Here is a 53830-nt window from a genome sequence, read left to right as displayed (position 1 = left end):
CGCCGATCGCGGGCGCGGGAGCAAGGAGTTGCTTGAGTCGAGTCATGGTGCGGTGGTTCGGTGGTGCGCTGCGTGAACGAGCCAACGTAGCGCCGCTTCGTGACGCCTGCGTGACGCGTGCGTGACCACGCCGCCCTTTGCAGCGCGAAGGCCGTGCGGCATCCTCGCGGCGTGAGCCTGACCCCGCCGATCGCCGAGCTCGAACAGCTGCAGCGCCTGATCGATGCCGGAGCGAACCACCTCGATGTGCGCGTCGTCGCCGAGGTGGAAGCCGCGGGCCAGTGCCTGCCGGTGCACGCCCTCACGATGGGCAGCCGAGCGCCCGACGCGCCGGCGCTCGGCGTCTTCGGCGGTGTGCACGGGCTCGAACGCATCGGCGCCGAGGTCGCGCTGGCCTTCCTGCATAGCGTGATCGAGCGGCTGCGCTGGGACGAGCTGCTGCACCGCCAGCTCGAGGTCCTGCGGCTCGTCTTCATGCCGCTCGTCAACCCCGGCGGACTGTGGCTGGGCACGCGCGCCAACCCGCGCGGCGTCGACCTGATGCGCAACGCACCGGTCGAGGCGGCCGGTGCCGCGCCGCTGGTGGGCGGCCAGCGCCTGAGCGCGGCGCTGCCCTGGTACCGCGGCGTGGCCGGCGCGCCGATGGAGGCCGAGAGCGCCGCGCTGTGCGAGCTGGTCGCGCACGAGCTGCTCGGCCGGCCGTTCGCGCTGACGGTCGACTGCCATTCCGGCTTCGGCGTGCGCGACCGCGTGTGGTTTCCGTTCGCGCACAGCGCGCGGCCGATCGAGCACCTGCCCGAGCTGGACGCGCTGGCCGGGCTGCTGGACCGCACGCACCCGCAGCACCGCTACCTGTTCGAGCCGCAAAGCCACCAGTACCGAGCGCACGGCGACCTGTGGGACCACCTCTACCTGCGCGCACGCGAACGCGCGCCCGACGCGGTGTTCCTGCCGCTGACGCTGGAGATGGGTTCGTGGCTGTGGGTCAAGAAGAACCCGCGCCAGCTGTTCAGCCGCCACGGCATCTTCAACCCGCTGATCGAGCACCGCCAGCAGCGCGTGCTGCGCCGCCACGTGGCGTGGCTCGACTTCATGGCGCGCGCCGCGGCGAGCTGGCGCCGCTGGCTGCCGGCGGGCGAGGACCGGCCTGCGCATGCGCAGGCGGCGCTGCAGCGCTGGTACCCGCCACCCACGTGAGCGGGGCACCAGGCGAATGCGCGCCTCGTCACGCATCTGCCATCGGCCTGCCATCTGCACTGCCTAGCGTTGCCCCGCCCACGTCCCGCGCGGGCGCAACCTCTGGGAGTCCCTTTCCATGCGCAAGCATTTCGTCTCGTTCTCGCTGGCGTGCCTGATGGCCACGCTGGCCCACGCCCACGGCGGCGCGCCCACCGCGCCCGGCTCGGTGCAGCTCGGCCCGCGCCCCTTCTTCCTCGTCGACGACATGAGCGACGGCCCGCTCAAGCGCCAGCTGCAGCAGTGCGCCCAGCGCGGGGTCTACACCTCGCGCGCGTTCTCGATCGGCCACCGCGGCGCGCCGCTGCAGTTTCCCGAGCACACCAAGGAGAGCTACGAGGCCGCCGCGCGCATGGGTGCCGGCGTGCTGGAGTGCGACGTGGCTTTCACCAAGGACAAGGAACTCGTCTGCCGCCACGCGCAGAACGACCTGCACACCACGACCAACATCCTGGTGACGCCGCTGGCCGCCAAGTGCAGCAAGCCCTTCCAGCCCGCCACCTATGACGCCGGCGGCAACCTGCTCACGCCGGCCAGCGCCGAATGCCGCACCAGCGACATCACGCTGGCCGAGTTCAAGACCCTGCGCGGCAAGATGGACGCCTTCGATCCGCGCGCGCGCACCGCGGCCGAGTACCTGGGCGGCACCGCGAGCTTTCGCACCGACCTCTACGCCGGCCCGAGCAGCGGCACGCTGATGACCCACAAGGAGAGCATCGAGCTGTTCAAGCGGCTGGGCGTGAAGATGACGCCCGAACTCAAGAGCCCGGTGGTGCCGATGCCCTTCAACGGCTTCACGCAGGAGGCTTATGCGCAAAAGCTGATCGACGAGTACAAGCAGGCGCGCGTGGCGCCTTCGCACGTGTACCCGCAAAGCTTCGACATCCGCGACGTGCTGTACTGGGTCAGGAACGAGGCCGCCTTCGGCCGCCAGGCGGTCTACCTCGACGACGCCAACGTCGTGGCCGACCTGCCGAGCTACGCCGAGCTGGTCGGCTACAAGACCCAGGGCATCAACATCGTCGCGCCGCCGATCTTTGCGCTGCTGGCGCTGGACGCGGGCGGGCGCATCGTGCCCAGCCAGTACGCGCACGACGCGCGCCAGGCCGGCCTGGACATCATCAGCTGGTCGCTCGAGCGCTCGGGCGTGCTGGCCGACGGCAACAACGGCTTCTACCTGCAGACCGTGGATTCGGCGATCAAGACCGAAGGCGACGTGTTCCGCGTGCTGGAAGTGCTGTCGCGCGACGTCGGCATCATCGGCATGTTCTCCGACTGGCCGGCGACGACGACGTTCTTCGCGAACTGCATGGGGCTGCGCTGAGCGCAGGGCCGGTGCCGGCAGGCACCGGCTGGTTCGGTGGCGCCGTTGGCGCCACACTTCGCCCATGCCCCTGCCCCCGCCGACGCTTCACACCGCTCGCCTGTTGCTGCGCCCGTTCGCGGACGCCGATGCGAACGCCCTCTTCGCACTGCACAGCAACCGCCACGTGCTGCGCTACTGGGACGCACCCGCCTGGACGGAACGCGCGCGGGCGGAACGCTTCATTGCGGCGTGCAGGCAGATGGCGCAGGAGGGCACCGGCGCGCGGGTCGCGATCGAACGCGCCGGCGGCGCGTTCATCGGCTGGTGCGGCCTGGTCCGATGGAATCCGGACTACCGCAGCGCGTCGATGGGCTACTGCCTCGACGACGCCGCATGGGGCCAAGGCTTTGCCACCGAGGCCGCGGGCGCGCTGCTGCAGTGGGCCTTCGACACGCTGGACCTGAACCGCGTCCAGTCCGAGACCGACACGCGCAACACGGCGTCGAGCCGCGTGCTCGAGAAACTCGGCTTTGTTCGCGAAGGCCGGCTGCGGGAAGATTGCATCGTCGACGGCGAGGTTTCGGATTCCTGGGTGTATGGGCTTCTGAGGCGGGAGTGGAAGCCGTTGCCGTCGCGTTCGCGGGCGGGTTGAAGCGCCGGCCCGAGCCATTGGTCACCAGGAAGCGCCATGTCCAAGGGCTATTGGGTCACCTGGTATCACGCGATCGACGATCCGGCGGTCCACGAGCGCTACGCCGCCGCGGCCACCGCCGCCATCGAGGCCTTTGGCGGTCGCTTCCTGACCCGCGGCCTTGCGGTCGCATCGTTCGAGGGCCATGGCAAAGGGCCTCAACGCTGCGTCGTGGTGGAGTTCGACAGCGCGGCCATGGCCGTGGCCGCCTACGAGAGTGCGGCCTACCGGGCCGCCCTGGCCTTGCTGGGTTCTTCCGCCGATCGGGAGGTCCGCATCCTCCAAGGCACCGAGATCCCCGGCTCGCCAGAATGACCTCCTCGCCGCCGCGATATGACGAGGTCGAGACCCAGGCTGCTCGAGGTGCACGGCACGCCCTTGGCCGTTCGCCTGGCAGGTGATGCGCGCAAGCCGGCGCTCCTGCTGATTCACGGCTTTCCGAGCTCCTCGGCATCGTTTCGCCGCGTGATCGGCCCGCTGGCGCGCGAGTGCTTCGTCGTCGCGCCGGACCTGCCGGGGTTCGGGGCTTCGCAGCCGATCGAAGGGCCCACGTTCTCGCGTTTCGCGGACCTGGTCGACGGGCTGCTGGCGCAGCTCGGAATCGAGTCCTTCCTCATCGTGCAGAACGCCAACGCCCACCTGAGCGTGCTGGGGGCGCAGTGGGCGGCCACGCGGGGGACAATCCCACGCCGCTGCGGCTGGCCGAGGCCAGCGCGCACCTGAGCTTCGAGGGCACGCGCGACCAGTACGTCGGCGGCGTGCCGGCGGACATTGCCGCGCGCATCGACTCCCGGCGGTGGGAGGAAGACTGGCGGGTCATGTCGCTGCCCGGCCGGCTCGAAACCCAACGCGCGTTGCTGCTCGACTACCGCAGCCATGTCGCATGGTTCGACGACATCGCCCGCTACCTGCAGCACTCCCAGCCGCCGGCGCTGCTGCTGTGGGGCCGGCACGATGTCTTCTTCGAACTCGACGAGACGCTCTCGTGGATGAAGGCGCTGCCGCGCATGGAGGCGCACATCCTCGACAGCCCGCACTTCCTGCTGGAAACGCATGCGGCCGAACGCGCGGCATTGATGAGGTCTTTCCTCAGGCGCCATTGAGGAGCCGGCGCGCCCGCGGATGCGGGCACGGCGATTGCCGAACCCGCCTGCGCGCTTGCGGCGCACGGCGCCGTGAAAGGAGACGAGGCCATGGGCAAGTACTTCATCGGGTGGCTGCTCGGCGTCCCCGCGGTCGTGCTGGTGATCCTGTACCTGATCTTCGGATGACCGGCCGAGAGAGTGAATCTGCCGCGCGGCGCGTCGAGGTCGGGGACCTGACGCAACGCAATGTGCGCGCGATCGAGCGCCTGACGAACATCGAGCGCGATCGCCGTGGCAGGCTCGACCGCATGGTCGACCGCGTCAGCGCGATTGCCGCTCGCGCAGCAGATCGAAGCGGCCGAGCGCAGGTGAGCTGGGCCGCATCGCGGGCGCGTCATGCGCGCGTCAGCTCGCGCGCGGCGGCCCTGCCGATTCAGTCAAGCGCAAGGCACGGCTTTCCACAATCGGGCGCATCTCAACTACGGAGCCTGCATTGCTGCCCGTTCGTTTCCTTGCCGCCGCCACCGTCATTGCCGCCGCGGCCTCGCCGGGCGTCTACGCCCGCTCCGAGGTCTGCCACGCGACCTCCGAAAAGGAAGTGGCCGCCCTGTTCGACCGCTGGAACGCCTCGCTGCAAAGCGGCGACGCGAAGAAGGTGGTCGAGAACTACGCAGCCAAGTCGATCCTGCTGCCCACCGTCTCCAACAAGCCGCGCCTGAGCGCGGCCGAGAAGGAAGACTATTTCGAGCACTTCCTCGCCCGCAAGCCGGTCGGCGCGATCGACAGCCGCAACATCGAGATCGACTGCAACACCGCCATCGACGCCGGCCTCTACACCTTCTCGTTCGCCGACGGCACCGCCGTCCATGCGCGCTACACCTTCACCTACAAGTGGGACGGCAAGCGCTGGGCGATCACGAGCCACCATTCGTCGGCGATGCCGGAGCACAACTGAGCTTGCGGCCTACAGTCGGGCTCCGGTATGGACCTGGAGCCTGACTCATGCTTCGTGGAAGCTGCCTGTGCCAGGGCGTTGCGTTCGAGATCGACGGCAGCGTCATCGATCTCCTCTACTGCCATTGCTCGATGTGCCGCAAGTCGCACGGCTCGGCCTTCCGAGCGCGCGGCAAGGTCAGGACGGCGGATTTCCGCTGGGTACGCGGCGAAGCGCTGGTGCGCTTCTACGAGTCCTCGCCCGGCACTCACCGCGGCTTTTGCTCGGTGTGCGGCTCCAACCTGTTCAGCAGGTTCGATGACAAGCCCAAGGTCCTGGGCCTGGCGCTGGGGGTGCTCGATGACGACCCGGTGAACCGGCCGCTGTGCCATGTCTTCGTCGGCTCGAAGGCGCCGTGGCACGAGATCGCCGATGGGCTGCCGCAGTTCGACGAGCTGCCGACGCGCCCGCTCGAGCCGCCGCCACGCTAGCGCTAAGCTGCGCTTCCCAGGCGCTGCTCACGGAGGCCGCCATGCCGGAGCAATTGACCAAGCATCCCGAGGTCACGCTGCAGGTGCTGCGAAGCGCGGGCGCCAAGTGCGCCGAGAACGCCCCGCAGGCCATCCTCACCCAGTGCCCCGCCGAGCGCTTCTGCAAGCTGCCGGGCGGCGAGATCTGCGTCTACGGGCTGCCACAAGCCAGGAACATGACGCAGATCACCGCCGCCGACTGGCGCGCGCTGCTGCAGTCGCTCGATAACAAGACGGGCTCGTCGGCCTTGGGCGCCGACGGCCTGGCCGGTGCCGGCATCGGCATCACCGCGGGGCTGCTGGCCGCGCTGGCGTTCAGGCGCGCGCGTCGATAGCGGCGCTCTCGCGCTGCCAGATGCCGTCGAGGATCGCCGGGATCTCGAACACCGCGCGGTTGTCGATCTTCGCGAGCCGCTCGCGGTAGCTCTCGAGCCCGTCGGCCACGCGCTGCACCGCGGCGCGCACGCCGCGAAAGCTCGGCAGCACGACGCCCGCGCCGTGCTCGCGGATCCACTGCGCGTTGTAGCGCTCCTGCGGCATGGTCCAGGCATTGCACGTCACGATCACCGGCAGGCGCTGCTGCACCGCCTCGCTCACGCTGCCGGGGCCGGGCTTGCCGATGAAGAAGTCGGCCAGGCGCATCCAGTACGGGATCTCGCTGGTGAAGCCGAGCACGACGCGCGGCGCGCTGGCCGGCAAGGCGCGCAGGCGCCGCTCGAGCGCCTGGTTGTGGCCGCACAGCAAGATCAGCTGCACGTCGTGCAGCTGGCGCGCGATGCCGTCCATCGCCTTCGAGCCGTGGCCGCCGAACAGCACCAGGCCGGTCGGCCGGTCGGCGTCGAGGCGCCAGCCCGCGCGTTCGGCGGCGCGGTCGATCGCCGGCTGCCGGTAGAAGCCCGGGCGCAGGATCATGCCGCTGGTCGCGTGAACGCATGCGGGCGCGTGGCCGGCGGCCAGCGCCTGCGACACCGCGCGCGGCGTGCCGCAGATGAAGTGCTGGCGCTGGCCGGTCTCGATCCAGAAGTTCGGCGGGTGATCGGCCAGGTCGGTCAGCACCGTCACGTAGGGCACGCCGGGGCAGGCGGTGGCCAGGCCTTCGTGCAGTGCGCGGTTGAAGTTGGGGATCAGCGAGACCACGAGGTCCGGCTCGCTGCGCGCCCAGTGCGACGCGAGCCGCTTGACCAGCTGCGCATGGCCCAGGCGGATCACGCCTTGCAGCAGCTTGAGCTCCTGCGCGAGGCCGAGCGTCCAGCCGCGCGCGAGGCGCTTGTTGTAGATGTCCTCGGGCCCGATGCCGGTGAGCCTGCGAAACAGGTCCTGCGGATCGAGCACGTCGGTCAGGTTGACCAGCCGCACCTGCCAGTGCGGCCGCTGCTCGGCAAGCGAGGCTTCGAGCGCGAGGGCGGCGGCACGATGGCCGCCGCCCGCATTGAAGTAGACGAGATCGATGGTCGGCATGCTGGGATCGGCAGCCTGCCGGCCTCGCGTGTCGGCGTGATGACGTTCAGGCCTGCCGCGGGCCGCCGCGCCCCGGCGCCCCGTCGGCCGCGATCACGGCGCGCTCCTCGTGATGTTCCAGTTCACCGCCGCGGTGCCCATGCCCTGCGGGTTGCTGTAGCCGTCGGCGACCAGGCCGACGCCCAGCCCGCCCGGCGCATAGGTGCCGGCCGCGTCGGGATCGAGCCGCGGCGGCATGCGTTCGTCGCCGGCAAGATGGTCGACCGCACTGACCCTGACGTTGCCGCGCGCGAAGCCGCCGACGTTCTGCACCCGCGGCACATCGTTGGGCTCGCCGGTGTGCGTGACCACCGCCACCTGCGCGGTCACCGAGTAGCTGCAGTTCGTGTAGTCGACCACCAGGGTCACGCCGCTGAACTGGTTCTGGTCGAGGTTTTCGCCGATCGCCGGCAGGCCCTCGCCGTACATCCGCGAGGTGACGTCGCCGCTCGTGTGCGTGTCGCCGAGCGACGCGACGCCGCGCGTCGTGAGGCCTTGCCAGGTGCCGAACAGGTCGTTCGTGTCGACGCGCGTCATCGTGCCGAGGATCTTGCCGTACTGGTTCAGCTTCAGCGTGCCGAGCGGTCCGGAGCCTTCGAACTGGTAGCCCAGCTCGACGCTGTAGTCGAGCTTGTCGGCCTGGCGCAGCCAGGCGCAGTCGGCGACCGGCAGGATCCAGACATTGGCGACCAGGGTGTAGCTGTCGCCGCTGTTGACCGCGTCGCCGCTGGCCGTGTAGCGCACCGAGACCGCGACCGGGCCTTCGCCCGGCACCTGGGCCGGCGCGGTGAAGCGGCCCGCGCCGCGGTACTGGGTCGGCGCGCTGGGGAGCTCGGCCACCGTGCCGGTCGCCGCGGAGCCGCCGAGCACGCCATTGACCGACCAGTCCTCGAGCTCGCCGGGGCTGATGCCGGTTTCGGTGCAGGGCTCGAGCGCCAGCGTGATCTCGTCCATCGAGACGCCGGCGCAGCTGACCGCGACGAGGTCCAGGGTCTGGCCGACCGGCACCACCGCGCCGGCTGGCTTGAGCCGCAGGTCGGTCGTGACGGCCCAATCGCTGAAATGCGTGGTCTGCACGCTGACCGTGCGCGCGGCGGCATCGCGCTGCGGCGCGCGCTGCGCCGACCAGCGGCCCTGCGCGTCCTGGGTCGCGATGCGCAGGGCGTGCAGCGAGGTGCCGTCGAGCGCGGCGTCGTCGGCGTGGAAGGTGATGGTCATCGGCACCGGCGTCGACAGGCCCTCGGGCGTGATGCGCCAGGCCGCACCGAGCGCGCCGTGCGCGGTGTTCGTGATCGGCTGGATCGCGACCGTGGTCGGCTGCGCGAAGGCGCCGGCCGGCACCGTGACGCTCAGGCGTCCGTCGGCGCTCGCGACGCTGCCGCCTTCGGCGCCGATCAGCGCCGAGCTGGCGGTGCCCTGTGGCGTGCCGCGCGCGGTCGGCGTACCGGTGGCGGGCTGGCTCGGGCCGTCGGGCGTGGCCGGCGCGCCGGCTTCGCCGCCATCCGAGCCGCCGCCGCAGCCGGCCAGCACGGTCGAGGCGAGGAAGGCGACCAGCCAGGTGGCCAGCCACAGGGCGAAGGCCTTCGCGGGCGCCTGATCGCGGCGCGGTGGGTTCAGGATGTGCATGTCGTTGTCCTTGTGGGAATTCATGGCGGGCGTTGCGGTGCGTTCGCGATGCGCGACCCGCGTTGCGCATCGACCTCGTCGCGCACCGCGTCGAGCGCGGCGTCGAAGGCCGGCGGCATGGTCGCGGGCGGCGGCGCGCCGCGACAGACCTCTAAATGGTCACGGCCCAAAAAGGGGGGTCAGTCCGCGGACGCTTCCGCCGCGCGGCGCGGCGGCTTCCACGGGCCGTGGCAATCCGTGACGTCATTGCGCGGCGCTGTCACACGCGCATCACGCGGCTGTCGCCCAATGCCGCCGTCGCCCACCTGCCGGCGCCACCGACCGCCTCGTGCCCCCAGGCTTCTACGCTCTCATCGCTGCGCAGTTCGTTTCCGGCCTTGCCGACAACGCGCTGCTCATCGTGACGATCGCGCGCCTGGGCGAGCTGTCGGCGCCGGCGTGGTGGGCCGCCTTGCTCAAGCTCGGCTTCACGCTCGCCTACGTGCTGCTCGCGCCCTTCGTCGGCGCCGTGGCCGACGCCTGGGCCAAGCCGCGCGTGATGATGGTGGCCAACGCGCTCAAGGCCGCCGGTGCGGCGCTGATCCTCGCCGGCGGCGATCCGCTGCTGGCCTTCGGGCTCGCGGGCGTCGGCGCGGCGCTCTACTCGCCGGCCAAGTACGGCCTGATCACCGAGCTGCTGCCGCCGTCGCGCCTGGTCGCGGCCAATGGCTGGATCGAGGTCTGCACCGTCGGCGCGATCCTGCTCGGCACGCTGGCCGGCGGCGCGCTGGTGAGCCCGCTCGCGCAGGCCGATGCGGCCTGGGCCGCACCGTGGAGCCCCGCCACTCACGAAGCCACGCGCCTCGTGCCCGCGCTCGCCGCCGTGCTCGCGCTGTACGCGCTGGCCGCCGCGCTCAACCTCGGCATCCCCGCCAGTGGCGCCGCTCGCCGCGCGCTGCCCTGCGATGCGCGCGCGCTGCTGGGCGGCTTTGCGCGCGACCACCTCATGCTCTGGCGCGACGCGCAAGGCGCACGCTCGCTCGCTGTGACCACGCTGTTCTGGGGCGTCGGCGCGACGCTGCAGCTGGTGATGCTGCGCTGGGCGCAGGAGTCGCTCGGCCTGGGGCTGCACCACGCGGCGATGCTGCAGGCCGCCGGCGCGATCGGCCTGGTGGCCGGCGCCACCGCGGCGGGGCGCTGGGTGTCGCTCGGGCGCGCGTTCGGCGTGCTGCCGCTGGGCATCGCGATGGGCCTGCTGCTGCCGTGCATCGTGTTCTGCGAGACGCCGGCGCAGGCCTTCGCGCTGCTGGTCGCGGTGGGCGCCTGCGCAGGCTTCTTCGTCGTGCCGATGAACGCGGTGCTGCAGCACCGCGGCCACGTGCTGCTGAGCGCCGGGCGCTCGATCGCGGTACAGAACTTCAACGAGAACCTCGGCGTGATCGGCCTGCTGGCGGTCTACGCGGCGCTCGGCGCCGCCGAGCTGCCGTTGCCGACGCTGATCTGGTGCTTCGGCCTCGCGGTCGCCGCGGCGATGGCCGCGATCACCGCCCGCCAGGACCGCCACGCCCCGCCTCACCCTCACGCCGCCAAGGAGAGCGCATGAAGATCCTCATCGTCACCGACGCCTGGGAGCCGCAGGTCAACGGCGTGGTGCGCACGCTCAAGATGACGGTGCGCGAACTGCAGCGCCTGGGCCACGAGGTTGAGCTCTTGTCCCCGCAGGGCCTGCGCTCGATGCCCTGCCCGAGCTACCCGGAGATCGAGCTCGCGCTGGTGGGCCGCGGCGAGGTCGCGCGGCGCATCGACGCCTTCGCGCCCGACTGCCTGCACATCGCCACCGAGGGCCCGCTCGGCTGGCTCGCGCGCTCGGTCGCGCTGCGCCGCGGCTGGCCCTTCACCACCGCGTACCACAGCCGCTTTCCGGAGTACGTGCATGCGCGCATCCGGCTGCCGTTGGCGTGGAGCTATGCGGTGCTGCGGCGCTTCCACAACGCCGGCGTCGCGACGCTCGCACCCACCGCGGCCATCGTCGACGACCTGCGCGCGCGCGGCTTCACCAAGCCGCGCTGGTGGTCGCGCGGCGTCGATCTCGAGATGTTCCGCCCCGACGGCGCGCGCGTCGAACGCGACACGCAGCCGGTGTTCCTCTACGTCGGCCGGCTCGCGGTGGAAAAGCAGGTCGAGGCCTTCTTGTCGCTGGACCTGCCGGGCGAGAAGTGGGTCGCCGGCGAAGGGCCCGAGCGCGCGAAGCTGCAGGCGCGCTATCCGAACGTGCGCTGGTTCGGCGTGCTCGGCGGGCCCGAGCTGGCCGCGCTGTACCGCAGCGCCGACGTCAAGGTGTTCCCGAGCCTGACCGACACCTTCGGCCTCGTGATGGTCGAGGCGATGGCCTGCGGCACGCCGGTCGCCGCGTTCCCGGTGCCGGGGCCGATCGACGTGGTCGGCCAGTCCGCCGGCGGCGTGCTCGACACCGACCTGCGCGCCGCCTGCCTGCGCGCGCTCGAGCTGCCGCGCGACGCGGTGCGCGCGCATGCCGAGACCTTCACGTGGGAGCGCGCGACGCAGCAGTTCGTGGAGGCGATGCAGCCGATCCCCGCCATGGCACCCGGCCGCGCGGTGACGCCTTCTCCCTCGGGCACGGGCTTGGGGTGAGCGCGCCGATGTTCAGGCCGGCAGCGCGCGCAAGGTCTGCAGCATCTGCTGCTCCAGCGCGTCGACCGCGCGCGAGCCGCGCGAGGCCTTGCTGCGCAGCGCCGCGACCTCCATCGACGGCAGCGGCGGCAGGCCGTGGCGCTCGCCGAGCACCTGCAGGTGCGCCGGCACGCTGCAGCGCGTGAGCACGGCGACCGCGATGCCGCTGTCGACGGCCGCCAGCTGCCCGGCCAGGCTCGAGCTGTCGTAGACCACGCGCCAGGCGCGCCGCTGCGCCGCCAGCGCCGCGAGCGCGTCGCGCCGCGCCAGGCTCGCCGCCTCGTACACCGCGATCGGCAGCGGCTCGCGCCGCCAGGCCTCGTGCTGCGGCGCGCCGACCCACACCAGCGGCTCGTGGAACAGCAGCGTGCCGCGCGTGGGCCGGTCGCGCGAGACCAGCGCGAGGTCGATCTCGCCGCGCTGCACGCGCGGGATCAGCGAGGTCGACTGCTCGCAGTCGAGCACGATCTCGACGCCGGCATGGCGGCTCGCGAAGCTGCGCAGCACCGGCGTGAGGTAGCGCTCGGCATAGTCGTCCGGCACGCCCAGGCGCACGCGCCCGGCGATGCGCGGGCCGTGCAGCGCGGCGAGCGTTTCGTCGTGCAGCTCGAGCAGCCGGCGCGCGTAGCCGAGCAGCTCGGCGCCGGTGGGCGTGAGCTCGAGGTGGCGCGGGCCGCGCAGCAGCACCGGGCGGCCCACCGCGTCCTCGAGCTTCTTGAGCTGCATGCTCACCGCGGACTGCGAGCGGTGGATCAGCGGCGCGGCGCCGGAAAGCGTGCCGGCGTCGACCACCGCGACGAAGGCGCGCAGCCAGTCGAGCTGCAGGTCGGTGTGGCGCATGGCTTCTCTGGCCTCCCATTCGTTTATCGAATCCTAAGCTTCAAAAGGATTCGCTTCACGCAAGGCCATGCGTCGCCGACGATGAAGCCATGAGCAACGTCGCCCTCCCATCCACGACGCCGGCCGCCGCCGGCGAGGCGCGGCGCGGCACCGCACTGATGGTCGCCGGCGGCCTGCTGCTCGGCACGCTGGGCGTGTTCCTCGAAGAGGCCGGCCAGGCGCCGCTGACCGCCGTGTGGTTTCGCTGCGCGTTCGGCGCGCTCGCGCTGCTGGCCTGGGGCGCGATGAGCGGTCGCCTGCGCGAGCTGCGCCTGCGCGGCGCGGCCTGGGCCGCCGCGCTCGCCGCCGGCGTGCTGGTCGTCCTGAACTGGGCGCTGTTCTTCGCCGCGATCGAGCGCACCTCGATCGGCCTGGCGACCGTGGTGTTCCACGTCCAGCCGCTGTGGGTGATGCTGCTGGGCGTGTGGGTGCTGCGCGAGCCGCTGTCGGCCCGGCAGGGGGCCGCGGCCGCGGTGGCGCTCGCCGGCCTGGCGCTCGCGACCGGGCTGGCCGGCAGCGACGTGACGCTCGATGCGCGCGCGCTCGAAGGCATCGCGATGTGCCTGGGCGGCTCGCTGAGCTATGCGGCGGTGACGCTGATCGCCAAGCGCGCGCGCTCGGTCAGCCCGTTCGCGCTGGCGTGGTGGCAGTGCCTCGTCGGCACGCTGGCGCTGCTGTGGTGGCCATTCGCCAACGGCTGGCCGCAGGGCGCGCCGGCCTGGGCCTGGCTCGCCGGGCTGGGCGTGCTGCACACCGGCCTGGCCTACGTGCTGCTCTACGCTGGCATGGCGCGACTGCCGGCCGGGCGCGTCGCGGTGCTGCAGTTCGTCTATCCGTGCGCGGCGATCGTCATCGACGCGGCGGTCTACGGCCGCTCGCTGGGCGTGGTGCAGCTCGCCGGCGTCGTGCTGATGGGCGCGGCGCTGTGGCGCGCCGGCTCGACCGATCGCAGCCAGCGGTCGAGCGCCACGGCCAGCGCCGCGCCGGCCAGCTCGGCCGCGACGAAGCCCGGCACGCTGGCCGGCGCGATGCCCGCGAAGCTGTCGCTGAACATTCGACCGAAAGCGGCGGCCGGATTGGCGAACGAGGTCGACGCGGTGAACCAGTAGGCCGCGCCGATGTAGGCCGCGACCATCGCCGCGACGCGGCCGGCCGGCGCGCGCAGGATCACGAGCAGCAGGCCGAAGGTCGCCACGGCCTCGGCGATCCACTGGCCGACGCCGCTGCGCGGCCTGGCCGAGAACTGCCAGATCGCCATCTCGAACATCGCATGCGCGAGCCAGGCGCCGAGCACCGCGCCGGCCAGCTGCGCCGCGGCGTAGGGCAGCAGCAGGCCGCGCTCGAGTTCGCCGCGCCAGGCCATCGCGCACGAGACCGCCGGATTGAAATGCGCGCCGCTGACCGGGCCGAACACCTCGATCAGCACGTACAGCCCGCCCACCGTGGCCAGCGTGTTGGCGAGCAGTGCGATCGCCACGTTGCCCGCGGCCAGGCGCTCGCCCATCACGCCCGAGCCGATCACCACCGCGAGCAGCAGCGCGGTGCCCAGGCCCTCGGCCAGCAGCCGCCGGGATACGCCGCTCATCGCCGCGCGATCTCGTCGAGCGCGGCCTGGAGCTCGGCGTCGCTCATGGTGTCGATCGGCAGCTGCAGCAGCTGCAGCATGCGGTAGCCGATCGCCTGGCGCGTGAGCTCGAAGGCCTGCGGCTTGTCGGCCTCGGCCGCGTTCGACGGGTCCGGGTAGCCCCAGTGCATCTTGACCGGGCTGCCCGGCCAGAACGGGCATTGCTCGGCCGCGGCCTGGTCGCACACGGTGATGACGATGCGCATGCGCGGCGCATCGGGCGCAGCGAACTCGTCCCAGTTCTTGCTGCGAACGCCCGCGGTGTCGATGCCGGCGCGCTCCAGCGCGGCGAGCGCATGCGGGTTGACGCGCCCGCTCGGTGCGCTGCCGGCGCTGTGCGCGCGCACGTCGCGCCCGAGGCGCCGCGCCCAGTGGTTGAGCATGGTCTCGGCGAGCACGCTGCGCGCCGAGTTGTGGGTGCACAGGATGAGGACGTGGGCGGTCATGTGCGTCTCAGCAGCACGACGACGCCGGCTTCACCGCGATGCCGACCGGCTTGCCGCTCGTGTTCGGCGCCGGGCAGCAGGCCTTCTCGGACGACGTCGCCGAGGCCTCGCTGAACACCGGGATGTCGGCCAGCGTGTGGAACTGCTCCCAGGCGATGCCCTGCGGGTCGGTGATCCAGTGCTTCTCGCTGCGCGCGTAGCAGCAGCCGACCTGGCCTTCGTCGAACAGCGCGATGTCGGCGGCCTGCGCGCGCGACTTCAGCTCGTCGAGCTCGGCGGCGTCATCGGTCTGGAAGCCCAGGTGATCAACGCCGGTCTTGCCGCCGCCGCGCGTGGAGATCGCGAAGTTCAGGCGCGGATCCTCGAGCATCCATTTCGCGTAGTCGCGTTCGACGCGCGTCGGCTGCGCGTCGAACAGCTTGGAATAGAAGGCAATGCTCGCCTGCAGGTCTTGCACGTGGGCATGGACGTGGAATCGCTTCATCGCACACTCCTTGGGGTGGTCAGCTTGGGGGTTGTCAGCAGCCGCAGCCGGCCTCGGCCTTCGTCTCGACCAGGCAGCCGGCGCCCTGGCAGCAGTTCTCGGTGAGGTAGCCGAGCAGCGCGTTCATCCGCTCGAAGGCCGCGCGGTAGACGATGTGACGGCTCGCACGCTCGGTGCTCACCAGGCCCGCGGCGGCCAGTTCCTTGAGATGGAACGACAGCGTCGCGGCCGGCACGCCCAGGCCCTCCTGCATCACGCCCGGGGTCAGGCCCGGCGGGCCCGAAACGACCAGGGCCCGAAAGACCTGCAGGCGAATCGGGTGCGCCAGCGCGGCCAGGGCCTTGACGACTTGATCTGCTTCCATGATTCAACTTTACTCGAAAAATCGAATCATGCAAGCCCCGGCGACGAAGTCCATCCCCAGGTCCTGGCACGCCCTGTTGCAAGGGGTGCCCCGAGCGGTTGTACCCTTCGGCGTCCGCTCGCCCTCGAAACCGCTGCCTGCCATGTTCGGCCGATTCAAGCCCGTCCCCTTCGAGCCCTATGGCCGGCGCCGCGCGCGCTGGCGCCTGCCGCGCTGGCTGGTCTTGCTGCTGCTCGGCCTGGCCGGCGGCGCCGCCGCCGTGATCTACGTGCAGGAGCGTCATCTGCCGCCGCGCCTTTCGGCCGGCGAGTCGACCCGGCTCAAGGCCGCCTACGAGCAGGCCGACGCCGAGCGCACCCAGCTGCGCAGCCAGCTGGCCGAGACCACCCGGCGGCTCGACGCCGCGCTGGCCCAGGGCGAGAAGGCCAGCGCCGAGGCGCAGGCCAGCCAGGCGCTGATCGCGCGGCTGCGCGCCGACGTGGGCGCGGCCGTCGCGGCGATGCCGCCCGACCCGCGCGGCGGCAGTGTCGAGGTGCGCGCCGGGCAGTTCAGCGCGCGCGACGGCAACCTGAGCTACCAGGTCGTGCTGGCGCGGCCGCAAGCGGGCGCCAAGCCGGTGGACGGCACGCTGCAGCTGGTGGTCACCGGCGACGGCGAGCGCGGCAGTGAAACCGCGGTGACGCTCAAGCCGGTCGACATCTCGATCGCCGCCCATGAGGTGCTGCGCGGCAGCCTGCCACTGCCGGCCGGCTTCAAGGCCCGCCAGGCCACGGTGCGCGTGCTGGCGCGCGGCAGTGGCCAGCAGCTGGGCATGCGGGTGCTGCTGGTGCAGTGAGCGGCCCACGCCCGCGCGAGCGGCGCTGGCGCCGCGGCCACTGTTCCACCGGCCGCAACACTGCGATCCACGCAGCCGTCTTTATCCGCCGCGCTCGCCCGCCCATCATTCAGTCACTGCTGAATGGATGGGAACGCGAGCGTGAAACCGAACTGGATCTGGGGCGTGGTGGCCGATCTCGCCGTCGTGGCCGCCTGGGCCCTGGCGGGCTGGGCGGCGCATCAGTCGATCGCCGAGTCCGATGCGCGTCGCGCGATGGTTGCGCCGCCCTCGCTGCAGGCGCAGCAGCCGGCCGAGCGATCGCCGGGCTAGGTTAGGCTGGCGCCTCGCCAAGGAGCGCCGCCATGAACCAGCTGCTCGACAACATCATCTGGCACACGCTGACCGGACCGCACGCAAAGTTCTCCGCCGGCACCGCGAGCGCGCGCCGCTACGCGTCCGGCTTTTCGCCGATCGTCGGTTTCCCCGATCCCACGGCGCCCGACTTCGAGGCGCTGCGCGCCTTCTGTGCGGAGGGCGAGCATTTCTACTGCGACGGCTGGAGCGGCCCGCCGCCCGCGGGCTGGCAGGTCGACGCCGAGACCACGATGCACAAGATGGTCTGGGACGCGCCGCCACCCGAGGCCGACGATGCACCCGAGGCGCGGCGGCTGGACGCCACGCACGCGCAGCAGGCGCTCGACCTCGCGACGCTGACGCGCCCCGGCCCCTTCGGCCTGCGCACCATCGAGTTGGGCGAGTACTTCGGTGTCTTCGACGGCGAGCGCCTGATCGCGATGGCCGGCGAGCGCATGGTCGCCGGTCCCCTGCGCGAGATCAGCGGCGTGTGCACCCTGCCAGAGCAGCAAGGCCGCGGCCTGGCGCGCCGGCTGATCGCCAAGCTCGTGCGCCGTCAGATGGCGCGCGGCGAGACGCCGTTCCTGCACGTGATGAGCGCGAACACCGGAGCGCGGGCGCTTTACGAGCGCATGGGGTTTCGCACCTACAAGGAAGTCGTCGTGCGGGTGGTGTCGCCGCGGTAGGGCCTGTCACACGTGCCTCGCCCCGTTCGTCTTGTGGTCAAACCCAACGCGTACCGTGCGAAACGCCATGACCGATCCTGCCCAGCCCGACGCCGCCGACACCCCGTTCGTCGCGCTGCGCCCGCGCCTGTTCTCGATCGCCTACCGCATGCTCGGCACGCGCGCCGACGCCGAAGACGTGCTGCAGGACGCCTGGCTGCGCTGGCATCGCGCCGACCGCGATGCGCTGCAGTCGGCCGAGGCCTGGCTGGTGACCGTGGTCACGCGGCTGGCGATCGACCGGTTGCGTGCGGCCCAGGCCGAGCGCGAGGCCTATGTCGGCTACTGGCTGCCCGAGCCGCTGGTCGACGAGCTCGACGAGCGCACGCCCGAGGCGGCGGTGGAACTCGCCGGCGAGCTGTCGATCGCGCTGCTGCGCGTGCTCGAGCGCCTGGCGCCCGAGGAGCGCGCGGCCTTCCTGCTGCGCCAGGTGTTCGACCGCGACTACGACGAGATCGCCGCCGCGCTCGGCAAGAGCGAGGCGGCCTGCCGCCAGCTGGTGCACCGCGCCAGCGAACGCGTGCAGGCCGAGCGCCCGCGCTTCGAGGTCGCGCCCGAGGCGCATCACCGGCTGATCGAGCGCTTCGTGCAGGCCGCGCAGGGCGGCGTGCGCGAGGCCATGGTCGCGATGCTGGCCGACGAGGCGCAGCTGATCGGCGACGGCGGCGGCAAGGTGCCCTCGTTCGGCCATCCGCTCGAAGGGCCGGACCGCATCGCCAATCTCTACTGGGCGAACTGGAAGCACCTGGGCAGCCAGCTGAGCTACCGCCTTGCGCGCATCAACGGCGAGACCGGCGTGCTGCGCTACGTGAACGGCGTGATCGAGTCGGCGCAGGCCTTCGTGACCGACGGCGAACGCATCGTCGCGGTCTACGCGATCCGCAACCCGGACAAGCTGGCGCACATCGAGGCGATGCAGTGAGCTGTCACAGGCGCGCGCGCCGGGCCGTCTAAGGAGCATGGAGGCCGCGCGGTGCGGACTCCGACGCTTCGAAAGGTTTGTGCCCATGTCTGCCCACGCGCCCCGCGTCGCCTACTTCCAGCTCGCGCCCAAGTCCTTCAAGGGGCTGTACGACCTGTCGACCGTCATCAAGAACGGCTCGCTCGACAAGCGCCTGCTCGAGATCGTGTTCCTGCGCGTCTCGCAGATCAACGGCTGCGCCTATTGCATCGACATGCACTGGGCCGACCTGCAGCGCCAGGGCATGAGCGCGCGCCACGTCAATGCCGTCGCCGGCTGGCGCGAGGCGCCCTACTTCAGCGACCGCGAGCGCGCCGCGCTGCGCTGGGCCGAGATCGTCACCGCGATCCCCGCGGCCGATCCGAGCGACGAGGAGTTCGCCCGGCTGAAGCAGCACTTCAACGGCCAGGAGATCGCCGAGCTCGGCTTCGCGATCGCGACCATCACTGCGTGGAACCTGCTGAACGTGAGCTTTCGCAATCCGCTGCCGGAAGCGGCGTGAATCCAGGCTGAAGTCTCACCGTTCCCACGGCGGCGTGTCGCCGAAGCTGCGCGCCAGGAAGTCGACGAACACGCGCACGCGCGGCGGCACCAGCCGCCGGCGCGGCATCACCGCGTGGATCTTGGTCGGCGGCGGCGCGTACTTCGGCAGCACCACCTCGAGCCGTCCGGCGCGCAGGTCGTCGACGATGTGCCAGATCGAGTGCATCGCGATGCCCAGGCCGGCGAGTGCCGCGTCGCGCAGCAGCTCGCCCTGGTTGGCCTCGACCGGACCGCTCACGCGCACCACCTGTTCGCGGCCGTGGCCGTCGCGCAGGCGCCAGCTGTCCTGGCGAGCGTCGCGCGAGGTCAGCAGCAGGCAGTCGTGCTCGGCCAGCTCGCGCGGATGGGCCGGGCGGCCGCGCCGCGCCAGGTAGGCGGGCGCGGCGCACAGCACGCGCCGGTTGGTCGCGATCGGGCGCGCGACGAGCGACGAATCCTGCAGCGCGCCGATGCGCACCGCGAGGTCGAAGCCGCCGGCGACGATGTCCTGCAGCTCGTCGGTCAGGTCGACGCTGAGCTTGAGCTGCGGATGCAGCGCGAGGAACTCGGGCAGCAGCGGCGAGATGTACTGCCGCCCGAAGGTCGACGAGGTGGTCAGGCGCAGCACGCCGCTCACGCCGCGCGCGGCCTCGCGCAGGCTGCCCGTGAGCGCCTCCAGGTCCTCGACCAGCGGACGGCCCTGCTCGGCCAGCAGCAGGCCCTCGGGCGTGGGCAGCAGCTGGCGGGTGCTGCGGTGGAACAGCGGCACGCCCAACTCGCGCTCCAGGCGCTTGAGGCGCTGGCTGGCCAGCGAGACCGACAGGTCCAGGCTGCGCGCGGCCGCGCTGATCGAGCCGGCGTCGAACACGCGCAGGAACAGCATCACGTCGCTCACGCGGTTCATCGCGGCGCTCCTTGATTCTCAAGAGATCATGGAAAGTGATTGTCGCTTTATGGCGTTTTTCTTTGAGGCCCGGATCCCTAACCTCAGCCGGACCTCAGCTTCAAGCGACCGCTTCCCATGTCCCCCACGCCGCCCACCGCGCCGCGCACGCCCGCCGCGCTCTACGCGCTCACCGTCGGCTCGTTCGGCATCGGCACGACCGAGTTCGTCATCATGGGTCTGCTGCTGCAGATCTCGGCCGACCTGCAAGTCAGCCTCACGGCCGCCGGCCTGCTGATCTCCGGCTACGCGCTCGGCGTCTTCGTCGGCGCACCGCTGCTGACCGCGGCGACCACGCGGCTGCCGCGCAAGACCGCGCTGGTCGCGTTGATGCTGATCTTCACGATCGGCAACCTCGCCTGTGCACTGGCGCCGAACTACGCGCTGCTGATGGCCGCGCGCGTCGTCACCTCGCTCGCGCACGGCACCTTCTTCGGCGTCGGCGCGGTGGTGGCCACGAGCCTGGTGCCGGCCGACCGCAAGGCCTCGGCGATCTCGACCATGTTCACCGGCCTCACGGTCGCCACGCTTCTGGGCGTGCCGGCCGGCGCCTGGCTGGGTCTGCACTTTGGCTGGCGCTCGACCTTCTGGGCCGTGGCCGCGATCGGCGTGCTGGCGACGCTGGTGATCCTGCGATTCGTGCCGGCCAGCCGCGAGAACGACGCGCCGGCGGCCGGCATGCGCAGCCAGCTCGCCGTGCTCGGCCGCACCCAGGTGCTGCTGGCGCTGGCCGCCACGGTGTTCGGCTTCGGCGGCGTGTTCGCGGTGTTCACCTACATCCAGCCCATCCTCACGCAGGTGACCGGCGTGTCCGAGGCGGCGGTGTCGGCGATCCTGCTGGTGTTCGGCGTCGGCATGATCGGCGGCAACATGCTCGGCGGCCGGCTGGCCGACCGCGCCCTCGTGCCGGCGCTGCTCGGCACGCTGGCGGCGCTGGCCGTGGTGCTGGTGCTGATGGGCTGGGCCGTGACGGCACCGGTGCCGGCGGTGATCTTCGTCGGCCTGCTCGGCGGGGCGGCCTTCGCGACCGTCTCGCCGCTGCAGCTGCGCGTGCTGCAGCAGGCCACCGGCGGCGAGAGCCTGGCGTCGAGCCTGAACATCGCCGCGTTCAACCTCGGCAATGCGCTGGGCGCGTGGCTCGGCGGGGCGGCCATCGCGCACGGCGCCGGCCTGGCGTCGCTGCCGCCGATCGCCGCGGCACTCACCGCCGCGGGCGGCGCGATCGCGTGGCTGGGCGTGCGCCTGGAGCGCCGCGCGCCGCACGGCGCGCGTTCGCTCGCCCCGAACGCCAACTGCTGAGCGCGTGCGGGACGCTGGCGTGGCTCAGGCCGCGCGCGCAACGACGCCCGCGCTGCCGGCCCACAGCCGCCGCACCTGCAGGCCGGCGCCGATCAGGAACAGCACGAAGAACACGCCGACGAGCTTTTGCAGCGCCGGGTCCTCGGGCCCGCTGAACAGCGGGGCGCCTGCCGGCAGCCGCGTGAAGGTCTCGGTCGCGCCGGGGATCGTGTGGAAGAAGAAGCTCAGCGAGAACGCGAGCGTGCTGACGTAGCGTGACGCGCGCCCGAGCACAGCGGTCCTGGCCGCCAGCATCGCGAGCGCGAGCGTGAGCAGCGTGATGAGCGACAGCACGTGCGGCACGCCGAAGCCGCCGTGCTGGAAGATGCCGAAGCTGGTCAGGCAGGTGAGCACCGTGGCCCACAGGTAGGTCCGGCCGAGGCCGGTGTCGGGCGAGATCTCCTTGTCGCGCACCAGCGCGACAAGGCCGGCGGCCACGGCGACCAGTGCGATGGCGGTGTGCACGGTTCCGAGAGGCGTCAATCCGAACATGGCCAGGCTCCTGTCAGTCAACACCGTCGGCGCCCGGACTCCGGCCTCGCACGACGCCCGGCGATTCTGGGCACATTCGCCGTCGGGCGCGAATCGTCATCGCGAGTGGGAACGCCCTCGTCCGAAAGGCACAGGCGTGGCCGTCAGTCGTCGCCGCGGCGCGGCGGCAGGCAGGCCTCGATCTCGGCCAGCAGGCGCACCGGCTCCATCGGGCGCACGAGGTAGCGCGTCGCGCCCAGGGCGAGGCCGCGCGCGCGCGATGCGCTGTCCCAGTGCGTCGAGGTCAAGAAGATGAAGGGCACGTCGCGCAGCACCGGGTCGGCCTTCACGCGTTGGATGAAGTCGAAGCCGCTGCCGACCGGCGAGCCCACGTCGGAGATCACCAGGTCCGGCGGCTGGGCCTTCGCCGCGTCCCATGCCTCCTGCGCAGTCTGCGCGGTCGTGACCTCGAAGCCGTGCGGGATCAGGAGGTCGCGCTTGAGCTCGAGGTTGAAGGGCGTGTCGTCGAGCACCAGGATGCGCCGGCCGCGCCCTTCAGCGCGGGGCGGCGCGTGCGCCGGCGCGGCGGCCGCCTCATGTGAGGACGGCGGCGAGGCCTGCGGTGGCGCGTCGTCGTCGCTGCGCTGTCGCGCCGGCAGGAAGCCGTTGACCGCGGCGATGAAATCGGTCGGCTCGATCGGCTTGGCGATGTAGCCGTCGAAGCCTTCGCCGAGGATGCGGTCGCGGTCGCCGACCATCGCCAGCGCGGTGACGGCGATGAGCGGCGTCGCGGCCAGCGCCGCGTCGGCGCGGACCTGCCGCACGAACTCGACGCCGTCCATGCCGGGCATCTGCACGTCGCACAGGATCACGTCGGGCCGCTCGCGGCGCGCGACCTCGAGCCCGACGTGCCCGTCCGAGGCCTTGAGCGTCTCGAAGCCGTAGGCGCGCAGCAGGTAGTCGATCAGTTCGCGGTTGATCGGGTTGTCCTCGACGATCAGGATGCGCGCGGTCATGTTGCCCCCTTGGCGCTGCGCGCCTGCCCCCCGAGAGGGTGTTCGCCCGACTTGAGGCGGCTCGGCGTCAGGCTCATCGGCGTCCTCCGGTGGCGGTCAGGCCTGCGGTTCGAGCGGCAGGTGCAGCGAGAAGCGGCTGCCGCGTCCGACCTCGCTGGTCAGCTCGAGGCGCCCGCCGAGCAGCTCGGCGAGCTTGCTGCACAGGTACAGGCCCAGCCCCGTGCCCTCGCGGGGGCCGCGCGCCGCGCCGCTGCCGACCTGGCTGAACGGCTGGAACAGCCGCGACTGGTCCTGCTCGGAAATGCCCATGCCGGTGTCGACGACCGCGAACTCGATCGTCGGGCGCGCCGGGGCGTCGCGCCGCGCGACGGTCAGCGACACCGCGCCGCGCTCGGTGAACTTGATCGCGTTGTTCGTCAGGTTGATCAGGATCTGCTGCAACGCGCGCCGGTCGGTGCGCAGCACCAGCGGATGCGGCGGCAGCCTCAGGTCCAGCCGCAGGCCCTTGTCCTCGGCGGCCGGGCGCAGCGTCGCGACGACCTCCTCGACCAGCGGCTGCGGGTTCAGCTCGGCCAGCTGCATCTCGACGGTGCCGGAGTCGATCTTCGCGACGTCGAGCAGGTCGTTGATCAGCGACAACAGGTGCTTGGCGCTGGACTGCACCATGCCCAGCTGCTTTTCCTGCTCGGCCGTGAGCGGCCCGGGCAGCTTCATCAGCATCAGACCGGTGAAGCCGATGATGGCGTTCAGCGGCGTGCGCAGCTCGTGGCTCATCGTCGCGAGGAAGCGGTCCTTGGCCCGGTTGGCGCGCTCGAGCTCGATGTTCTTGTCCTGCAGCGCCTGCTCGACGCGGCGGCGGTCGGTGATGTCGCGAATCGAGCTGCTCACCAGGGTGCCTTCCTCGGTCTCGAGCGGGCTCAGGCTGATCTCGACCGGGAACTCGCTGCCGTCGCGGCGGCGCCCGTGCAATTGCAGGCCCGCGCCCATCGGGCGCACGTTGGGGTCGGCAAAGAACTGCGAGCGGTGCCTCGGGTGCGCGTCGCGAAAGCGCTCGGGCACCAGCACCTCGATCGGCTGACCGAGCAGCTCGCTGCGCGGATAGCCGAACAGCCGCTCGGTCTGCGTGTTCACGAGCACGATGTTCCCCCGGCTGTCGACGATGACGATGGCGTCCGGCGCCGACTCCAGCAGGCCGCGGAACTTCTGCTCGGCCTTGCGGCGAAAGGTCATGTCGCGGATCGCGCTCATGCCCAGGCGGCCGATCTCGGTCTCGAGCGGGCTCAGGCTGATCTCGACCGGGAACTCCTCGCCGTTCTTGCGCAGGCCGTAGAGCTCCAGGCCCAGGCCCATCGGCCGTGTGCGCGACTGCGACAGGTAGTTCGTGCGGTGACCGACGTGGCTGGCGCGGTAGCGCGGCGGCATCAGCATCTCGAGCGGCTGGCTGGTCAGCTCCTCGCGCGCGTAGCCGAACACCACCTCGGCCTGGCTGTTGGCCAGCACGATGCGACCGATGTCGTTGACCAGCACGATCGCGTCGGGCGTCGACTCCAGCAGCTCGCGGTAGCGCGACTCGAGCAGGCGCGCGTCGCGCTGCACCTTGAGGTGGGTGACGTCCGTGCTGCTCGACAGGAAGCCCTGCAGCTCGCCCGACGGCGAGCGCAGCGCCGTCACCACCGCCTGCACGTAGATCAGCGAGCCGTTCTTGCAGCGGCGCACCAGTTCGTGGCTGCGCTCGATGCCGTGGCGGGCGTCGTCGCGCATGCGCCTCGATTCGTCGTCGTGGGCGGCCAGCACGATCAGCTCGTGGACCGGGCGCCCGATCGCCTCGTCCCGCGTGTAGCCGTACAGGCGCTCGGCGGCGGCGTTCCAGTACGTGACGACACCGTCGGCCGAGGTGCCGATCAGTGCGCTCGGCGAGGCCTCGGCGGCCAGATGGCCGGCGTCGTTCGCACCCATGGAGCACTCCCTGTCATGGCGCGCCGCACCTTCAGCGGGCCTCTGGGGGCCCCTCGTCGCCAGGCGCGCTCAGGGATGGATTGAACAACCGTTGGGCCGGCGCGGCAAGCGGCTGTCGCGGCGCCGCGCCGCCCGACGGTCAGGCGCCTTCGGGCCGCAACCCGGACGCCGAGGCCGCCGAGGCCGTTTGACGCGGCTGTGACGTCGCGGTCGCCGCGCTGCGCGGCGCCGCGTGTGCCAGCGCGCGGTCGATCGTCGCCAGCAGCGCCTGCGTCGTGGCCGGCTTGACCAGGTAGTCGGCAAAGCCGGCGGCGCGCGCGGCGGCAATGTCGGCCGGCATCGCATTGGCCGAGAACGCAATCAGCGGCGGGCAGGCCGCGCCGAGCACCGCGCGCAGCTGCTGCGCCAGCTCGCTGCCGTGCATGTCGGGCAGCATCATGTCGGTGATCACCAGGTCGGGCCGCGCGCACAGCGCGGTCGCGATGCCTTCGGTGCCGTCGGCGGCCATCAGCAGCGAAACGCCCGGGCGCAGCGCCAGGCAGCTTTGCATCAGCAGCTGGTTGACCGGGTCGTCCTCGACGTAGAGCACCGCACCCCGCACGTCCGCGCGCTCGGCGAGCGGGCGCGCCGGCGCGACGGCCGGCGCCGCCTGCGGCTCGCTGCTGCGCGCCAGCCAGACCGTGAAGCAGGTGCCCGCGTCGGCCTCGCTGTCGACCTCGATGCGCCCGCCCATGCCCTCGACCAGGTGCTTGGCGATCACCAGGCCGATGCCGGCGCCCTGCGGTTCGGCGTCGCGCCCGAGGCGGTTGAACGGCTGGTACAGCGCCGCGAGCTGCTCGGCCGTCATGCCCTGGCCGGTGTCGGCCACCGCGATGCGCACCCAGCCGTCGCGCTGCGCGAGTTCGATCGTCACGCTGCCTGCAGGGCGGTTGTACTTGATCGCGTTCGACAACAGGTTGGAGAGCACCTGGCGCGTGCGCAGCGGGTCGGCCAGCGCCCACAGCGCACGCGGCTCGTGCACCAGCTTCACCGAGACGCCGCGGCGCAGCGCCTGCTCCTCGAGCTCGCCGATCGCCGCCTGGGCCACCGCGACCAGCTCGGTGCTCGCCACATGCACGTCGAGCCGGCCGAGCTCGATGCGCGAGACGTCGAGCAGGTCGTCGATCAGCGCCAGCAGGTGGCGGCTCGAGTTGACGATCAGCTCGAGCCGGTGCTGCTGGACCTCGTGCGACTGCGGCCGCGGCTCGCTGAGCATCAGCTCGGCGAAGCCGTGGATCGCGTTCAGCGGCGTGCGCAGCTCGTGGCTCATGCGCGCGAGAAAGGCGGTCTTCTCGCGGTTGGCGGCGTCGGCCAGCTCGCGCGCGTCGCGCTCCTGCTCGGCCTGGTGAGCCTTGGCCTGCAGCCGCGCGTCGAGCGCCGAGGTCAGCACGGCGATCGACAGCATGCCCAGCGTCGACAGCGCGAGCAGGCCGCCGAGGCCGCTGCCGCTCAGGCCGTCGAGGTTGCGGCACACGGCGCCCACCGGAAAGCCGGCGGCCGCCATCGCGGTGTAGTGCATGCCGCTGATCGCCGCGCCCATCAGCAGCGCGGCCAGCAGCTGCGCCACGTGGGCGCGCAGACCGCTGAGGCGGCGCAGGCCGAAGAAGACGAGCAGCGCGACGGCCGACGCGACCACGGCGATCAAGGCCGAGGCAAGCACCAGCCAGGGGTTCCAGACGATGCCCGGCTCGAGATCGAGCGCGGCCATGCCCAGGTAGTGCATCGCGCAGATGCCGGCGCCCATCAGCAGCGCACCGATGGCCAGCGTACGCGCGCCCAGCCGCTCGCGCGCGGCGATGTGCAGCGCCAGTCCCGACACCGCGACCGCGGCCGCCCAAGACAGCATGGTCTCGGCGAGGTCGTAGCTCAGCGCGATAGGCAGCGAGACCGCGAGCATGCCGACGAAGTGCATCGACCACACGCCCGAGCCCATCACGACGGCGCCGCCGGCGGTCCAGGCGATCGTGAAGACGCGTGCGCGCCCGCGCACGCGCCCGGCGAGATCCAGCGCCACGTAGGACGCGGACACCGCCATCAGCAGCGACAGGCCGACGACCCAGGGGTTGTAGGTCGTTGGCAGGAAAGCGTTCATCGGAGGATCAAGGCCGGCAAGGTATCGACAAGGGATGCGGCCGCGCCGTCACGCGCGGATCGCCGCGCAGCCCCTCCCCGGCCGCGGCGACGATCTGGGCGCCCACCGAACAAGCCCCGCGCCCAGGGGCCAAGCCAGTATCAGCAGATGACCTCGGGCCATCGCGCCCAGAAGGGGGCAAAACGGGGTGCAGTTCCCCGCATCGAGACATTGACAAGGCGCCGATCGGCTCCCCGCGTTGCGCGCGACGCTTCGGCCTGCGGCGAAACATCGGCGATGCCGTCACGCCGACACTGCCTCCATTCCTCACCGAGACGCCCACGCCATGGCCATCACCTGCTTCATCCGCTACGAGATCGACCCGTTCCAGCGCGAGGCCTTTCGCGCCTACGCGCAGGCCTGGGCCGCGATCATTCCCCGCCTCGGCGGCCACCTGGTCGGCTACTTCCTGCCGCACGAGGGCAGCAACGTCGAGGGCTGGGGACTGATCGCCTTCGACTCGCTGGCCGCCTACGAGGCCTACCGCGCACGGCTGAAGACCGATGCCGCCGCGCAGGCCAACTTCGGCTTCGCGCAGCGCGAGCGCTTCATCCTGCGCGAGGAACGCCGCTTCACCGAGGTCGTGGCCGAGACCTTCGAGCGCCCGGCGGCCTGAGCGGGCGCCGCGCATTGCGGTAGAAAGCGCGCCATGCCCGCCGCCTTGCGCCCCACGCCCCATGAACCGCGCCTCGCGCGCATTGCCGCCCTGGTCGCCGACGCCAGCCGATCGCGCATGCTGAGCTACCTGCTGGGAGGCGAGTTCGCCAGTGCCGGCGAACTGGCGCGCGCCGCCTCGGTCAGCGCCGCGACCGCCAGCGGACACCTCGCGCAGCTGCTCGATGCCGGCCTCGTGGCCTGCGAGCAGCGCGGGCGCCACCGCTACTACCGGCTGGCCGATGCCGACGTCGCGCATGCGCTCGAGGCGCTGGCGATGGTGGCCGAGCGCACGAGCCATGCGCAGAGCTGGCAGTCGCCGCAGCGCGCGCGGCTGCGCTTCGCGCGCTGCTGCTACGGCCACCTCGCCGGCCAGCTCGGCGTTGCGCTGTTCGACGGCCTGCGCGCGCAAGACCGGCTCGTGCCGCGCGAGGGCGGGGGCTTCGCCGTCACCGCGCGCGGCGCCGCAGCGCTCGACGGGCTCGGCCTGGACGGCGCGGCCTGGCAGCGCCGCTCCAGCGGCGGCGCCCATGCCGCGCGCATCGCCTACGGCTGCATCGATTGGTCGGAACGGCGCGACCACCTCGCCGGGCCGCTCGCCGTCGCGCTGATGGACGCGTTCGTCGAACGCGGTTGGCTGCGCAAGCAGCCCGGCGAGCGTGCGCTCGAATGGACGCCGACCGGCCGCCAGGCCCTCGCGGGCTGGATCCGGCCGGTCGGCGAGGCTCAGGCCGAGGCAGCGATCACTTCTGCTTGACGAAGGCCAGCAGGTCCTGGTTCAGCCGGTCCTTGTGCGTGTCGGTCAGGCCGTGCGGCGCGCCGGCGTAGACGATCAGCTTCGCGCCCTTGACCAGCTCGGCCGACGCGCGGCCCGAGAGGTCGATCGGCACGATCTGGTCGTCGTCGCCGTGGATCACCAGCGTGGGCACGTCGAACTTCTTCAGGTCGGCGCGGAAGTCGGTCTCCGAGAAGGCCTTGATGGAGTCAAGCGTGTTCTTGTGCCCGCCCGTCATCCCTTGCGCCCACCACGCGTCGATGAGGCCTTGCGAAACCTTGGCGCCGGGACGGTTGAAGCCGTAGAACGGGCCGCTGGGGATGTCCTTGTAGAGCTGCGAGCGGTTGGCGATCTGCGCGTTGCGGATGCCGTCGAAGACCTCGATCGGCAGGCCCTTGGGGTTGTCGGCGGTCTTCACCATCAGCGGCGGCACGGCCGAGACCAGCACCGCCTTGGCGACGCGCTTGGTGCCGTGGCGGCCGATGTAGCGCGCGACTTCGCCGCCGCCGGTGGAAAAGCCCACCAGCACCGCGTTCTTCAGGCCCAGCGTCTCGATCACCGCGGCCAGGTCGTCGGCGTAGTGGTCCATGTCGTTGCCGTCCCAGGGCTGGCTCGAGCGCCCGTGGCCGCGGCGGTCGTGCGCGACGACGCGATAGCCCTGGTTGGCGAGGAACAGCATCTGCGATTCCCAGCTGTCCGAGTTGAGCGGCCAGCCGTGGCTGAAGACGATGGGCTGGCCGTCGCGCGGGCCCCAGTCCTTGTAGTAGAGCTGAACGCCGTCCTGGGTGGTGATGGTGCTCGCGCTGCGCTGCACGGCCTGGACCGCGGGTTTGGCCGCGTCGGCGGGCGCGGCTGCGGCCGTGCCGCCGGCAAGGGACGCGATGGCGGCTGCGGCGATGAGGGACTTGAGGTTCATGGTGGCTCCTGTGGGTTGCGTGTCGCGGCTTGGAGAAGGAAAGGACATGTCGGTGCGCGAGGCCGTCATGTTGGTTGCATGCGATTAGGTCGTGTACTATGTATGTAGCGTTCGAAAGGGCACCTAAGTGCCCTGTCCGCAAGACTCAGGCGGCGTGGGCGAACATGTTGGAACGCAGCGCCAGCAGCTGGTCGCGCAGGCCGTTGATCTCGCGCAGCGAGCAGCCGGTGGCCTCGGCGATGCACGACATCACGGTGGCCGAGCGCGAACGCAGCTCGCGGCCCTTGCGCGTCAGCGTGATGATCACCTGGCGCTCGTCCTGGGCCGAGCGCTCGCGCTCGATCAGGCCGGCCGACTGCAGGCGCTTGAGCAGCGGCGTCAGCGTCGGCGACTCGAGGAACACGCGCTCGCCGATCTCGGTGAGCGTGAGGCCGTCGCGCTCCCACAGCACCAGCATCACGAGGTACTGCGGATAGGTCAGGCCCATGTCCTTGAGCAGCTCACGGTAGACCTTGTTGAAGCCCAGCATCGTCGAGTAGACGGCGAAGCACAACTGCTGCTCGAGCTTGGGCGCTGCGGCCTCGTTGGCGGCGGTGTGGGGTGTCTTGCTTGCCATGGGGCGAACTATACATCGTGTGCTATCTATTTGCAGGCTACATTTCTATGAGGGCGATAGGGTCCGGGGCGCCATCGGCGGCGTCGCGATGGCGCCGGATGGTGCGCGGCCGCGGCGCGCGCGCACCGCCGCTGGGAGCGCCCGCACGCCGCCGCAGATCCTGCGCGGATGCGGCCGAACAACAGAATCCTTTGCTGCCAAAGGGGGGCAGTACGGTTCGAGCCGAAGCCGCCGCAGCCCTATCGTTTCGAACATGAAGCCGCAGCCCCACGCGCCCCTCGACGCTTCTCGAGGGTCCATGCATCCTTCGATCGCCTGGGCACTCGCCTACATCGACGAGCACCTGGACGAGCGCCTGCCGCTCGAGGAACTGGCCGCCAAGGCCGGGCTGAGCATCTGGCGCTTCTCGACGGTGTTCAGGCGCCACGCCGGCATCTCGCCGCGGCGCTACATCTGCGAGCTGCGCGTGCGCCGGGTGCAGGCGATGCTCGCCGACGGCATGCCGCCAGCGGACGCGGCCTCGGCGGCGGGCTTCTACGACCAGAGCCACCTGTCGCGGCACTTCAAGAACAGCTGCGGCATGACGCCCGGCCAGTTCCTGAGCCGGCACCGGCGTGCCGAAGAGATCGGCGACGAGGCCGTGTCCGAGGCCGCGGTCCATGCCCTCGTCGTCGCGCGCGATCTCGAAGCCCGTGCCGCGCGCGCCTGATCTCGCGGCGCCGGTCGCCGACCTGCTGCCCGGACTGGTCGCGCTGCGCCGCGACCTGCACGCGCATCCCGAACTCGCGTTCGAGGAGCGGCGCACCGCGGGCATCGTCGCGCAGGCGCTGCGCCTGCTCGGGCTCGATGTGCACGAGGGCCTGGGCGGCACCGGCGTGGTCGGCACGCTGCGCCACGGCAGCGGCGCGCGCAGTGTCGGCCTGCGCGCCGACATGGACGCGCTGCCGACGACCGAACTCGGCCGTCCGGCGCACCGAAGCCGCGTCGACGGCGCGCACCACGGCTGCGGCCACGACGGCCACACCGCGATGCTGCTCGGCGCCGCACGACAGCTCGCGCGCACGCGGCGCTTCGATGGCACGGTGCACTTCATCTTCCAGCCGGCCGAAGAAGGCCGCGCCGGCGCCCGCGCGATGATCGAGCAGGGCCTGTTCGAGCGCTTTCCCTGCGACGCGGTCTACGCGCTGCACAACTGGCCCGACCTGCCGCTGGGCAGCGCACAGACGCGGCCCGGCCCGATCATGGCCGCGGCCGACCGCTTCGACATCACGCTGCGCGGGCGCGGCGGCCATGCGGCGCAGCCGCATCACACGCCCGACGCCATCCTCGCGGCCAGCCAGCTCGTCACGCAGCTGCACACCATCGTCTCGCGCCGCATCGACCCAAGCGAGTCGGCGGTGCTGTCAGTCACCCGCATCGAGGGCGGGCGCAGCCACAACGTGCTGCCGGCGGAGGTGACGATCACCGGCACCGTGCGCAGCTTCGACGCCGGTTCGCAGGACCGCATTGAAGCCGCGCTGCGCGCAGCCGCGCAAGGCGTCGCGCTCGCCAGCGGCACGACCGTCGAGGTGCAGTACTCGCGCTACTACCCCGCCACGATCAACAGCGCCGCCGAGGCCGAACGCGCCCTTGCGGCGGCGGCCGCAGTCGGCCTCGATGCGCGCATCGCGCCGCGGCCCGCGTTCACCTCGGAAGACTTCGCCTTCATGCTGCAAGCGCGCCCCGGCGCCTACCTGTGGCTGGGCCAGGGCCGCGCCGATCCCGGCCCCGATGGCGAACGCGCACTGCACCACCCCTGCTACGACTTCAACGACGACGCGCTGCCGCTGGGCGTGCGCTGGTTCACCGAGATCGTCCAACGCGAACTGCCGCTTTCCGCATGAACCGCCTGGCCGTTCCAAAGGCGAATCCCGCAGTGCGCAGCACGGAGCCTGTCCAATGAGCATCACCATCCTCCAGCAGGCCGCCACGATCGACGGCCTGCAAGACCAGGGCACGCCGCTGCGCCCGCTGAGCCAGCCGCCGTGCCGCATGCGCGGCATCGACGTCGCGCTCGCCGGCGCCGGCGAGAACCAGAGCGGCTTGTGGGAGTGCGAGCCGGGCCGCTTCGAGCGCCAGCTCGCGAATGCCGAGCTGATGCACATCCTCGCCGGCGCCTGCGTCTTCACGCCCACCGGCGGCGCGCCGCTCGAAATCCGCGCCGGCGACACGCTGTTCTTCCCGGCCCGCACGACCGGCGTGTGGGAGATCCGCGAGACGCTGCGCAAGGTCTACGCGGTGTTCAGCCTGCCCGACGAGGCGTGAAGCACAGCTATCGCTGGCACCGCCGGCTGGGCTGGATCCTCGCGCCGCTGTTCGCGCTGTCGGCACTGAGCGGCGCGCTGCTGCTGTGGCTGCAGCCGCTGCCCACGCCGCCCGGCACACTGCCGCCGCCGGCCCGATGGGCGCAGGCGCTGGACCGCGGCCTCGCCGAACTCGCGCGCACGCAGCCGGGTGCGCAGGCCGATCTCGTCGACCTTCCGCGCCGGGCGGGCCAGCCCATCCGCGTGCATCTCGCCGCGCCAGGGCTTTGGGCCGAGCTGGATGCCGACAGCGGCGCGCTGCTCTCGATGCAAACGGATCGCCGCGATGTGCGCGCTCGCGTGCTCGATCTTCACGAGCACCTGCTGCAGGCCGACGTCGGCCCCTGGGTCCTGCGTGCCGCCGCGCTCGCCGGCCTGGTGCTGATCGCCATGGGCCTGCGCATCTGGTGGCGCGTGCGCGCGCTGCCGGCGCGATCGCCGTGGCGGCGCTGGCATCGGTTCGTCGGTGTCGCGGTCGTGTTGCCGCTGGCGGGCATGCTGGCCAGCGGCTTCGTGCTGCGCTGGCCGGAGCTGGCGCGCGCCGCGCTGTCGGCCTGGTCCGCCGAACTGCCGCCCTCGCCGCCCCCACAGCTCGCGCAAGCCCGAGGCACGACACCGGCAACGCTCGGCGAATCACTGCAAGCGGCCACGCGCGCCTTGCCCGGCGCGCAGCCGATGCGCCTGTACGCCGGCGACGGCGGCATCGTGCGCGTGCGATTGCGCAGCGACGAGTGGCATCCCAACGGCCTCAACAACGTCTACCTGCGCGCCGACGACGCCACGGTGCTGCGCACGACGACCTGGCGCGAGCTGCCGCTTGCGGCGCGCTACCTCAACGTCGTCTACCCGCTGCACACCGGCTGGCTGCCGGGCCCCGCGGGCGTCGCCGCGGCGGTGGCGGTGCGCGTGCTGTGGACGCTGTTCGCGCTGGCGCTGTTGTGGATGGCACTGTCGGGCAGCGTGCAGCGCTGGCGCGCGAACGCCGCTGCCGCGCGGCGCGGTTAGCGCCGGTCCTCGCCCTCACCCCAACCCTCTCCCGCGCGCGGGAGAGGGCGCGAATCAGGCCGCCGCCGCGGTCGCCGCCGCGAAGCGGCCGATGTGGAACGGCTCGATCGGCGTGCTGGTCGTGCCGGTGGCGATCAGCTCGGCCATCACCTCGCCGACGCCCGGACTGATTGCAAAGCCCTCGCCGTTGAAGCCGAAGGCGTAGTGCAGCCCCGGCACGCGCGCGCTCGGCCCCATCACCGGCTTCCAGTCCGCGGTGTAGCCCTCGATGCCGCTCCACACCCGGATCAGCTGCACATGCTCGAACGCCGGCACGAAGCGGCGCAGCTCGCGCAACTGGCGCAAGACGTTGTCGGGCCGCACGTAGGCACGGATCGCCTCGGCATCGGCCGGGCCCTTGAGTCCGCCGCCGAAGACGATGTTGCCGCGCGTGATCTGGCGGAAGTACAGGCCCTCGGTCTCGATCGGCGTCGACACGCCGATCGACGGGCCGATGGCATACGGCAGCGGTTCGGTCACGCCCATCTGCGGCCCGCGCGCGTCCATCGGCACCGCCTCGCCGAACGGCGCGGCGATGCGGTTGGACCAGGCGCCGCAGGCCACCAGCAGCTGCGCAGCGCGATAGCGGCGGCCGTCGGCCACGTGCGCCGTGAAGCCCGCGCCGTCGCGCTCGACGTGCAGCACCTCGGCGTGCTCGACGATGTGGGCGCCTTCGCGGCGCGCCGCGCGCGCGAACGCCGGACCGGCGAGGCGCGGGTTCGCATGGCCGTCGTTCGGCGACAGCGAGCCGGCCACCACCTCGGGCGAGAAGATGCCCCAGCACCGGCGCAGCTGCTCGGCGCTGAAGAGTTCGAGATCGAGGCCCAGCGGCCTGGCGTCGCGCGCGTACTGCTCGATCACCGCCGCCTGCCGCTCGGTGTAGCAGGCGCGCAGGTGGCCGTAGGGCACGAACTCGAGGTCCTCTCCAAGCAGCTCGTGCACGCGGCCCCACACAGCACGCGCGCGGTGCGCCAGCGGCAGCTGCTCGAGCGCGCGGCCCTGCCGGCGCACGTTGCCGAAGTTGGTGCCGCTGGCCTGACGGCCGACCAGCTCGCGCTCGAGCAGCGTGACCGAACGCCGGTGCTGGCGGCGCAGGAAGAAGGCGGTGGTCGTGCCCATCAGGCCGCCGCCCAGGACCAGCACGTCGCTTGCGATCACCTCACTCATGGGACACGGCCTCGCGCGTGTTCATCATCAAGGGCTTGACCGGCGCTTGCGTGCGCAGCCGCCCGACCAGCTCGACCGGCTGCCCGCAGGCCCACGCAACGATCTCGGCCGACGCGTGGCCGCAGTAGCGGCCCTGGCAGCGGCCCATGCCGACGCGGCTGAAGGCCTTGGCGCGGTTGAGCTCGCGGCTGTCGAGTTCGCTGACGCAGCGGCGCAGCTCGCCGGCGGTGACGGCCTCGCAGCGGCAGACGATGGCGTCGTCGGGTAGCGTCGCCGCCTGTTCGTGCGGCCAGGGAAATGCCATCGCGAGACCTTGGCGAAAGCGCTCCATGCGGTCGAGTGTCGAGCGCAGCGGCGCCGCCTCGGCTTCGTAGAGCGCGCGCCCGCGCGCATGCCCCAGGTCGGCCAGCGCGGCCAGCGCGGCGAGCCGCCCGGCGGCCTCGGCACCGTCGGCGCCGAGGATGCGCGCGCCGTCGCCGGCCAGGTAGACGCCCGGCGTGCTGCTGCGGCCGTCGGCGTCGATGCGCGGCAGCCACTGCCGGCTCACCGGCTCGAACTGGAACTCGCAGCGCGCCAGGTCGGCGAGCTGCGTCTCGGCGCGCAGGTGCCAGCCGATTCCGACCGCGTCGCATTCGAAGCGCTGTTCGCGGCCCTGCGCGTCGCGCACCGCCACGCCCTCGACGCCGCGCACATCGTCGCCGTCGATGCGCAGCGGCGTCACGCCCTGCAGCACCGTCACGCCGCGGCGGCGCAGGCCGGCGATCAGACCGAGGCCGCGCAGCGCGAGGCGCGGGCGCGCCAGCAGGCCGCGCAGCGCCGCCCAGCGCTTGCGTGCGGGCGCGGTGTCCAGCACCGCCTCGATGCGCGCGCCGGCCTCCAGGTACTGCGAGGCGACGAGATACAGCAGCGGCCCGCTGCCGAGGAAGACGACGCGCGAGCCGATCGCGCAGGCCTGCGCCTTCAAAGCGATCTGCGCAGCACCGAGGCTGTAGCAGCCGGCGCGCTGCCAGCCGGGCACCGGCATCAGCCGGTCGGTCGCGCCCGAGCAGACGATCAGCGCGTCGAACGGCAGCGCGCTCGCCTGGTCGTTGCGCACGACATGCAGTTCGCCGGCGCTGAGGTTCCAGGCCAGCGTCTCGCTGCGATGGTCGAGCTGCGGGCCCAGCGCGTCGAAGTCGCGGTGCAGCGCATGCGCCTTGGCGGCCTCGCTGCCGTAGAGCTTGGCGTAGGGGCGCTTGAAGCCCTCGGGCTGGCGGCGGTAGACCTGGCCGCCGTCGCGCCGGCCTTCGTCGACAACGATGGGGCGCACGCCGGCCTGCACCAGGGCCTGCGCGGCGCGCACACCGGCGGGGCCGGCGCCGACGATGATCACGCGCGGTTGGCCGTTCATGTCAAGTCCGTTCGGGCTGAGGTATCGAGGCCCCCGTCGCGACCCTGCCCGGTCGCGCTCTTGACGCGCGCCAGCGTCGCAATGAGGTCCGGCGTCATCGGCCACTGCTGCGCGGGCACGCGCGTGAACACCTGCATGCCAGCCTCGACCGGCGTGGCGCAGGCGCGCAGGCGCTGGCCCGACTCGCCCCAGACCCAGCAGTCCTGGCACGCGCCCATCAGGCAAAAACCCGCGCGCGTGCCGTCGCCGAACTCGCTGTCGCGCACGCGCCGGCCGTTGCGCAGCAGCGCGACCAGCAACGTGTCGCCGAGCAGCGCGGTGGCGGGCTCGCCATCGATGCGCAGCGTGATCTCGGGGCGCTCGGTCTCGGCGAGACGGACGAAGCGGGCGGGGTTCGCTGGAGAAGACGATGGCATGAAAGTCGGAGCGGGCGCCGGCGTCAGCGCTCGACGGGGAACAGCCGCTCGATCGGGTAGTGGGTCTTGATGAACGGCGACTTGATGACGATGTAGCTGAAGTACTTCTCGATGCCGATGTTGCGTTCGAGCAGGTCTTCGATCACCGCCTGGTAGTGGTTCACGCCGCGCGTCAGGAAGCGCAGCAGGTAGTCGTAGCCGCCGCTGACGAGATGGCATTCGAGGATCTCGTCGACGCCGCGGATCGCCGTCTCGAAGCGCACGAAGTCCTCGCGGTGGTGGTCGGCCAGCGTGACTTCGGTGAACACGGTCAGCGTGTCGCCGAGCTTTTCGAGTTGCAGGTGGGCGCCGTAGCCGGCGATGTAGCCGGCCTGCTCGAGCCGCTTGACGCGGATCAGGCAGGGGCTGGGCGACAGGCCCACCGCGTCGGCGAGGTCGACGTTGGTCATGCGCCCGTTCTTCTGCAGCTGGGCAAGGATGCGAAGGTCGAGTCGGTCGATCTTGAGCGATTCGGCGGGCATGGCGAACGAGAGGGTGCCTGGATGCCGCGATTGTGCGGCGGGCCTTCAGCCGGCGAGCGCCGCGCGCACCTCGGGTGCCGCGAGCACGTCGTCGAGCGTCTTCTTCAGCCGCGCGAACATCTGCTCGAACTCGGCCTCGGTGTAGGTCAGCGCCGGCGCGAAGCCGAGGATGTGGTCGCCGAACGAGCGGAACACCAGGCCGTTTCGGTAGCCGGTGTCGAACAGGCGGTCGGCGAGTCCGAGCGAGGCGTCGAAGCCGCGCTTGCTCGCCTTGTCGCTCACCAGCTCGAGCGCGCCGAGCAGGCCGCGGTGGCGCGCATCGCCAACCAGCGGGTGCGCGCGCAAGCCCTCCAGCCCGGCCGCGAAGTGCGCCGCCACGCGCTGGCCGTTGGCCAGCACGCCGCCTTCTTCATACAGGCGCAGCACCTCGAGCGCGGCGGCCGCGGCGACCGGATGTGCCGAGTAGGTCGCGCCGTGGCCGATCGGCGCGCCGGCCGGCGCGCCGTCGGCGATGCCGGCGTAGACCTGCTCGGACAGCATGGTCGCGCCCATCGGCACGTAGCCCGCGGTCAGGCCCTTGGCCAGCGTCATCAGGTCGGGCTCCACACGCTCGGCCTCGCACGCGAACATCGGGCCGGTGCGGCCGAAGCCGGTGATGACCTCGTCGACGACGAACAGGATGTCGAGCTCGCGCGCCGCGTCGCGCATCGCCTTGAGCCAGCCCTTGGGCGGCACGATCACGCCGCCCGAGCCCTGGATCGGCTCGCAGAAGAAGGCCGCGACGTTGTCGGCGCCGAGCTCGGCGACCTTGGCGCGCAGCGCGGCGACCGAGTCGCCGATCACGGCCTGTGCATCGTGTCCCTTCGGATGGCGATAGGGATTCGGCGAGGCGATGTAGTGCTGCGTCGGCAGCGGCAGGTCGAAGCCGCGATGGAAGACCGGCAGCGCGGTGAGGCCGGCGCCGGTCGACGACGAGCCGTGGTAGCCGCGCTCGAGCGCGATGAACTGCTTCTTCGTCGGCCGGCCGGTGTTGTTGTAGTACTGGACGATGAAGCGCACCGCCGCGTCGACCGCCTCCGAGCCGCCGAGCGTGAGATAGGCGCGCGTCAGCGAGGCCGGCGTGATCTCGGCGAGCTTGGCGGCCAGACGGATCGCCGGCTCGCTGGCGAAGTGGAAGTAGCCGGTCGCGTAGGGCAGGCTGCGCATCTGCTCGGCGGCGGCCTGCACGACGCTTTCCTGCCCGTAGCCGACGTTCACGCACCACAGGCCCGCAAAGGCGTCGAGCAGTTCGTGGCCCTGGTCGTCGACCAGCCACGAGCCCCGGCCCGACGCCAGCACGGTCGCGCCGCGCTGCTCGTGCTTGCGCCACGGCGCGACGGGATGGACCAGATGGGCGCGGTCGAGCGCGATCAGTTCATCGTGGACGGGACGGGTGGTGGTCAGCATGACGACGAGCGAAGGCTTTGCATTGATGGCCACCAGCTTAGGACGGCCGTGCTCGACAGTGGTGCTGCATTCGCGGGCCTCGACGCAGCAGGCTGCGGTTGTGTGCGGCGATTCGGCACAACGTTGTGCAGCAGGCCTGATCAGTAACCGCGCGCGCGATCGACCAGGCCATGCATCGGCTCGCCGGCCTCGAAGCGCCGCAGGTTCTCGATCACGACCTCGGCCGCGCTCTCAGGCGCGGTCATGCTCGCGATGTGCGGCGTGAGCCGGATGCGCGGATGGCGCCAGAACGGATGCAGCGGCGGCAGCGGCTCGGGCTCGGTGACGTCGATCACCGCCTCGCCAACCCGGCCGTCGTCGAGCGCCGCGAGCAGGTCGCGCTCGACCAGTTGCGCACCGCGCCCCACGTGCACCAGCGCGGCGCCGCGCGGCAGCCGATCGAACAGCGATGCGTTCAGGCAGCCGCGCGTCGCCTCGGTCAGCGGCAGCAGGCACACGAGGATGTCGCTGCGTTCGAGCAGGGCCGCGAGCTCGCCATCGCCGGCGAAGCAGCGCACGCCGGGCACATCGCGGCGCGAGCGGCTCCAGCCCGCGCAGTCGAAGCCGAACGGAACCAAGCGCGCGAGTACCGCCTGGCCGAGCGATCCGAGGCCGAGCACGCCGACGCGCCGCTCGCGCGCCGGCCGCACCGGGCGCGGCGTCCAGTCGCCCTGCGCCTGCTGGCGCTGGTACTGCGGCATCTCGCGATGCAGGTCGAGCACCGCCCAGATCACGTACTCGACCATGCCCTGCACGATGCCTGGCTCGATCATGCGCACGACCGGCAGCGCGCTCGGCAGCGCAGCGAAGTCGAACTGGTCGATGCCTGCGCCGGTGGAGAACAGCACCTGCAGGTTCGGGAAGCGCTGCGCGAGGTCGTGCGGCGGTTCCCAGGCGGCAAGAAAGCGCACCCGGGCCGGGTCGCCGACGTCGGGCCATTGGCGAAACGCGAGATCCGGCATGCGCTGCGCGAATACGTCGGCCCAGACGAGGCCGCGCACGGGGTCGGCCTTGTAGATGAAGCTCTTGTGGATCGCGGGCGAGGGAGCCTCTCCCTCGCCCCCGCCAGGGTGAGAGGGCTGGGGTGAGGGGGTCGCCCGCGAACGCGGCATCAGCCCACCGCCTGCGTCGCAATCGCGAACAGTCGCACCTGCGGCGACACCGCCAGCGGCGCGCCGCGCACCATCGTCGTCGGCGCGTCGACGCGCAGCAGGCCCAGGTCCTCGAGCCACTCCGCCAGCCCGCTGTCGAAGTCGATGTCGATGCGCACGAAGCGCCCTGCCGACAGGCCCGCCAGGTGCGCGATCAGCGCCTTGGCGCTTTGCGCGTCGGGCGCCACCACCGGGCCGATCGCGTGGCCGCGGCCAAAGCGGCGCAGCATCGCGAAGCCGCGCGGCTGCTCCTCGTGGTCGAGCACCACGGTGGCCTCGGCACTTGCGAACAGCTCGTCGACCAGCGCATCGCGCGGCATGCCGCGCGCGGCGGCGTCGAGGAAGCGCAGCGCCTGCGCGTCGTTGTGGCCGGCCGGGCGCAGCCGCCAGCCGGGGTCGAGCGCGACCAGCGGCGCCGGCAGCGCGGTGCCCTGGTGTTGGCGCAGCTCGCCCGTGCGCGCAAAGCCCAGGCGCTCGTAGAGGCCGCGGCCCTCGGGCGTGGCGTGCAGCAGAACGGTGTGGTCTTCCAGGCCTTCGAGCAGGGCCGTCATCAGGCGATGGCCGATGCGTCGGCCCTGGCAGGCCGGCGCGACGATCACGAGGCCGATCGTCGCGTGGCGATCGCCGAAGCGCCAGCGCAGGCCGGTCGCGACGATCTCGCCGTCGCGTTCGGCGACCAGGCCTTCGGCGAATCGGAACACCTGTTCCCAGTCGGCCGGTCGGTGCGGCCAGCGCAGTTCGGCCGAGAGCGCGTGTGCGGCTTCCAGGTCGGCAGCCGTCATCGGCCGCAGCGTGATGCCGTCTGCAGCCGGTGCGCGTGATTGGCGAGGGTGACTCAAGCGTGGTTCTCCGCAAACTTTTTCGACCGACTGGAACAGGTCGCAGCGGCCCTTGCTAGGACGATCTTGCTGCCTGGCACAACTCGCAACCATCGTCTGCCGGACGGGGGCGATTCGCCATTTCGATGCTGCCGCGCGCGCGTCAACGCCAGCACATGCGGCGTCAGGCTGCCTAGCATGCGGCCACCCGCATCGTCGCCGAGGAAGCCCAGTGCAAGTGTTCCAGCCCGATCAGATCTCCGCGCCCTCGGGCCATTTCATCGGCGGCCGCCTGGTGGCCGACGCGGGGCGCATCGAGGTGCGCCGCCCCTCCGACGCGCAGGTCCATGCCGAGCTGCCGATCGCCGACGCCGCCGCGGTCGACGAGGCGGTGCGCAACGCCTGGAACGCCTGGCGCACGAGCGACTGGGCGCGCCGCGCGCCGCGCGAACGCGCCCGCGTGATGCGGCGCTGGGCCGAACTGGTCGAGGCCGATGTCGCTCGGCTCGCGCCGCTCGAAGCCGTGTGCTCGACGCGTCCGGTGCGCGACGCCGCCGCCTGGGACGTGCCGTTCACCGCCGAGGGGCTGCGCTTCTTCGCCGAGTACGCCGACAAGCTCGGCGGCGAGGTCGCCGCGACGCGCAGCGACCATCTCGGCATGGTCATCGCCGAGCCCTACGGCGTGGTCGGCGCGATCACGCCGTGGAACTTCCCGCTGGTGATGGTCTCGTGGAAGGTCGGCGCGGCGCTCGCGGCCGGCAACGCGGTGGTGCTCAAGCCCTCCGAGCTGACGCCGTTCTCGGCGCTGCGCCTGGCCGAGCTGGCTGTCGAGGCCGGCGTGCCGGCCGGCATCTTCAACATCGTGCAAGGCGACGGCCGCACGACCGGCGAGGCGCTGACCGCCCATCCGCTGATCTCGAAGATGACCTTCACCGGCTCGACGCGCACCGGCGCGGCCATCATGGCCTCGTGCGCGCAGCACGGCCCCAAACCGGTGACGCTGGAGCTCGGCGGCAAGAGTCCGCAGCTGGTGTTCGACGACGCGCCCGACCTCGAGCGCCTGGCCGGCATGATCGCCACGGCGATCACCGGCAATGCCGGACAGGTGTGCGTGGCCGGCTCGCGGCTGATCGTGCAGCGTGGCATCGCCGAGGCCCTGGTCGAGCGCATCGCTGCGCGCTTTGCGCAGCATCGCCCCGGCGCGACCTGGGACGACACGGCGACGCTGCCACCCATCGTCTCGCGCGGTCAGGCCGCGCGCATTGCCGAGATCGTCGAGCGCGCGCGCGCGGCCGGCGCCGAGGTGCGCTGCGGCGGCGGCCTCTACGACGGCGGCCCCGGCGGCGCCTTCTTCCAGCCGACGCTTCTCGGCGGCGTCGATGCCGCCAACCCGGCGGTGCGCGAAGAGATCTTCGGCCCGGTGCTCACCGTCCAGACCTTCGCCGACGAGGAAGAAGGCCTCGCCCTGGCCGCGCATGAGCACTACGGCCTGGCCGCCGGCGTGCACACCGCCGACATCGGCCGCGCGCTGCGCGCGATGCGCGGCATCAGCGCCGGCACCGTCTGGATCAACCGCTACGGGCGCAGCAACGACTTCGTGATCCCCACCGGCGGCTACCACCAGTCGGGCATCGGCAAGGACCTGGGCCGCCAGGCGGTGGAAGCCAACCTGCGCTTCAAAAGCGTGCTCGTCGACTTCGCGGCGACGCATTGAGGTGCAACGGCGCACGGCTACTGGGCACACCGCATGGCATGCCGATTGGCCCATCGCAAACCACAGCTTCGGCGCCCCGGCGCGCCCAATACCCCACATCCGTGCAGCGGCGCCATGTTGCAATGACCCTGTCACGGACATGTCTTGTCGCCTGACGGCGGCCTTCCCCTAGGACGATTCGCAATGGCCTTCCGACCCAAGTACATCACCTTCGACTGCTACGGCACGCTGACGCGCTTTCGCATGCGCGAGATGACGCGCGACATCTTTGCCGACCGCGTCCCGGCCGAGCGGATGGAGCAGTTCATCCTCGACTTCGCGGCCTACCGTTTCGACGAGGTGCTGGGCGACTGGAAGCCCTACGACGTGGTGCTGAAGAACGCGATCCGCCGCCTGTGCCGCAAGTGGAAGATCCAGTACTTCGACGAGGAGGCGCAGCGCTACGTCGCCGCGGTGCCGACCTGGGGCCCGCACGACGACGTGCCGGCCGGCCTGGCCAAGGTGGCCAAGGAGATCCCGCTGGTGATCCTGTCCAACGCGATGGACGCCGAGATCCAGAAGAACGTCGCCATGCTCGGCGCGCCCTTCCACCGCGTCTACACCGCGCAGCAGGCCCAGGCCTACAAGCCGCGCCTGCAGGCCTTCGAGTACATGCTCGACTCGCTGGGCTGCAACCCGGAAGACGTGCTGCACGTCTCGTCGAGCCTGCGCTACGACCTGATGTCGGCCGACGACATCGGCATCAAGCACAAGGTTTTCGTCAACCGCGGCCACGGCCCCGGCAACCCGGCCTACAACTACACCGAGATCCAGGACATCGGCGGCCTGCCGGGCGTGGTCGGCCTCTGACGCCTGTGCAATCGCCAGCCGCGATGAAGCTCGACGCCTACTGGACCGATTCGGCGCCGGCCTTCGCGCCCGCCGCCGAGGCGCTGCCGGCGCATGTCGACGTGGCCGTGGTCGGCGGCGGCTTCACCGGGCTGTCGGCCGCGCTGGCGCTGGCGCGCCGCGGCGCCCGCGTCGCGGTGCTCGAAGCCGGACCGCGCATCGCGGCCGAGGCCTCGGGGCGCAACGGCGGCCACGTCAACAACGGTCTCGCGGTCGACTACGCCGACGTCGCCGCCAAGGTCGGCCGCGAGCGGGCGGCGGCCTGGTACCGCGCCTACGACGACGCGGTCGACACCGTCGCGCGCGTCGTGCGCGACGAGGCCATCGACTGCGACTTCCTGCGCCACGGCAAGCTCAAGCTGGCCACGCGGCCCGGCCAGCTCGAGGCGCTGGCGCGCAGCGCCGAGCGCCTGGTCGCCGACGGCGTCGACACCGACGTCGAGGTGTTCGACGCGCCTCGCGTGCGCGCCGAGGTGCAAAGCGAGCGCTTCCACGGCGGCCTGCTCTACAAGCGCAGCGCGCAGATGCACATGGGCCGCTTCTCGCATGGCCTGGCCGCCGCCGCCGAGCGGCGCGGCGCCGGCATCCACCTGAACGCCTGCGTCAAGCGGCTCGAACGCCTGGGCGGGCGCACGCACCGCCTGCACACCGCGCGCGGCAGCCTCACCGCCGGCCAAGTGCTGCTGGCCACCGGCGCGTCGCGCCACGGCGGCTACGGCACGTTCGGCTGGCTGCGCCGGCGGATCGTTCCGATCGGCAGCTTCATCGTCGTCACGGAGCCGCTCGGCGCAGAGCGCGCGCAGGCGCTGCTCGCCGCGCGCCGCACCTACACGACGGTGGCCAACATCCACCACTACTTCCGCCTCACGCCCGACCACCGCCTGGTGTTCGGCGGACGCGCGCGCTTCGCGATCTCCAGCCCGCAGTCCGACGCCGCCAGCGGCGAGATCCTGCGCCAGGGCCTGGCGCAGACCTTTCCGCAGCTCGGCGCGGTGCGGCTCGACTATTGCTGGGGCGGCCTGGTCGACATGACGCAAGACCGACTGCCCCATGCCGGCGAGCGCGACGGCCTGTATTACTCGATGGGCTACAGCGGCCACGGCACGCAGATGTCGGTGCACATGGGCGAACGCATGGCGGCGCTGATGTCCGGCGAACGCGATGCCAATCCTTGGGCCGGCCGCGCCTGGCCAGCGATCCCCGGCCATTTCGGACCGCCGTGGTTCCTGCCGGCGGTGGGTCTGTACTACCGGCTCAAGGACAAGCTCGGCTGACGCCGTATCTTTCGTTTCGACCGACTCTTTCCCGCACAAGACCAGGAGCAGTTCATGAGCACCCGCCAGCCGCTCGCACCCTTCGTCGGCCCGCAAGACAGCCAGCGCTTCATGGACGCTCTTGCGCGCGGCGCCAGCCGGCGCGACATCCTCTCGATGTTGCTGGCCGGCGGCATGCAGGCCGGCCTGGCAGGCAGCCTGGCCGGCATCGCGGTCTCGGCCCACGCGCAAACGCCGCGCAAGGGCGGCCGGCTGCGCGTGGCCGGCGCGACCGCCGCGGTCACCGACACGCTCGACCCCGCCAAGCAGTCGAACCAGACCGACTACTCGCGCGGCACGATGCTCTACAACGGCCTGACCTCGCTCGACGCCAGCCTTTCGCCGCAGCCGGCACTGGCCGAGTCGTTCACGAGCAAGGACGCCAGGACCTGGGTCTTCACGCTAAGAAAGGGTGTGACGTTCCACGACGGCAAGCCGCTGGCGCCGGCCGATGTGGTGTTCTCGCTGATGCGCCACAAGGACCCGGCCACGGCCTCCAAGGCCAAGGCGCTCGCCGACCAGATCGACAGCGTCAAGGCCAGCGGCCCCAACGAGGTGACGGTGGTGCTGAGCGCACCCAACGCCGACCTGCCGGTGATCCTCGGCACGTTCCACTTCCACATCGTCAAGGACGGCACGACCGACTTCAGCGCCGGCATCGGCACCGGGCCCTACAAGCTCAAGGAGTTCAAGCCCGGTGTGCGCTCGCTGGCGGTGCGCAACGAGGCCTACTGGAAGCCCGGGCGCCCCTACCTCGACGAGATCGAGTTCGTCGGCATTGCCGACGAGACCGCGCGCGTCAACGCGCTGCTGTCGGGCGGCATGGACCTGGTGGCCGCGGTGAATCCGCGCTCGGTGGCGCGCGTGCAAGGCACGCCCGGCTACGCGATCTTCACGACGCAGTCGGGCCAGTACTCCGACCTGGTGATGCGCAAGGACCTGGGCCCCGGCGCCAACCCCGATTTCGTGCTCGCGATGAAGCATCTGTTCGACCGCGAGCAGATGAAGAAGTCGATCGCGCTGGGCCATGCGGTGGTGGCCAACGACCAGCCGATCGATCCGACCAACCGCTTCCATTTCGCCGGCCTGCCGCAGCGCGCGTTCGACCTCGACAAGGCCAGGTTCCACCTGCAGAAGTCGGGCATCGGCGGCAAGGTGGCGATCGTCACTTCGCCGGCGGCGCTGTACTCGGTCGAGATCGCGCTGGTGCTGCAGCAGACCGCGCAGAAGATCGGCCTCGAGCTCGACATCAAGCGCATGCCGGCCGACGGCTACTGGTCCAACCACTGGCTCAACAGCCCGGTCGGCTTCGGCAACATCAACCCGCGCCCGAGCGCCGACGCGCTGCTCACGCAGTTCTTCAAGTCCGACGCGACGTGGAACGAGTCGCGCTGGAAGAACGCGCAGTTCGATCAGCTGCTGCTGGCCTCGCGCGCGGAAACCGACTTCGCCAAGCGCAAGCAGCTGTACGCCGACATGCAGACCCTGATCCACCAGGAGGCCGGCATCGGCATCCCGCTGTTCCTGGCCAGCATCGACGGCCACAGCACGAAGGTGAAGGGCCTGTCGCCGATTCCGCTGGGCGGGCTGATGGGCTATTCCTTCGCCGAGCACGTCTGGCTCGAAGCCTGAGCAGCATCCGCCGATGAACCTGCTGATCCTCAAGCTGCTGGCCCAGCGCGTCGCGCTGGCGCTGCTGTCGCTGCTGGCGGTGTCGGTGATCGTGTTCGCGATCACCGCGGTGCTGCCCGGCGACGCCGCGCAGGAGATGCTGGGACAGGAGGCCACGCCCGAGGCGCTGGCCGCGCTGCGCACGCAGATGGGCCTGGACGTGCCGGGACCCGTGCGCTACTGGCGCTGGCTCACGGGCCTGCTGCGGGGCGACCCGGGCATGTCGTCCGTGACGTCGATGCCGGTGGCCGAGCTGATCGCCAGCCGGCTGCCGAATTCGCTGCTGCTGGCCGCGGTGACCGCGTTGTTCTCGGTACCGATCGCGCTGACGCTGGGCATCGCCTCGGCGGTGTGGCGCGGCTCGTGGTTCGACCGCGCCGCCTCGACCGCCGCGGTCGGCGTGGTGTCGGTGCCCGAGTTCCTGATCGCGACGCTGGCGGTGCTGGTGTTCGCCGTGCAGCTGCGTTGGTTCCCGGCGCTGTCCTACGTGAACGACATCGACTCGCTCGGCCAGCTGTTGCAGGCCTTCGCGCTGCCGGTGATGACGCTGTGCTGCGTGATCGTCGCGCAGATGATGCGCATGACGCGCGCGGCCGTGATCGACCAGCTCGAGGCACCCTACATCGAGATGGTGCGGCTCAAGGGCGCCTCGCCGGCGCGCATGGTGCTGGCACATGCGCTGCCCAACGCCGTCGGTCCGATCGCCAACGCCGTCGCGCTCAGCCTGTCGTACCTGCTTGGCGGCGTGATCATCATCGAGACCATCTTCAACTACCCCGGCATCGCCAAGCTGATGGTCGACGGCGTCGCGCAGCGCGACATGCCCCTGGTCCAGACCTGCGCCATGATCTTCTGCACCGGCTACCTGATCCTCGTGACGCTGGCCGACGTGTGCGGCATCGTCGCCAACCCGCGGCTGCGGCACCGCTGAAGGTCCCGCCGATGAACGCCACCACTTCTTCCGTCGCGCCGGCCGAAGCCGCGCCGCGGCGCGCGCGCGGCGCTCGCCTGCGCGGCTTCGGCGCCTCCGGTCTGCTGGGCCTGGCGGTGCTCGCCGCCTGGCTGTTCGCCGCGGTGTTCGGGCCGCAGTTCCTGTCGCACGACATCGCCAGCCTCGGCAGCGGCGCGGTGTTCGCGCCGATCGGCGCCGAGCACTGGCTGGGCACCGACTACCTCGGCCGCGACATGCTGGCGCGGGTGATCGACGGCGCGCGCTACACGGTCGGCGTCGCGCTGATCGCGACGCTGCTGGCCAGCGGCATCGGCACCACGCTCGCGCTGCTGGCCGCCACCAGCGGGCGCTGGGTCGACGCGGCACTGAGCCGCGGCCTCGACACGCTGACCGCGATCCCGAGCAAGATGTTCGCGCTGATCATGGTGGCCGGCTTCGGCTCGTCGATCGGCATGCTGGTGGCCACCGCCGCGCTCATCTACGTGCCGGGTGCGTATCGCATCGCGCGCTCGCTGGCGGTCAACATCAACGCGATGGACTACGTGGTCGTCGCACGCACGCGCGGCGAGGGCACGCTCTACATCATGCTGCGCGAGATCCTGCCCAACATCGCCGGGCCGATGCTGGCCGACCTGGGCCTGCGCTTCGTCTACGTGGTGCTGCTGCTGGCCAGCCTGAGCTTCCTGGGCCTGGGCGTGCAGCCGCCGGCGGCCGACTGGGGCTCGCTGGTGCGCGAGAACATCGGCGCGCTGCCCGACGGCGGCGCCGCAGTGATCGCGCCGGCGGTGGCGATCGCCAGTCTCACGATCGCGGTCAACCTGATCATCGACAACCTGCCGGGCCGCGCTGCGCGCGAACGGGGAGCACGCTGATGGGCGCATCGGTTCGCGTCGAAGGCCTCACGATCGCCGCCGGCGACAACACGCTGGTCGACCAGCTCAGCTTCTCGATCGAGCCCGGCGAGGTGCTGGCGCTGATCGGCGAATCGGGCTCGGGCAAGACCACCACCGCGCTGGCGCTGATGGGCTATGCGCGCCACGGCTGCCGCATCGCGGCCGGCAGCGTGCGCATCGGCGAAACCGACGTGCTGTCGCTGTCGCCCGCCGAGCAGCGTGCCCTGCGCGGGCGCAGCGTGGCCTACATCGCGCAAAGCGCCGCGGCCTCGTTCAACCCCTCGCGCACGATCATGGACCAGGTGGTCGAGCCGGCGCGCATCCATGGCACGCTCACGCGCGCCGAGGCCGAGGCCAAGGCCGTCGCGCTGTTTCGCGAACTGGCGCTGCCGCATCCCGAGACCATCGGCGCGCGCTATCCGCACCAGGTTTCTGGCGGCCAGCTGCAGCGGCTGATGGCCGCGATGGCGCTGATCACCGACCCCGACCTCGTGATCCTCGACGAGCCGACCACCGCGCTCGACGTGACGACGCAGATCGAGGTGCTGCGGGCCTTTCGCCGCGTGGTGCGCGAGCGCCGCGCGACCGCGGTCTACGTGAGCCACGACCTCGCGGTCGTCGCGCAGATGGCCGACCACATCCTCGTGCTGCGCGACGGCTCGATGCGCGAGATCGGCGCGACCGAACGCATCATCAGCGCACCGTCGCACGAGTACACGCAAAGCCTGCTGGCCGCCGCGCGGCCGGCGCCGCGCGAGGGCGCGCTGATCACGCAAGAAGAGCTGCTGCTCGAGGTGCGCGGCCTGTCGGCCGGCTACGGCCCGCTCGACCGCCAGGGCCGCCCGGCGGTGCCGATCCTGCAGGACATCGACCTGCGCCTGTATCGCGGCCAGGCGATCGGCGTGATCGGCGAATCGGGCTCGGGCAAGACGACGCTGGCGCGCGCGATCGCCGGGCTGGTGGCGCCGAGCGCGGGCGAGATCCTGTTCAACGGCCGCTACCTCGAGCCGACGCTCGCGCAGCGCCGCAAGGACGACCTGCGCAGCATCCAGATCGTGTTCCAGATGGCCGACACCGCGTTGAACCCGGCGCAGACGATCGAGCGCATCCTGGCCCGGCCGCTGCAGTTCTACAAGGGCCTGCGCGGTGCGGCGCTGCAAAGGCGCATCGGCGAGCTGCTCGACCTGGTGAAGCTGCCGCGCGCGGTGGCTGGCCGCCTGCCCGGCGGGCTCTCGGGCGGACAGAAGCAGCGCGTGAACCTGGCGCGCGCGCTGGCGGCCGAGCCGGACCTGATCTTGTGCGACGAGGTGACCTCGGCGCTGGACACGGTGGTCGGCGCGGCGGTGCTGGACCTGATCGCCGAGCTGCGGCGCGAGCTGGGCGTTTCCTACCTCTTCATCAGCCACGACCTGCACACGGTGCGTGCGGTCTGCGACGAGATCGTCGTGATGCAGCATGGCCGAAAGCTGACTCAGGTGGCGCGCGCCGACTACGATCGCGGCCCGCACCACCCCTATTACGAGCTGCTCGCGCGCTCGGTGCCCGACCTGCGCTGCGGCTGGCTCGACGAGCTCGACGCGGCCCAGGTCGCGCAGGCGGCCTGAAGCCGCGCCTCCTCCACAGGTCCCGAATCCATGGAACCCATCTTTCGCATCGCCGTGATCCCCGGCGACGGCATCGGCAAGGAAGTGATGCCCGAGGGCCTGCGCGTGCTCGACGCCGCGGCCCGGCGCTTCGGCATCGCGCTCGAGTACCGCCTCATCGAGTGGGCGAGCTGCGACTACTACGCCGCGCACGGCCAGATGATGCCCAGCGACTGGAAGCGCCAGCTCGAGGGCATCGACGCGCTGTACTTCGGCGCGGTCGGCTGGCCTGCCAGCGTGCCCGACCACATCTCGCTGTGGGGCTCGCTGCTGAAGTTCCGCCGCGAGTTCGACCAGTACGTCAACCTGCGCCCGGTGCGCCTGTTCGAGGGCGTGCCCTGCCCGCTCGCGGGCCGCAAGCCCGGCGACATCGACTACCTCGTCGTGCGTGAGAACACCGAGGGCGAGTACACCTCGCTCGGCGGCGTGATGTACGAAGGCACCGATCGCGAGATCGTGATCCAGGAGTCGGTCTACTCTCGCCACGGCGCCGACCGCGTGCTGCGCTACGCCTACGAGCTGGCCCGCGCACGCAAGCGCCGGCACCTGACGGTGGCGACCAAGAGCAACGGCATCGCGATCAGCATGCCGTGGTGGGACGGCCGCGCCGACGCGGTGGGCCGCGACTACCCCGAGGTCACGGTCGACAAGCAGCACATCGACATCCTTTCGGCGCGCTTCGTGCTGCAGCCCGGTCGTTTCGACGTGGTCGTCGCGAGCAACCTCTTCGGCGACATCCTCTCCGACCTCGGCCCCGCAACCACCGGCACGATCGGCCTCGCGCCCTCGGCCAACCTCAACCCGGACCGCAAGTTCCCCTCGCTGTTCGAGCCGGTGCACGGCTCGGCGCCCGACATCTACGGCCAGAACATCGCCAACCCGATCGCGATGATCTGGTCGGGCGCGCTGATGCTGGACTTCCTCACGCAAGGCCAGGGCGCCGGCCGTGCCGCGCACGATGCGATCGTCAAGGCGATCGAGCAGGTGCTGATCGAAGGCCCGCGCACGCGCGACCTCGGCGGCACGGCCTCGACCACCGAGCTCGGCGAGGCGATTGCTGCGCGGGTGGCGGCGGGCTGAGCCGGGACGGGGGCTTCGATACCTCAGCCCGAACGCAAACACCACCATGCCCCTCACCCTGCGCTGCGACGAACTCATCCGCTCCCAGAACTTCATCGCCGGCCGCTGGTGCGACGGCGCTGAGGCCCGCACGCTCGCCGTCACCGACCCGGCCGACGACGCGCGCTTCGCCGCTGTGCCCGACAGCGGCGCCGCCGATGCGCACGCGGCGCTGGCGGCCGCCCATGCCGCCTTCCCCGCCTGGCGCGCGACGCCGGCCAAGCAGCGCGCCGCGGCGCTCAAGCGCTGGAACGACCTGATCCTCGCGCACCAGGACGACCTCGGCCGCCTGATCTCGCGCGAGCAGGGCAAGCCGCTCGCCGAGGGCCGCGCCGAGGTGGCCTACGCGGCGAGCTACGTCGAGTGGTTCGCGGAGGAGGCCACGCGCGCCTACGGCGACGTGATCCCCGCGCCGCTCGCCGGGCGCCGCATGATGGCGGTCAAGGAGCCGGTCGGCGTGGTCGCGGCGATCACGCCGTGGAACTTTCCGGCCGCGATGATCGCGCGCAAGATCGCGCCCGCGCTGGCCGCCGGCTGCACCGTGGTGTGCAAGCCGGCCGAGGACACGCCGCTCACCTCGCTGGCGCTGGTGCGCCTGGCCGAGGAGGCCGGCTTTCCGGCCGGCACGCTCAACATCGTGACGGCCTCGCGCGAGCGCACGCCCGAGGTCGTGGACGTCTGGCTCGCCGACGCGCGCGTGCGCAAGATCAGCTTCACCGGCTCGACGCCGGTCGGCAAGCACCTCGCGCGCGCCTCGGCCGCGACGCTGAAGAAGCTCTCGCTCGAGCTCGGCGGCAACGCGCCCTTCATCGTCTTCGACGACGCCGACCTCGACGCCGCGGTCGACGGCCTGATGGCCGCCAAGTTCCGCAACGGCGGCCAGACCTGCGTGTGCCCCAATCGCGTCTACGTGCACGAGGCCGTGCACGACGCCTTCGTCGAGCGGCTCGCGGCGCACGTCGGCGCGCTGGTGGTCGGGCCGGCGAGCCGAGCCGAATCGCAGATCGGCCCGATGATCAACGCGCGCGCGGTCGAGAAGATCGAGCGGCACGTGCAAGACGCGATCGCCAAGGGCGCGCGCATCGTGGTCGGCGGCCAGCGCGTGCGCAACGCCCGGGCCGACGGTCCGAACTACTTCGCGCCCACGGTGCTGACCGGCGCGACGCCCGCGATGGCCTGCGCCGGCGAGGAGACCTTCGGCCCGGTCGTGCCGGTGTTCCGCTTCGCGAACGAGGCCGATGTCGTCGCCCACGCCAACGACACGCCGTTCGGCCTGGCGGCCTACTTCTACTCGCGCGACGTCGCGCGCATCTGGCGCGTCGCCGACGCGCTCGAGACCGGCATCGTCGGCATCAACGAGGGCGCGATCGCGGCCGAGGCCGCACCGTTCGGCGGGGTCAAGGAGTCCGGCTACGGGCGCGAAGGTTCGCGCTACGGGCTGGACGACTACCTGCACATCAAGTACTTGTGCCAGGGGCAGCTGGGCTGATGGCGTGAGGGGTGGCACGGTGCGATCGCACCATCAATGACAAATAAACTTGCATATCTCGCCTTGGATCGCTAAAGTTTATTTGTGTCAAAGGCCTCACCCTCCCTCTCCGGTCTGCCGCCCGAAGTCTCCCAGGCACTCGCCGAACTGGGCCAGCACCTCGCGCTCGCCCGCCTTCGTCGCAACGAGTCTCAGCGCTCGTGGGCGCAGCGCATCGGCGTGTCGGTCCCGACGCTGGCCAGCATGGAGCGCGGCGAGCCGGGCGTGAGCATGGGCGTTTACGCCACGGCCCTGTGGATGATGGGGCGCACCAAAGCGCTGGCAGCGCTGGCGGAACCGCAGTTCGATTTCGGCGCGCTCGAGGCCGACGTCCGGGCGGCCGCGGCATTGCGTCAGCAGCGCGCCGGGCGCCGTCGCGCGTCGAAGCCGAGAAGCGACGAGCGCTGATCATGGCCAGGGACTACAAGGTCGCCGACCAGCTCCACCTGTGGTACCTGGCCGATCCGCTGCGCCCGGTCCTGATCGGCGATCTGAACCTGGTGATGACCGGCACCCGCGGCGTGTCGGTGCGCTACGACTCGGCATGGCTGCGCGCAGGCTTCCCGCTGAGCGAGGATCTGCCGCTGGCCGATGTCGAACACCTGCCGCGCGAGAAGGACGCCGCAGCCGGCGCCGTCGACGACGCGCGTCCGGATCGCTGGGGCGAACGCGTCATCAAGCACATCGATCGTCCGCCGCGGCTGTCGACGCTCGAGATGCTGTACTTCGCCGGCGACGATCGCTTCGGCGCTCTCGGCGTGTCGACATCGCGCGAGGCCTACCTGCCGCGCCACGCCGGCCCTCTTGCGCAGCTCGACGACGTCGAAGCACTGCATACCCTGGTGCGTCGCATCCAATCGGGCGAGAAAGTCGACGAAGGCCAGCGCCGGTTGATCGCTCCCGGGACGATGGGCGGTGCGCGTCCCAAGGCGCTGATCGAGATCAAAGGCGTGCCGTGGGTGCTGAAGTTCGGCGAGGAAGATCCGTCCGCTGAACCGCTGGTCGAGCATGCCGCCATGACGCTGGCCGCACGCGCCGGGATCGAGGTCGCGCAGACGCGTCCCGTGCGGTTCGGTCGCGGCGCGGCAGCCGTCGCGGTGCGGCGCTTCGATCGCGCGGCCGGCGGCGGCCGGGTGCATGCGCTGTCGGCGCACGTCGCGCTGCGCGCTGCCGGCGCCGAGTACTCGTACCCGAACCTCGCGCAGCTGCTGCGCCGGCGCGGTCCGACCGACAACGACTTCAACCGCCGGCAGATGGCCGAGCTGCTGCGCCGGCTGCTGTTCAACATCCTGATCGACAACACGGACGACCACGAGAAGAACCACGTGCTCATCGTGCGCGCGGACCAGCAGCACGTCTTGGCGCCAGCCTTCGACGTACTGCCCACGGGGCAGTCGCTGGGCTATCAGGCGATGCTCGTGGGCGCCGGCGGCGCGCGGTCCAGCGTCGACGACGCGCTGGCCATGAGCCAGCTCTACTGGCTCGACCGCGACCAGGCGCTCGATCTCGCGTACGAGGTCGCCGAGGTGGTCGACGGCTGGCGCGACCACTTCGTGGCCGCCGGCGTGCCGGCACCCGCCGTCGAACAGCTCGAAGCGTCGATCGATCGACCCTTTCTGCTCGACCAGCGCCGCAGCCTGCTCGCGCATCGCCGCAGGAACAAGGCCGCCGCAAGGAAAAGCCGGACTTGATCGCCCCTACTCGACCTTGAAGTCGAAGACCTGCACCGCCACCGTTCCGTCCGGCGCCGTGCAGCGGTATTTCTGCATCGCCTCGCGCACCGCCGCATGGAAGACGCGCGGCCCGCCGAGGATCTCGACCGCGCTCACCACGCCGGCGGTGATCGTCGCCTGCGCGCGCACCGTGCCCGAGACGCCGTCGCGCAGCGCCTTGGCCGGAATCTCCGGGCGCACCTGGGTCGGACAGGCGATCGCCAGGTCGACCTTGCCCACCGGCGCAGCCGGTGCGGGCGGCGGCGGCGGTGCGATCGGCACCGGCTCGGCGGGCGGCGTCGGCGTCGACATCACGACCGGTGCATCGCTGGGCGGCGCGGCGATCTCGGCCGGCGGCACGAAGGGCGGCGGCGGCACCGGCGCCTGCTGGACGATCTGCTTGGGCTGCTCGATCGGCTTGGGCGGCGGCGGCGGTGGCGGCGGCGGGGGCAGCACC

Annotated in this window: 57 protein-coding genes and 1 pseudogene (2 of these 58 only partly in view); 35 read left to right on the top strand and 23 right to left on the bottom strand. The window is 71.6% G+C overall.

Annotated elements, in window-relative coordinates; translation table 11 throughout:
• On the bottom strand, positions 1-46 hold the beginning of the coding sequence (locus ACO2TI_RS05805) for a hypothetical protein (protein WP_423282656.1). It extends 89 nt beyond the left edge of the window; 46 of the gene's 135 nt are visible here — the first part of the coding sequence; its start codon is at positions 44-46; its stop codon lies off the left edge, out of view.
• Positions 47-171: 125 nt separating this feature from the next.
• On the opposite strand from ACO2TI_RS05805, the gene ACO2TI_RS05800 reads away from it, so the two are divergent.
• The 9 genes from ACO2TI_RS05800 to ACO2TI_RS05760 all read left to right on the top strand — a co-directional run bounded on the left by ACO2TI_RS05800 (position 172) and on the right by ACO2TI_RS05760 (position 6117).
• The gene (locus ACO2TI_RS05800; RefSeq protein ID WP_423282654.1) at positions 172-1197 is read left to right on the top strand and encodes a M14 family zinc carboxypeptidase; all 1026 of its coding nucleotides are present in this window, start codon (positions 172-174) and stop codon (positions 1195-1197) included.
• A gap of 118 nt (positions 1198-1315) precedes the next feature.
• A complete protein-coding gene (locus tag ACO2TI_RS05795) occupies positions 1316-2560 on the top strand; it encodes a glycerophosphodiester phosphodiesterase family protein (protein WP_423282652.1) in 1245 nt (414 codons plus the stop codon).
• 64 nt (positions 2561-2624) lie between these two features.
• Positions 2625-3194 (top strand): GNAT family N-acetyltransferase, encoded by a 570-nt coding sequence (locus ACO2TI_RS05790; RefSeq protein ID WP_423282650.1) that lies wholly within the window; start codon positions 2625-2627, stop codon positions 3192-3194.
• Between the two features lie 36 nt (positions 3195-3230).
• Complete coding sequence (locus tag ACO2TI_RS05785; RefSeq protein ID WP_423282648.1) at positions 3231-3548, top strand: DUF1330 domain-containing protein; 318 nt, start codon at positions 3231-3233, stop codon at positions 3546-3548.
• Positions 3549-3566: 18 nt separating this feature from the next.
• Complete coding sequence (locus ACO2TI_RS05780; RefSeq protein WP_423282646.1) at positions 3567-3956, top strand: alpha/beta fold hydrolase; 390 nt, start codon at positions 3567-3569, stop codon at positions 3954-3956.
• Complete coding sequence (locus tag ACO2TI_RS05775; protein WP_423282643.1) at positions 3893-4336, top strand: alpha/beta fold hydrolase; 444 nt, start codon at positions 3893-3895, stop codon at positions 4334-4336. Before ACO2TI_RS05780 ends, ACO2TI_RS05775 begins: the two co-directional genes overlap by 64 nt.
• A 511-nt stretch (positions 4337-4847) precedes the next feature.
• Positions 4848-5273 (top strand): SgcJ/EcaC family oxidoreductase, encoded by a 426-nt coding sequence (locus ACO2TI_RS05770; RefSeq protein ID WP_423283320.1) that lies wholly within the window; start codon positions 4848-4850, stop codon positions 5271-5273.
• 47 nt (positions 5274-5320) lie between these two features.
• Positions 5321-5743: a GFA family protein gene (locus ACO2TI_RS05765; protein ID WP_423282640.1), complete on the top strand. Its 423-nt coding sequence runs from the start codon at positions 5321-5323 to the stop codon at positions 5741-5743.
• Positions 5744-5784: 41 nt separating this feature from the next.
• The gene (locus ACO2TI_RS05760) at positions 5785-6117 is read left to right on the top strand and encodes a hypothetical protein (RefSeq protein WP_423282637.1); all 333 of its coding nucleotides are present in this window, start codon (positions 5785-5787) and stop codon (positions 6115-6117) included.
• Here ACO2TI_RS05760 and ACO2TI_RS05755 read toward each other — a convergent pair.
• On the bottom strand, positions 6098-7240 hold the full coding sequence (locus ACO2TI_RS05755) for a glycosyltransferase (RefSeq protein ID WP_423282634.1): 1143 nt from the start codon (positions 7238-7240) through the stop codon (positions 6098-6100). The two genes, ACO2TI_RS05760 and ACO2TI_RS05755, sit on opposite strands and share 20 nt — an antisense overlap.
• Before the next feature lie 93 nt (positions 7241-7333).
• Positions 7334-8929: a hypothetical protein gene (locus ACO2TI_RS05750; RefSeq protein WP_423282633.1), complete on the bottom strand. Its 1596-nt coding sequence runs from the start codon at positions 8927-8929 to the stop codon at positions 7334-7336.
• A 304-nt stretch (positions 8930-9233) separates the two neighbouring features.
• Between ACO2TI_RS05750 and lplT the strand changes: the two genes are divergently transcribed.
• Both lplT and ACO2TI_RS05740 read left to right on the top strand, forming a co-directional pair.
• Entirely contained in the window at positions 9234-10487 is a 1254-nt protein-coding gene (lplT, locus tag ACO2TI_RS05745) for a lysophospholipid transporter LplT (RefSeq protein ID WP_423282631.1), read from the top strand.
• The gene (locus ACO2TI_RS05740; RefSeq protein WP_423282630.1) at positions 10484-11536 is read left to right on the top strand and encodes a glycosyltransferase family 4 protein; all 1053 of its coding nucleotides are present in this window, start codon (positions 10484-10486) and stop codon (positions 11534-11536) included. Before lplT ends, ACO2TI_RS05740 begins: the two co-directional genes overlap by 4 nt.
• 12 nt (positions 11537-11548) lie before the next feature.
• Here ACO2TI_RS05740 and ACO2TI_RS05735 read toward each other — a convergent pair whose 3' ends face one another.
• Entirely contained in the window at positions 11549-12415 is an 867-nt protein-coding gene (locus ACO2TI_RS05735) for a LysR family transcriptional regulator (RefSeq protein ID WP_423282627.1), read from the bottom strand.
• An 89-nt stretch (positions 12416-12504) separates the two neighbouring features.
• On the opposite strand from ACO2TI_RS05735, the pseudogene ACO2TI_RS05730 reads away from it, so the two are divergent.
• Positions 12505-13320, top strand: a pseudogene (locus tag ACO2TI_RS05730) (DMT family transporter); the annotation flags it as partial.
• On the opposite strand, the gene ACO2TI_RS05725 reads toward ACO2TI_RS05730, so the two are convergent.
• From ACO2TI_RS05725 to ACO2TI_RS05710, 4 genes are read right to left on the bottom strand one after another with little or no spacing between them, the layout of a single operon-like run.
• Positions 13320-14039 carry an aquaporin gene (locus ACO2TI_RS05725; RefSeq protein WP_423282625.1) on the bottom strand — a complete coding sequence of 240 codons (720 nt, stop codon included), beginning with the start codon at positions 14037-14039 and terminating at the stop codon, positions 13320-13322. The pseudogene ACO2TI_RS05730 and the gene ACO2TI_RS05725 overlap by 1 nt on opposite strands.
• Entirely contained in the window at positions 14036-14524 is a 489-nt protein-coding gene (locus tag ACO2TI_RS05720) for an arsenate reductase ArsC (RefSeq protein ID WP_423282623.1), read from the bottom strand. The genes ACO2TI_RS05725 and ACO2TI_RS05720 overlap by 4 nt, the downstream gene beginning before the upstream one ends.
• A gap of 7 nt (positions 14525-14531) precedes the next feature.
• Positions 14532-15008 (bottom strand): ArsI/CadI family heavy metal resistance metalloenzyme, encoded by a 477-nt coding sequence (locus ACO2TI_RS05715; protein WP_423282621.1) that lies wholly within the window; start codon positions 15006-15008, stop codon positions 14532-14534.
• Between the two features lie 34 nt (positions 15009-15042).
• Complete coding sequence (locus ACO2TI_RS05710) at positions 15043-15372, bottom strand: ArsR/SmtB family transcription factor (protein WP_423282619.1); 330 nt, start codon at positions 15370-15372, stop codon at positions 15043-15045.
• Between the two features lie 142 nt (positions 15373-15514).
• On the opposite strand from ACO2TI_RS05710, the gene ACO2TI_RS05705 reads away from it, so the two are divergent.
• The 5 genes from ACO2TI_RS05705 (at position 15515) to ACO2TI_RS05685 (ending at position 18731) form a co-directional block, all read left to right on the top strand.
• A complete protein-coding gene (locus ACO2TI_RS05705) occupies positions 15515-16207 on the top strand; it encodes a hypothetical protein (RefSeq protein ID WP_423282617.1) in 693 nt (230 codons plus the stop codon).
• Between the two features lie 141 nt (positions 16208-16348).
• The gene (locus tag ACO2TI_RS05700) at positions 16349-16519 is read left to right on the top strand and encodes a hypothetical protein (protein WP_423282616.1); all 171 of its coding nucleotides are present in this window, start codon (positions 16349-16351) and stop codon (positions 16517-16519) included.
• A gap of 32 nt (positions 16520-16551) precedes the next feature.
• Positions 16552-17229: a GNAT family N-acetyltransferase gene (locus ACO2TI_RS05695; RefSeq protein ID WP_423282614.1), complete on the top strand. Its 678-nt coding sequence runs from the start codon at positions 16552-16554 to the stop codon at positions 17227-17229.
• Positions 17230-17296: 67 nt separating this feature from the next.
• Positions 17297-18190 (top strand): RNA polymerase sigma-70 factor, encoded by an 894-nt coding sequence (locus tag ACO2TI_RS05690; RefSeq protein WP_423282612.1) that lies wholly within the window; start codon positions 17297-17299, stop codon positions 18188-18190.
• A gap of 85 nt (positions 18191-18275) precedes the next feature.
• Complete coding sequence (locus ACO2TI_RS05685; protein WP_423282610.1) at positions 18276-18731, top strand: carboxymuconolactone decarboxylase family protein; 456 nt, start codon at positions 18276-18278, stop codon at positions 18729-18731.
• Positions 18732-18746: 15 nt separating this feature from the next.
• Here ACO2TI_RS05685 and ACO2TI_RS05680 read toward each other — a convergent pair whose 3' ends face one another.
• Complete coding sequence (locus ACO2TI_RS05680) at positions 18747-19655, bottom strand: LysR family transcriptional regulator (RefSeq protein ID WP_423282609.1); 909 nt, start codon at positions 19653-19655, stop codon at positions 18747-18749.
• A 117-nt stretch (positions 19656-19772) separates the two neighbouring features.
• On the opposite strand from ACO2TI_RS05680, the gene ACO2TI_RS05675 reads away from it, so the two are divergent.
• Entirely contained in the window at positions 19773-20993 is a 1221-nt protein-coding gene (locus ACO2TI_RS05675) for an MFS transporter (protein WP_423282608.1), read from the top strand.
• 24 nt (positions 20994-21017) lie between these two features.
• Here the strand turns inward: ACO2TI_RS05675 and ACO2TI_RS05670 are convergent, their stop codons facing one another.
• The 4 genes from ACO2TI_RS05670 to ACO2TI_RS05655 all read right to left on the bottom strand — a co-directional run bounded on the left by ACO2TI_RS05670 (position 21018) and on the right by ACO2TI_RS05655 (position 26606).
• Complete coding sequence (locus tag ACO2TI_RS05670; protein WP_423282607.1) at positions 21018-21524, bottom strand: hypothetical protein; 507 nt, start codon at positions 21522-21524, stop codon at positions 21018-21020.
• Positions 21525-21667: 143 nt separating this feature from the next.
• Positions 21668-22519, bottom strand: a complete 852-nt coding sequence (locus ACO2TI_RS05665) for a response regulator (protein ID WP_423282606.1) — start codon at positions 22517-22519, stop codon at positions 21668-21670.
• 96 nt (positions 22520-22615) lie between these two features.
• Positions 22616-24475: a PAS domain S-box protein gene (locus ACO2TI_RS05660; protein ID WP_423282604.1), complete on the bottom strand. Its 1860-nt coding sequence runs from the start codon at positions 24473-24475 to the stop codon at positions 22616-22618.
• A 139-nt stretch (positions 24476-24614) separates the two neighbouring features.
• Entirely contained in the window at positions 24615-26606 is a 1992-nt protein-coding gene (locus ACO2TI_RS05655; protein WP_423282602.1) for an MHYT domain-containing protein, read from the bottom strand.
• A gap of 325 nt (positions 26607-26931) precedes the next feature.
• Between ACO2TI_RS05655 and ACO2TI_RS05650 the strand changes: the two genes are divergently transcribed.
• Both ACO2TI_RS05650 and ACO2TI_RS05645 read left to right on the top strand, forming a co-directional pair.
• The gene (locus ACO2TI_RS05650; RefSeq protein ID WP_423282600.1) at positions 26932-27261 is read left to right on the top strand and encodes an NIPSNAP family protein; all 330 of its coding nucleotides are present in this window, start codon (positions 26932-26934) and stop codon (positions 27259-27261) included.
• 33 nt (positions 27262-27294) lie between these two features.
• A complete protein-coding gene (locus ACO2TI_RS05645; RefSeq protein WP_423282597.1) occupies positions 27295-28056 on the top strand; it encodes an ArsR/SmtB family transcription factor in 762 nt (253 codons plus the stop codon).
• Here the strand turns inward: ACO2TI_RS05645 and ACO2TI_RS05640 are convergent.
• Positions 28043-29059: an alpha/beta fold hydrolase gene (locus tag ACO2TI_RS05640; protein ID WP_423282595.1), complete on the bottom strand. Its 1017-nt coding sequence runs from the start codon at positions 29057-29059 to the stop codon at positions 28043-28045. The genes ACO2TI_RS05645 and ACO2TI_RS05640 overlap by 14 nt on opposite strands.
• Before the next feature lie 76 nt (positions 29060-29135).
• Positions 29136-29606 carry a MarR family winged helix-turn-helix transcriptional regulator gene (locus ACO2TI_RS05635; protein ID WP_423282593.1) on the bottom strand — a complete coding sequence of 157 codons (471 nt, stop codon included), beginning with the start codon at positions 29604-29606 and terminating at the stop codon, positions 29136-29138.
• 298 nt (positions 29607-29904) lie between these two features.
• Here ACO2TI_RS05635 and ACO2TI_RS05630 point away from each other — a divergent pair, with 298 nt between their 5' ends.
• The 4 genes from ACO2TI_RS05630 to ACO2TI_RS05615 are packed head-to-tail and all read left to right on the top strand — an operon-like array spanning position 29905 to position 32953.
• Complete coding sequence (locus ACO2TI_RS05630) at positions 29905-30315, top strand: helix-turn-helix domain-containing protein (protein WP_423282591.1); 411 nt, start codon at positions 29905-29907, stop codon at positions 30313-30315.
• Positions 30266-31489 (top strand): M20 aminoacylase family protein, encoded by a 1224-nt coding sequence (locus tag ACO2TI_RS05625; protein ID WP_423282589.1) that lies wholly within the window; start codon positions 30266-30268, stop codon positions 31487-31489. Before ACO2TI_RS05630 ends, ACO2TI_RS05625 begins: the two co-directional genes overlap by 50 nt.
• A 55-nt stretch (positions 31490-31544) precedes the next feature.
• A complete protein-coding gene (locus ACO2TI_RS05620) occupies positions 31545-31910 on the top strand; it encodes a cupin domain-containing protein (RefSeq protein ID WP_423282587.1) in 366 nt (121 codons plus the stop codon).
• On the top strand, positions 31907-32953 hold the full coding sequence (locus ACO2TI_RS05615; protein ID WP_423282586.1) for a PepSY-associated TM helix domain-containing protein: 1047 nt from the start codon (positions 31907-31909) through the stop codon (positions 32951-32953). The genes ACO2TI_RS05620 and ACO2TI_RS05615 overlap by 4 nt, the downstream gene beginning before the upstream one ends.
• Positions 32954-33007: 54 nt before the next feature.
• Here ACO2TI_RS05615 and ACO2TI_RS05610 read toward each other — a convergent pair whose 3' ends face one another.
• From ACO2TI_RS05610 to ACO2TI_RS05580, 7 genes are all read right to left on the bottom strand, one after another.
• A complete protein-coding gene (locus tag ACO2TI_RS05610; RefSeq protein ID WP_423282585.1) occupies positions 33008-34159 on the bottom strand; it encodes an NAD(P)/FAD-dependent oxidoreductase in 1152 nt (383 codons plus the stop codon).
• Positions 34152-35549, bottom strand: a complete 1398-nt coding sequence (locus ACO2TI_RS05605) for an FAD-dependent oxidoreductase (RefSeq protein WP_423282583.1) — start codon at positions 35547-35549, stop codon at positions 34152-34154. The genes ACO2TI_RS05610 and ACO2TI_RS05605 overlap by 8 nt, the downstream gene beginning before the upstream one ends.
• The gene (locus ACO2TI_RS05600; protein ID WP_423282581.1) at positions 35546-35965 is read right to left on the bottom strand and encodes a (2Fe-2S)-binding protein; all 420 of its coding nucleotides are present in this window, start codon (positions 35963-35965) and stop codon (positions 35546-35548) included. Before ACO2TI_RS05600 ends, ACO2TI_RS05605 begins: the two co-directional genes overlap by 4 nt.
• Before the next feature lie 23 nt (positions 35966-35988).
• A complete protein-coding gene (locus ACO2TI_RS05595) occupies positions 35989-36486 on the bottom strand; it encodes an Lrp/AsnC family transcriptional regulator (RefSeq protein WP_423282580.1) in 498 nt (165 codons plus the stop codon).
• Positions 36487-36531: 45 nt separating this feature from the next.
• On the bottom strand, positions 36532-37932 hold the full coding sequence (locus ACO2TI_RS05590; protein WP_423282579.1) for an aspartate aminotransferase family protein: 1401 nt from the start codon (positions 37930-37932) through the stop codon (positions 36532-36534).
• Between the two features lie 140 nt (positions 37933-38072).
• Positions 38073-38972 (bottom strand): 2-hydroxyacid dehydrogenase, encoded by a 900-nt coding sequence (locus ACO2TI_RS05585; RefSeq protein ID WP_423282578.1) that lies wholly within the window; start codon positions 38970-38972, stop codon positions 38073-38075.
• 110 nt (positions 38973-39082) lie between these two features.
• Positions 39083-39904 carry a GNAT family N-acetyltransferase gene (locus ACO2TI_RS05580; protein WP_423282576.1) on the bottom strand — a complete coding sequence of 274 codons (822 nt, stop codon included), beginning with the start codon at positions 39902-39904 and terminating at the stop codon, positions 39083-39085.
• 268 nt (positions 39905-40172) lie between these two features.
• On the opposite strand from ACO2TI_RS05580, the gene ACO2TI_RS05575 reads away from it, so the two are divergent.
• The 11 genes from ACO2TI_RS05575 (at position 40173) to ACO2TI_RS05525 (ending at position 53352) form a co-directional block, all read left to right on the top strand.
• Positions 40173-41654, top strand: coding sequence for an aldehyde dehydrogenase family protein (locus ACO2TI_RS05575; protein WP_423282575.1), 1482 nt, complete (start codon positions 40173-40175; stop codon positions 41652-41654).
• A 183-nt stretch (positions 41655-41837) separates the two neighbouring features.
• Positions 41838-42503 (top strand): haloacid dehalogenase type II, encoded by a 666-nt coding sequence (locus tag ACO2TI_RS05570; protein WP_423282574.1) that lies wholly within the window; start codon positions 41838-41840, stop codon positions 42501-42503.
• Positions 42504-42526: 23 nt separating this feature from the next.
• Entirely contained in the window at positions 42527-43816 is a 1290-nt protein-coding gene (locus ACO2TI_RS05565) for an NAD(P)/FAD-dependent oxidoreductase (protein ID WP_423282572.1), read from the top strand.
• A 54-nt stretch (positions 43817-43870) separates the two neighbouring features.
• On the top strand, positions 43871-45487 hold the full coding sequence (locus ACO2TI_RS05560) for an ABC transporter substrate-binding protein (RefSeq protein WP_423282570.1): 1617 nt from the start codon (positions 43871-43873) through the stop codon (positions 45485-45487).
• 13 nt (positions 45488-45500) lie between these two features.
• Positions 45501-46457, top strand: a complete 957-nt coding sequence (locus ACO2TI_RS05555) for an ABC transporter permease (RefSeq protein WP_423282568.1) — start codon at positions 45501-45503, stop codon at positions 46455-46457.
• An 11-nt stretch (positions 46458-46468) separates the two neighbouring features.
• Positions 46469-47350 carry an ABC transporter permease gene (locus tag ACO2TI_RS05550; RefSeq protein ID WP_423282567.1) on the top strand — a complete coding sequence of 294 codons (882 nt, stop codon included), beginning with the start codon at positions 46469-46471 and terminating at the stop codon, positions 47348-47350.
• Positions 47350-48975: an ABC transporter ATP-binding protein gene (locus tag ACO2TI_RS05545; RefSeq protein ID WP_423282565.1), complete on the top strand. Its 1626-nt coding sequence runs from the start codon at positions 47350-47352 to the stop codon at positions 48973-48975. Before ACO2TI_RS05550 ends, ACO2TI_RS05545 begins: the two co-directional genes overlap by 1 nt.
• Positions 48976-49005: 30 nt before the next feature.
• Positions 49006-50094: a tartrate dehydrogenase gene (locus ACO2TI_RS05540; RefSeq protein WP_423282563.1), complete on the top strand. Its 1089-nt coding sequence runs from the start codon at positions 49006-49008 to the stop codon at positions 50092-50094.
• Between the two features lie 46 nt (positions 50095-50140).
• Positions 50141-51622 carry an NAD-dependent succinate-semialdehyde dehydrogenase gene (locus ACO2TI_RS05535; RefSeq protein ID WP_423282561.1) on the top strand — a complete coding sequence of 494 codons (1482 nt, stop codon included), beginning with the start codon at positions 50141-50143 and terminating at the stop codon, positions 51620-51622.
• Positions 51623-51706: 84 nt separating this feature from the next.
• Entirely contained in the window at positions 51707-52069 is a 363-nt protein-coding gene (locus tag ACO2TI_RS05530; protein WP_423282559.1) for a helix-turn-helix domain-containing protein, read from the top strand.
• 2 nt (positions 52070-52071) lie between these two features.
• A complete protein-coding gene (locus ACO2TI_RS05525; RefSeq protein WP_423282557.1) occupies positions 52072-53352 on the top strand; it encodes a type II toxin-antitoxin system HipA family toxin in 1281 nt (426 codons plus the stop codon).
• A gap of 6 nt (positions 53353-53358) precedes the next feature.
• Here ACO2TI_RS05525 and ACO2TI_RS05520 read toward each other — a convergent pair whose 3' ends face one another.
• A protein-coding gene (locus ACO2TI_RS05520; RefSeq protein WP_423282555.1) for an energy transducer TonB crosses the window boundary here: on the bottom strand, positions 53359-53830 show its 3' portion. 167 nt of this gene lie beyond the right edge of the window; 472 of the gene's 639 nt are visible here — the last part of the coding sequence; its start codon lies off the right edge, out of view — the gene reads right to left on this strand; it ends in the stop codon at positions 53359-53361.

Source organism: Caldimonas sp. KR1-144 (assembly GCF_049446155.1).
GTDB lineage: Bacteria > Pseudomonadota > Gammaproteobacteria > Burkholderiales > Burkholderiaceae_C > Rivibacter.
The sequence above is the reverse complement of the archived record's forward strand: the minus strand, read 5'-3'. Positions and strand labels throughout refer to the sequence as shown.

Coding starts and splice junctions, on each gene's coding strand:
- ACO2TI_RS05665 (WP_423282606.1), bottom strand. CDS start 22,519: ATGACCGCGCGCATCCTGATCGTCGAGGACAACCCGATCAACCGCGAA.
- ACO2TI_RS05565 (WP_423282572.1), top strand. CDS start 42,527: ATGAAGCTCGACGCCTACTGGACCGATTCGGCGCCGGCCTTCGCGCCC.
- ACO2TI_RS05540 (WP_423282563.1), top strand. CDS start 49,006: ATGGAACCCATCTTTCGCATCGCCGTGATCCCCGGCGACGGCATCGGC.
- ACO2TI_RS05620 (WP_423282587.1), top strand. CDS start 31,545: ATGAGCATCACCATCCTCCAGCAGGCCGCCACGATCGACGGCCTGCAA.
- ACO2TI_RS05725 (WP_423282625.1), bottom strand. CDS start 14,039: ATGAGCGGCGTATCCCGGCGGCTGCTGGCCGAGGGCCTGGGCACCGCG.
- ACO2TI_RS05790 (WP_423282650.1), top strand. CDS start 2,625: ATGCCCCTGCCCCCGCCGACGCTTCACACCGCTCGCCTGTTGCTGCGC.
- ACO2TI_RS05545 (WP_423282565.1), top strand. CDS start 47,350: ATGGGCGCATCGGTTCGCGTCGAAGGCCTCACGATCGCCGCCGGCGAC.
- ACO2TI_RS05675 (WP_423282608.1), top strand. CDS start 19,773: ATGTCCCCCACGCCGCCCACCGCGCCGCGCACGCCCGCCGCGCTCTAC.
- ACO2TI_RS05605 (WP_423282583.1), bottom strand. CDS start 35,549: ATGAACGGCCAACCGCGCGTGATCATCGTCGGCGCCGGCCCCGCCGGT.
- ACO2TI_RS05750 (WP_423282633.1), bottom strand. CDS start 8,929: ATGAATTCCCACAAGGACAACGACATGCACATCCTGAACCCACCGCGC.
- ACO2TI_RS05740 (WP_423282630.1), top strand. CDS start 10,484: ATGAAGATCCTCATCGTCACCGACGCCTGGGAGCCGCAGGTCAACGGC.
- ACO2TI_RS05555 (WP_423282568.1), top strand. CDS start 45,501: ATGAACCTGCTGATCCTCAAGCTGCTGGCCCAGCGCGTCGCGCTGGCG.
- ACO2TI_RS05630 (WP_423282591.1), top strand. CDS start 29,905: ATGCATCCTTCGATCGCCTGGGCACTCGCCTACATCGACGAGCACCTG.
- ACO2TI_RS05595 (WP_423282580.1), bottom strand. CDS start 36,486: ATGCCCGCCGAATCGCTCAAGATCGACCGACTCGACCTTCGCATCCTT.
- ACO2TI_RS05610 (WP_423282585.1), bottom strand. CDS start 34,159: ATGAGTGAGGTGATCGCAAGCGACGTGCTGGTCCTGGGCGGCGGCCTG.
- ACO2TI_RS05560 (WP_423282570.1), top strand. CDS start 43,871: ATGAGCACCCGCCAGCCGCTCGCACCCTTCGTCGGCCCGCAAGACAGC.
- ACO2TI_RS05785 (WP_423282648.1), top strand. CDS start 3,231: ATGTCCAAGGGCTATTGGGTCACCTGGTATCACGCGATCGACGATCCG.
- ACO2TI_RS05735 (WP_423282627.1), bottom strand. CDS start 12,415: ATGCGCCACACCGACCTGCAGCTCGACTGGCTGCGCGCCTTCGTCGCG.
- ACO2TI_RS05760 (WP_423282637.1), top strand. CDS start 5,785: ATGCCGGAGCAATTGACCAAGCATCCCGAGGTCACGCTGCAGGTGCTG.
- ACO2TI_RS05795 (WP_423282652.1), top strand. CDS start 1,316: ATGCGCAAGCATTTCGTCTCGTTCTCGCTGGCGTGCCTGATGGCCACG.
- ACO2TI_RS05570 (WP_423282574.1), top strand. CDS start 41,838: ATGGCCTTCCGACCCAAGTACATCACCTTCGACTGCTACGGCACGCTG.
- ACO2TI_RS05535 (WP_423282561.1), top strand. CDS start 50,141: ATGCCCCTCACCCTGCGCTGCGACGAACTCATCCGCTCCCAGAACTTC.
- ACO2TI_RS05765 (WP_423282640.1), top strand. CDS start 5,321: ATGCTTCGTGGAAGCTGCCTGTGCCAGGGCGTTGCGTTCGAGATCGAC.
- ACO2TI_RS05680 (WP_423282609.1), bottom strand. CDS start 19,655: ATGAACCGCGTGAGCGACGTGATGCTGTTCCTGCGCGTGTTCGACGCC.
- ACO2TI_RS05645 (WP_423282597.1), top strand. CDS start 27,295: ATGCCCGCCGCCTTGCGCCCCACGCCCCATGAACCGCGCCTCGCGCGC.
- ACO2TI_RS05635 (WP_423282593.1), bottom strand. CDS start 29,606: ATGGCAAGCAAGACACCCCACACCGCCGCCAACGAGGCCGCAGCGCCC.
- ACO2TI_RS05655 (WP_423282602.1), bottom strand. CDS start 26,606: ATGAACGCTTTCCTGCCAACGACCTACAACCCCTGGGTCGTCGGCCTG.
- ACO2TI_RS05685 (WP_423282610.1), top strand. CDS start 18,276: ATGTCTGCCCACGCGCCCCGCGTCGCCTACTTCCAGCTCGCGCCCAAG.
- ACO2TI_RS05580 (WP_423282576.1), bottom strand. CDS start 39,904: ATGACGGCTGCCGACCTGGAAGCCGCACACGCGCTCTCGGCCGAACTG.
- ACO2TI_RS05715 (WP_423282621.1), bottom strand. CDS start 15,008: ATGAAGCGATTCCACGTCCATGCCCACGTGCAAGACCTGCAGGCGAGC.
- ACO2TI_RS05660 (WP_423282604.1), bottom strand. CDS start 24,475: ATGGGTGCGAACGACGCCGGCCATCTGGCCGCCGAGGCCTCGCCGAGC.
- ACO2TI_RS05590 (WP_423282579.1), bottom strand. CDS start 37,932: ATGCTGACCACCACCCGTCCCGTCCACGATGAACTGATCGCGCTCGAC.
- ACO2TI_RS05640 (WP_423282595.1), bottom strand. CDS start 29,059: ATGACGGCCTCGCGCACCGACATGTCCTTTCCTTCTCCAAGCCGCGAC.
- ACO2TI_RS05720 (WP_423282623.1), bottom strand. CDS start 14,524: ATGACCGCCCACGTCCTCATCCTGTGCACCCACAACTCGGCGCGCAGC.
- ACO2TI_RS05705 (WP_423282617.1), top strand. CDS start 15,515: ATGTTCGGCCGATTCAAGCCCGTCCCCTTCGAGCCCTATGGCCGGCGC.
- ACO2TI_RS05550 (WP_423282567.1), top strand. CDS start 46,469: ATGAACGCCACCACTTCTTCCGTCGCGCCGGCCGAAGCCGCGCCGCGG.
- ACO2TI_RS05670 (WP_423282607.1), bottom strand. CDS start 21,524: ATGTTCGGATTGACGCCTCTCGGAACCGTGCACACCGCCATCGCACTG.
- ACO2TI_RS05695 (WP_423282614.1), top strand. CDS start 16,552: ATGAACCAGCTGCTCGACAACATCATCTGGCACACGCTGACCGGACCG.
- ACO2TI_RS05650 (WP_423282600.1), top strand. CDS start 26,932: ATGGCCATCACCTGCTTCATCCGCTACGAGATCGACCCGTTCCAGCGC.
- ACO2TI_RS05525 (WP_423282557.1), top strand. CDS start 52,072: ATGGCCAGGGACTACAAGGTCGCCGACCAGCTCCACCTGTGGTACCTG.
- ACO2TI_RS05780 (WP_423282646.1), top strand. CDS start 3,567: ATGACGAGGTCGAGACCCAGGCTGCTCGAGGTGCACGGCACGCCCTTG.
- ACO2TI_RS05600 (WP_423282581.1), bottom strand. CDS start 35,965: ATGCCATCGTCTTCTCCAGCGAACCCCGCCCGCTTCGTCCGTCTCGCC.
- ACO2TI_RS05755 (WP_423282634.1), bottom strand. CDS start 7,240: ATGCCGACCATCGATCTCGTCTACTTCAATGCGGGCGGCGGCCATCGT.
- ACO2TI_RS05690 (WP_423282612.1), top strand. CDS start 17,297: ATGACCGATCCTGCCCAGCCCGACGCCGCCGACACCCCGTTCGTCGCG.
- ACO2TI_RS05625 (WP_423282589.1), top strand. CDS start 30,266: ATGCCCTCGTCGTCGCGCGCGATCTCGAAGCCCGTGCCGCGCGCGCCT.
- ACO2TI_RS05710 (WP_423282619.1), bottom strand. CDS start 15,372: ATGGAAGCAGATCAAGTCGTCAAGGCCCTGGCCGCGCTGGCGCACCCG.